This is a genomic window from Zhongshania antarctica (assembly GCF_014202945.1).
GTDB lineage: Bacteria > Pseudomonadota > Gammaproteobacteria > Pseudomonadales > Spongiibacteraceae > Spongiibacter > Spongiibacter antarcticus.
In genome coordinates, this window is record NZ_JACHHW010000013.1 from 1 (window position 1) to 56,582 (window position 56,582).

The 56,582-nt window shown below is 51.3% G+C and carries 54 protein-coding genes, 1 tRNA gene, 1 rRNA gene, 1 pseudogene and 1 riboswitch; of the genes and pseudogenes, 28 read left to right on the plus strand and 29 right to left on the minus strand.

The window, feature by feature from the left end; translation table 11 throughout:
* A 5S ribosomal RNA gene (rrf, locus tag HNQ57_RS16495) occupies positions 1-93 on the plus strand; the annotation flags it as partial.
* A 456-nt stretch (positions 94-549) separates the two neighbouring features.
* Here rrf and HNQ57_RS16500 read toward each other — a convergent pair.
* A complete protein-coding gene (locus tag HNQ57_RS16500; protein WP_184464839.1) occupies positions 550-1,881 on the minus strand; it encodes a choice-of-anchor Q domain-containing protein in 1,332 nt (443 codons plus the stop codon).
* 19 nt (positions 1,882-1,900) lie between these two features.
* Positions 1,901-3,232, minus strand: coding sequence for a choice-of-anchor Q domain-containing protein (locus tag HNQ57_RS16505; RefSeq protein ID WP_184464841.1), 1,332 nt, complete (start codon positions 3,230-3,232; stop codon positions 1,901-1,903).
* A 362-nt stretch (positions 3,233-3,594) separates the two neighbouring features.
* Between HNQ57_RS16505 and HNQ57_RS16510 the strand changes: the two genes are divergently transcribed.
* Together HNQ57_RS16510 and HNQ57_RS16515 are read left to right on the plus strand one after the other, a co-directional pair.
* A complete protein-coding gene (locus HNQ57_RS16510; protein WP_184464843.1) occupies positions 3,595-4,200 on the plus strand; it encodes a TetR family transcriptional regulator in 606 nt (201 codons plus the stop codon).
* Positions 4,201-4,250: 50 nt separating this feature from the next.
* Positions 4,251-4,649: a DUF8021 domain-containing protein gene (locus HNQ57_RS16515; protein ID WP_184464845.1), complete on the plus strand. Its 399-nt coding sequence runs from the start codon at positions 4,251-4,253 to the stop codon at positions 4,647-4,649.
* A gap of 38 nt (positions 4,650-4,687) precedes the next feature.
* Here the strand turns inward: HNQ57_RS16515 and HNQ57_RS16520 are convergent, their stop codons facing one another.
* The 9 genes from HNQ57_RS16520 to cyoA form a co-directional block, all read right to left on the minus strand.
* Positions 4,688-5,656 (minus strand): D-2-hydroxyacid dehydrogenase, encoded by a 969-nt coding sequence (locus tag HNQ57_RS16520; protein ID WP_184464846.1) that lies wholly within the window; start codon positions 5,654-5,656, stop codon positions 4,688-4,690.
* 29 nt (positions 5,657-5,685) lie between these two features.
* Positions 5,686-6,441, minus strand: coding sequence for a hypothetical protein (locus tag HNQ57_RS16525; RefSeq protein WP_184464848.1), 756 nt, complete (start codon positions 6,439-6,441; stop codon positions 5,686-5,688).
* An 80-nt stretch (positions 6,442-6,521) separates the two neighbouring features.
* Positions 6,522-7,094, minus strand: coding sequence for a response regulator transcription factor (locus HNQ57_RS16530; protein ID WP_184464850.1), 573 nt, complete (start codon positions 7,092-7,094; stop codon positions 6,522-6,524).
* Positions 7,095-7,098: 4 nt separating this feature from the next.
* Complete coding sequence (locus HNQ57_RS16535) at positions 7,099-8,421, minus strand: ATP-binding protein (protein ID WP_184464852.1); 1,323 nt, start codon at positions 8,419-8,421, stop codon at positions 7,099-7,101.
* Positions 8,422-8,512: 91 nt separating this feature from the next.
* Positions 8,513-9,244, minus strand: a complete 732-nt coding sequence (locus HNQ57_RS16540) for an SURF1 family protein (RefSeq protein WP_184464854.1) — start codon at positions 9,242-9,244, stop codon at positions 8,513-8,515.
* Positions 9,245-9,247: 3 nt separating this feature from the next.
* The gene (gene cyoD, locus HNQ57_RS16545; RefSeq protein ID WP_184464856.1) at positions 9,248-9,625 is read right to left on the minus strand and encodes a cytochrome o ubiquinol oxidase subunit IV; all 378 of its coding nucleotides are present in this window, start codon (positions 9,623-9,625) and stop codon (positions 9,248-9,250) included.
* Positions 9,622-10,251 carry a cytochrome o ubiquinol oxidase subunit III gene (cyoC, locus tag HNQ57_RS16550; RefSeq protein WP_184464858.1) on the minus strand — a complete coding sequence of 210 codons (630 nt, stop codon included), beginning with the start codon at positions 10,249-10,251 and terminating at the stop codon, positions 9,622-9,624. Before cyoC ends, cyoD begins: the two co-directional genes overlap by 4 nt.
* Position 10,252: 1 nt before the next feature.
* Complete coding sequence (gene cyoB, locus HNQ57_RS16555; RefSeq protein ID WP_184464860.1) at positions 10,253-12,238, minus strand: cytochrome o ubiquinol oxidase subunit I; 1,986 nt, start codon at positions 12,236-12,238, stop codon at positions 10,253-10,255.
* 77 nt (positions 12,239-12,315) lie between these two features.
* Positions 12,316-13,302: a ubiquinol oxidase subunit II gene (gene cyoA / locus HNQ57_RS16560; protein ID WP_184464862.1), complete on the minus strand. Its 987-nt coding sequence runs from the start codon at positions 13,300-13,302 to the stop codon at positions 12,316-12,318.
* A gap of 151 nt (positions 13,303-13,453) precedes the next feature.
* On the opposite strand from cyoA, the gene HNQ57_RS16565 reads away from it, so the two are divergent.
* From HNQ57_RS16565 to HNQ57_RS16600, 7 genes and pseudogenes are all read left to right on the plus strand, one after another.
* On the plus strand, positions 13,454-14,767 hold the full coding sequence (locus tag HNQ57_RS16565) for an MFS transporter (protein WP_184464864.1): 1,314 nt from the start codon (positions 13,454-13,456) through the stop codon (positions 14,765-14,767).
* A 343-nt stretch (positions 14,768-15,110) separates the two neighbouring features.
* The gene (locus tag HNQ57_RS16570) at positions 15,111-15,380 is read left to right on the plus strand and encodes a metal-dependent hydrolase (protein WP_184464866.1); all 270 of its coding nucleotides are present in this window, start codon (positions 15,111-15,113) and stop codon (positions 15,378-15,380) included.
* A 210-nt stretch (positions 15,381-15,590) separates the two neighbouring features.
* Positions 15,591-16,664: a hypothetical protein gene (locus HNQ57_RS16575; protein ID WP_184464868.1), complete on the plus strand. Its 1,074-nt coding sequence runs from the start codon at positions 15,591-15,593 to the stop codon at positions 16,662-16,664.
* Positions 16,664-17,236 carry a LemA family protein gene (locus HNQ57_RS16580; protein ID WP_184464870.1) on the plus strand — a complete coding sequence of 191 codons (573 nt, stop codon included), beginning with the start codon at positions 16,664-16,666 and terminating at the stop codon, positions 17,234-17,236. Before HNQ57_RS16575 ends, HNQ57_RS16580 begins: the two co-directional genes overlap by 1 nt.
* A 99-nt stretch (positions 17,237-17,335) precedes the next feature.
* Positions 17,336-18,229, plus strand: a complete 894-nt coding sequence (locus tag HNQ57_RS16585; RefSeq protein WP_184464872.1) for a hypothetical protein — start codon at positions 17,336-17,338, stop codon at positions 18,227-18,229.
* Between the two features lie 461 nt (positions 18,230-18,690).
* Positions 18,691-19,665, plus strand: a pseudogene (locus tag HNQ57_RS16595) (Abi family protein).
* A gap of 47 nt (positions 19,666-19,712) precedes the next feature.
* Positions 19,713-20,054 carry a hypothetical protein gene (locus HNQ57_RS16600; RefSeq protein ID WP_221301772.1) on the plus strand — a complete coding sequence of 114 codons (342 nt, stop codon included), beginning with the start codon at positions 19,713-19,715 and terminating at the stop codon, positions 20,052-20,054.
* Positions 20,055-20,127: 73 nt separating this feature from the next.
* On the opposite strand, the gene HNQ57_RS16605 is transcribed toward HNQ57_RS16600, so the two are convergent.
* The 3 genes from HNQ57_RS16605 to HNQ57_RS16615 form a co-directional block, all read right to left on the minus strand.
* The gene (locus HNQ57_RS16605; protein ID WP_184464878.1) at positions 20,128-20,847 is read right to left on the minus strand and encodes a thioredoxin domain-containing protein; all 720 of its coding nucleotides are present in this window, start codon (positions 20,845-20,847) and stop codon (positions 20,128-20,130) included.
* 13 nt (positions 20,848-20,860) lie between these two features.
* Entirely contained in the window at positions 20,861-21,574 is a 714-nt protein-coding gene (locus HNQ57_RS16610) for a type II toxin-antitoxin system antitoxin SocA domain-containing protein (protein ID WP_184464880.1), read from the minus strand.
* Between the two features lie 141 nt (positions 21,575-21,715).
* A tRNA-Ile gene (locus HNQ57_RS16615) sits at positions 21,716-21,792 on the minus strand.
* A gap of 258 nt (positions 21,793-22,050) precedes the next feature.
* Here HNQ57_RS16615 and HNQ57_RS16620 point away from each other — a divergent pair.
* From HNQ57_RS16620 to HNQ57_RS16630, 3 genes are read left to right on the plus strand one after another with little or no spacing between them, the layout of a single operon-like run.
* Positions 22,051-23,928: an adenylate/guanylate cyclase domain-containing protein gene (locus HNQ57_RS16620; protein ID WP_221301773.1), complete on the plus strand. Its 1,878-nt coding sequence runs from the start codon at positions 22,051-22,053 to the stop codon at positions 23,926-23,928.
* 11 nt (positions 23,929-23,939) lie between these two features.
* Complete coding sequence (locus tag HNQ57_RS16625; protein WP_184464884.1) at positions 23,940-24,311, plus strand: response regulator; 372 nt, start codon at positions 23,940-23,942, stop codon at positions 24,309-24,311.
* Positions 24,308-26,506: an ATP-binding response regulator gene (locus tag HNQ57_RS16630; protein WP_184464886.1), complete on the plus strand. Its 2,199-nt coding sequence runs from the start codon at positions 24,308-24,310 to the stop codon at positions 26,504-26,506. Before HNQ57_RS16625 ends, HNQ57_RS16630 begins: the two co-directional genes overlap by 4 nt.
* A 13-nt stretch (positions 26,507-26,519) precedes the next feature.
* Here HNQ57_RS16630 and HNQ57_RS16635 read toward each other — a convergent pair whose 3' ends face one another.
* From HNQ57_RS16635 to rpsU, 5 genes are all read right to left on the minus strand, one after another.
* On the minus strand, positions 26,520-26,999 hold the full coding sequence (locus tag HNQ57_RS16635) for a hypothetical protein (RefSeq protein ID WP_184464888.1): 480 nt from the start codon (positions 26,997-26,999) through the stop codon (positions 26,520-26,522).
* Between the two features lie 83 nt (positions 27,000-27,082).
* Positions 27,083-28,897, minus strand: coding sequence for an RNA polymerase sigma factor RpoD (rpoD, locus tag HNQ57_RS16640; protein WP_184464891.1), 1,815 nt, complete (start codon positions 28,895-28,897; stop codon positions 27,083-27,085).
* A gap of 110 nt (positions 28,898-29,007) precedes the next feature.
* A complete protein-coding gene (gene dnaG, locus HNQ57_RS16645) occupies positions 29,008-30,873 on the minus strand; it encodes a DNA primase (RefSeq protein ID WP_184464893.1) in 1,866 nt (621 codons plus the stop codon).
* Between the two features lie 91 nt (positions 30,874-30,964).
* Positions 30,965-31,417 (minus strand): GatB/YqeY domain-containing protein, encoded by a 453-nt coding sequence (locus HNQ57_RS16650; RefSeq protein ID WP_184464895.1) that lies wholly within the window; start codon positions 31,415-31,417, stop codon positions 30,965-30,967.
* 67 nt (positions 31,418-31,484) lie between these two features.
* Positions 31,485-31,700, minus strand: a complete 216-nt coding sequence (gene rpsU, locus HNQ57_RS16655; RefSeq protein ID WP_008248432.1) for a 30S ribosomal protein S21 — start codon at positions 31,698-31,700, stop codon at positions 31,485-31,487.
* A gap of 190 nt (positions 31,701-31,890) precedes the next feature.
* On the opposite strand from rpsU, the gene tsaD reads away from it, so the two are divergent.
* From tsaD to brnA, 5 genes are all read left to right on the plus strand, one after another.
* A complete protein-coding gene (gene tsaD / locus HNQ57_RS16660) occupies positions 31,891-32,916 on the plus strand; it encodes a tRNA (adenosine(37)-N6)-threonylcarbamoyltransferase complex transferase subunit TsaD (RefSeq protein ID WP_184464897.1) in 1,026 nt (341 codons plus the stop codon).
* 49 nt (positions 32,917-32,965) lie between these two features.
* Positions 32,966-33,361, plus strand: a complete 396-nt coding sequence (gene folB, locus HNQ57_RS16665; RefSeq protein WP_184464899.1) for a dihydroneopterin aldolase — start codon at positions 32,966-32,968, stop codon at positions 33,359-33,361.
* Positions 33,354-33,845 (plus strand): 2-amino-4-hydroxy-6-hydroxymethyldihydropteridine diphosphokinase, encoded by a 492-nt coding sequence (folK, locus tag HNQ57_RS16670; RefSeq protein ID WP_184464901.1) that lies wholly within the window; start codon positions 33,354-33,356, stop codon positions 33,843-33,845. Before folB ends, folK begins: the two co-directional genes overlap by 8 nt.
* A 78-nt stretch (positions 33,846-33,923) precedes the next feature.
* Positions 33,924-34,187, plus strand: a complete 264-nt coding sequence (locus HNQ57_RS16675) for a BrnT family toxin (RefSeq protein ID WP_184464903.1) — start codon at positions 33,924-33,926, stop codon at positions 34,185-34,187.
* Positions 34,177-34,443, plus strand: coding sequence for a type II toxin-antitoxin system BrnA family antitoxin (gene brnA / locus HNQ57_RS16680; RefSeq protein WP_184464905.1), 267 nt, complete (start codon positions 34,177-34,179; stop codon positions 34,441-34,443). Before HNQ57_RS16675 ends, brnA begins: the two co-directional genes overlap by 11 nt.
* Before the next feature lie 21 nt (positions 34,444-34,464).
* On the opposite strand, the gene HNQ57_RS18110 is transcribed toward brnA, so the two are convergent.
* The 7 genes from HNQ57_RS18110 to HNQ57_RS16715 form a co-directional block, all read right to left on the minus strand.
* Positions 34,465-35,556 carry a tRNA nucleotidyltransferase/poly(A) polymerase-related protein gene (locus tag HNQ57_RS18110; protein WP_184464907.1) on the minus strand — a complete coding sequence of 364 codons (1,092 nt, stop codon included), beginning with the start codon at positions 35,554-35,556 and terminating at the stop codon, positions 34,465-34,467.
* A gap of 192 nt (positions 35,557-35,748) precedes the next feature.
* Positions 35,749-36,561 carry a symmetrical bis(5'-nucleosyl)-tetraphosphatase gene (locus HNQ57_RS16690; RefSeq protein ID WP_184464909.1) on the minus strand — a complete coding sequence of 271 codons (813 nt, stop codon included), beginning with the start codon at positions 36,559-36,561 and terminating at the stop codon, positions 35,749-35,751.
* Positions 36,562-36,585: 24 nt separating this feature from the next.
* Positions 36,586-36,963 carry a Co2+/Mg2+ efflux protein ApaG gene (gene apaG / locus HNQ57_RS16695; protein WP_008248451.1) on the minus strand — a complete coding sequence of 126 codons (378 nt, stop codon included), beginning with the start codon at positions 36,961-36,963 and terminating at the stop codon, positions 36,586-36,588.
* Between the two features lie 3 nt (positions 36,964-36,966).
* Positions 36,967-37,779, minus strand: a complete 813-nt coding sequence (rsmA, locus tag HNQ57_RS16700) for a 16S rRNA (adenine(1518)-N(6)/adenine(1519)-N(6))-dimethyltransferase RsmA (RefSeq protein ID WP_184464911.1) — start codon at positions 37,777-37,779, stop codon at positions 36,967-36,969.
* A complete protein-coding gene (gene pdxA / locus HNQ57_RS16705) occupies positions 37,779-38,771 on the minus strand; it encodes a 4-hydroxythreonine-4-phosphate dehydrogenase PdxA (RefSeq protein ID WP_184464913.1) in 993 nt (330 codons plus the stop codon). Before pdxA ends, rsmA begins: the two co-directional genes overlap by 1 nt.
* Positions 38,771-40,051, minus strand: coding sequence for a peptidylprolyl isomerase (locus tag HNQ57_RS16710; protein WP_184464915.1), 1,281 nt, complete (start codon positions 40,049-40,051; stop codon positions 38,771-38,773). The genes pdxA and HNQ57_RS16710 overlap by 1 nt, the downstream gene beginning before the upstream one ends.
* On the minus strand, positions 40,029-42,410 hold the full coding sequence (locus tag HNQ57_RS16715) for an LPS-assembly protein LptD (RefSeq protein WP_184464917.1): 2,382 nt from the start codon (positions 42,408-42,410) through the stop codon (positions 40,029-40,031). Before HNQ57_RS16715 ends, HNQ57_RS16710 begins: the two co-directional genes overlap by 23 nt.
* A 125-nt stretch (positions 42,411-42,535) precedes the next feature.
* Between HNQ57_RS16715 and HNQ57_RS16720 the strand changes: the two genes are divergently transcribed.
* The 5 genes from HNQ57_RS16720 (at position 42,536) to HNQ57_RS16740 (ending at position 46,442) form a co-directional block, all read left to right on the plus strand.
* A complete protein-coding gene (locus tag HNQ57_RS16720; RefSeq protein WP_184464919.1) occupies positions 42,536-43,567 on the plus strand; it encodes an aminoglycoside phosphotransferase family protein in 1,032 nt (343 codons plus the stop codon).
* Between the two features lie 5 nt (positions 43,568-43,572).
* Complete coding sequence (murU, locus tag HNQ57_RS16725; protein WP_221301778.1) at positions 43,573-44,274, plus strand: N-acetylmuramate alpha-1-phosphate uridylyltransferase MurU; 702 nt, start codon at positions 43,573-43,575, stop codon at positions 44,272-44,274.
* A 76-nt stretch (positions 44,275-44,350) separates the two neighbouring features.
* Positions 44,351-45,019 carry a ribulose-phosphate 3-epimerase gene (rpe, locus tag HNQ57_RS16730; protein WP_184464923.1) on the plus strand — a complete coding sequence of 223 codons (669 nt, stop codon included), beginning with the start codon at positions 44,351-44,353 and terminating at the stop codon, positions 45,017-45,019.
* On the plus strand, positions 45,016-45,717 hold the full coding sequence (locus tag HNQ57_RS16735; RefSeq protein ID WP_184464925.1) for a phosphoglycolate phosphatase: 702 nt from the start codon (positions 45,016-45,018) through the stop codon (positions 45,715-45,717). Before rpe ends, HNQ57_RS16735 begins: the two co-directional genes overlap by 4 nt.
* A 407-nt stretch (positions 45,718-46,124) precedes the next feature.
* A complete protein-coding gene (locus HNQ57_RS16740) occupies positions 46,125-46,442 on the plus strand; it encodes a hypothetical protein (protein WP_184464927.1) in 318 nt (105 codons plus the stop codon).
* Between the two features lie 89 nt (positions 46,443-46,531).
* Here the strand turns inward: HNQ57_RS16740 and HNQ57_RS16745 are convergent, their stop codons facing one another.
* From HNQ57_RS16745 to HNQ57_RS16755, 3 genes are all read right to left on the minus strand, one after another.
* On the minus strand, positions 46,532-48,214 hold the full coding sequence (locus tag HNQ57_RS16745) for an alkaline phosphatase family protein (protein ID WP_244966222.1): 1,683 nt from the start codon (positions 48,212-48,214) through the stop codon (positions 46,532-46,534).
* Between the two features lie 14 nt (positions 48,215-48,228).
* The gene (locus HNQ57_RS16750) at positions 48,229-49,953 is read right to left on the minus strand and encodes a hypothetical protein (protein WP_184464930.1); all 1,725 of its coding nucleotides are present in this window, start codon (positions 49,951-49,953) and stop codon (positions 48,229-48,231) included.
* A gap of 68 nt (positions 49,954-50,021) precedes the next feature.
* Positions 50,022-51,845 (minus strand): alkaline phosphatase PhoX, encoded by a 1,824-nt coding sequence (locus HNQ57_RS16755; protein ID WP_184464933.1) that lies wholly within the window; start codon positions 51,843-51,845, stop codon positions 50,022-50,024.
* A 306-nt stretch (positions 51,846-52,151) separates the two neighbouring features.
* A riboswitch (guanidine-I (ykkC/yxkD leader) is annotated at positions 52,152-52,284 on the plus strand.
* 61 nt (positions 52,285-52,345) lie between these two features.
* Between HNQ57_RS16755 and HNQ57_RS16760 the strand changes: the two genes are divergently transcribed.
* The 5 genes from HNQ57_RS16760 to HNQ57_RS16780 all read left to right on the plus strand — a co-directional run bounded on the left by HNQ57_RS16760 (position 52,346) and on the right by HNQ57_RS16780 (position 56,522).
* Positions 52,346-53,389 carry a putative urea ABC transporter substrate-binding protein gene (locus HNQ57_RS16760; RefSeq protein ID WP_184464952.1) on the plus strand — a complete coding sequence of 348 codons (1,044 nt, stop codon included), beginning with the start codon at positions 52,346-52,348 and terminating at the stop codon, positions 53,387-53,389.
* A 150-nt stretch (positions 53,390-53,539) separates the two neighbouring features.
* Positions 53,540-54,364: an ABC transporter permease gene (locus tag HNQ57_RS16765; protein WP_184464935.1), complete on the plus strand. Its 825-nt coding sequence runs from the start codon at positions 53,540-53,542 to the stop codon at positions 54,362-54,364.
* A complete protein-coding gene (locus HNQ57_RS16770) occupies positions 54,361-55,137 on the plus strand; it encodes an ABC transporter ATP-binding protein (RefSeq protein ID WP_184464937.1) in 777 nt (258 codons plus the stop codon). Before HNQ57_RS16765 ends, HNQ57_RS16770 begins: the two co-directional genes overlap by 4 nt.
* 2 nt (positions 55,138-55,139) lie before the next feature.
* A complete protein-coding gene (locus HNQ57_RS16775; RefSeq protein WP_184464939.1) occupies positions 55,140-55,850 on the plus strand; it encodes an urea amidolyase associated protein UAAP1 in 711 nt (236 codons plus the stop codon).
* A 15-nt stretch (positions 55,851-55,865) separates the two neighbouring features.
* A complete protein-coding gene (locus HNQ57_RS16780) occupies positions 55,866-56,522 on the plus strand; it encodes an urea amidolyase associated protein UAAP2 (protein WP_184464941.1) in 657 nt (218 codons plus the stop codon).
* Positions 56,523-56,582: the final 60 nt, after the last annotated feature.

Below are 56,582 nucleotides of genomic sequence, written 5' to 3' on the forward strand. Positions count from 1 at the left end.
ACCACCTGATCCCATCCCGAACTCAGAAGTGAAACGTGTCATCGCCGATGGTAGTTTGGGGTTTCCCCATGCGAGAGTAGGTCATCGCCAGGCTTCTAAATAAAACACCCCGTTCAGCTTATGCTGGACGGGGTTTTTTATTTAGGATGCGAGGAGCGTCTCTCACTAAATACCGGGCTCATGCGACGCAGCCTGTACCGCAGGTACGGAGGAGGTGCGATGTAGCGAAGCGGAAGCGTCCCAAAGGGATTGCGAGCACTGCTCGCAACACAAAGTAGGTCATCACTACGCGCCAAACTTTATTAAGTGCTGCAACGCTGGTTTTTTAGTCCTTTTTATAACCCGCAGTACCCGCGGCAGCTCAACGCTAGACGGGAGACGGAAGGCGCAAAAGATAAAATCAACACCAAGTCTCCGGTTCCCAGCCTTACGCAATACCCACAAAAAAGCCCCAGCAAGATTTCCTGCTGGGGCTTTTGTTTTTTTAGCGTTCCCACCTGCCAAGGGGCGTATGCTTAAGCTTTCTTGTCATCGCAAATAGTTGTTGAGTTACGTCTCGTCTTGCATTGCGCCACTATCACATACGTTTTCTCTCTGAGCGCCACGTTGATCTTGAGCGGGGCATCGGTCCATTAGGCCATTTTCAAGTGCGGGACTGGTTGCGAAGGGGGCGTGGGTGTCGGTAGGGCCGCCATTGTCAGCGAGTTCATCTAACTCTGGGTTGGTAGAATTCTGGTCATTTGTAAAATTTAGGTTACAGCTGTCGTCATCGGATATATTGCCGCCGAGTGAGTGGATAGCCGAGATAGTATTTTTACAGTTTGCAGGACCTCGTGTGGAGGTGTTGCCAGCAATTATTGTGTTAATTAATTCGACCGGGCGTCCGAAAACTTCACTGCCAATTTCCTGAAATACCCCGCCAGGATCACCTTGATAGGACGTCGCGATATTGAGTCCGCCACCGCCAATGACCGCGTGATTGTTGACTATAGTGGAGTTGATGATGGTGACTGGGCCGCCGCCGCGTGCATCTATTCCGCCGCCTTCACCTTGTGTGCCGCCGTCATAGGTACTGTCTGAACAGCAATCTTCTAGTATGCGATTGTTGCTAATTGTCGAGTTGATGACCAGACCCGCAGCATCAAAGCGAATCCCACCGCCTTCGCTTTCAGCGGTGTTATCACTGATGGTACTTGAATCTATAATCGCGGAGCTACTTGGCGTATTGAAAATGCCGCCGCCATAGCCGCTAGTGTTGCCGCTAATAGTGCATCGCGTAACGGTTAATTGGCCTTGATTGAAGATTCCGCTGGCGGATCCTCCGGTTATGGTTAGGTCGGAAATAGATAAAATTGCGTTTGGCCCAACACCGAATACTCGGTCAATTCCATTGCCATCTAAAATAGTTTTTCGGGCGCCTGCGCCGCGAATGTTGGTGGAACCAAGGATCGATAGCATTCCAGCATCGGAGGTGCCCTCGGCTACAACGGTTGGTATAAGTGGCGGCTCTATAAATTTATAGTGGCCTGGAGGCATAATTATTACGTTAGTGTGGGTGAATGGATTTGTACTCAGCAGTATTGTGGCATTAGATTCCTGAACGGCTGCTCGTAAACTGCAACCCCCGGTCTCTGTTTCACAGAGGCCATCACCTTGTAATATATCTGGTTCGTCACCCTCGTAATCGACGATAAAGGTGCCCGGTGATGCCGGGCTGAACGGTGGGGAGTTATCCTGACTTTCTTGTGCCGTATTACTTGGGTTTTGATTATTTCCGGGCGAACTTGAGCCTCCGCCGCAAGCACTTTGAAATACCAGTGCAGCTGCAATAAGTAGGCGTGGGACAGTGAATTTTAAAACGCTGCTACAAAAACTATTCATAATTTACTCCAGAAACTTGTCACTCTGATTCGACGGCGCCGATATCACAGGTATTATTTTGGCCGCGAGCTATCCCACGTTGATCAACTGTCGTGCAGGTTTCGATCTTTCCCGCATCTATTGCGGGGCTAGACGGTAATAGTAGATGTGTGTCGGTTGGCCCGCCGTTGTTTGCTAATGGTGCAAGAAAAGGTTCAACGCCCGGTAGGTCTCCCGCCTGATTCAAACCACAGCTGCCGTCGCTGTCTATATTGTTGCCCTGTGACAATATGCGCGAAAGGCCAACCGTCGTTAAGCAATCGGCGCTTTCAACCTCGGCGATATTGTTTGCGATAATTGTATTTTCTAAAATTAAATCAAAGTGTGGAATCTCGGCTGCGCCGGTCACTGGATCCGGCAGGGCGTCAATATATGCAGTGTCGAAATGTACTCCGGCGCCACCTTGGGAGGAGCTGTTAAATACAATTGTCGAATTCCGAATAATAGTGCCGATACCGCGAATGTCGATACCACCGCCTTGCGAGAAAGCGAACGGAACGCCTGTGCCGGCGGGGAGTGGATCTGCTAAACCCAGTGCCTCATTGTGGCTAATGGTCGAGTTTGTGATTGTTCCTCGGGTATCTATGCGTATGCCGCCAGCTTGACCTTCAGCGATATTATGGCTAACCGTGCTGTCGTTTAGCTCTAGACTGCCGAGTGGGTTAACGAATATACCGCCGCCGCCACTGGATTGATTTTCTGTAATCAAAACCCGCGATAGTTTTAAATGCGCCTGAGAGTATATTCCGCCTCCCATGGTGTTGCCGTAACCGCCGGTTATCGTCAAATCGGTGAATGCTGTGTCAGCGCCGCGATGTATTTCGAATACCCGATCTAGTTGTTGGGCGTCAATTATTGTTTCCCTTGCGCCTGCGCCTTGAATCGTCATTGGCGCCGTTATATTGAGTGACCCGGTTGCTTCGCTTGCGATGATTGGTCTAGCGATGGCGGCATCAAGTCCTAAATCACCTGTAGAAAGTGTATTGGGTATTGATAGCGCGTAGGTGCCTTCCGGTATAACTATGGTGTGCGGATTTCCTTCGGAATTCAGCACACTAGAATTCGCCTCCATGATTGCTGCGCGTAGCGTGCATGCGCCCTGCGCGGTCGCACATATTAGATCTCCGGGGGTCTCATCGACTTCGTCATCTGGGCTGTTAACTCTGAGGGCGTGTTCAGGTAGGTTTGTTATGTTCGCTGTTGTTTCCGGCAATTCAGCTTTACTGGCTGATCCACCACAAGCGGTCAGGCTGAGTATAGAAACCAAAATTGCTAGCTTCCGTTTGGTCAGGACATTTCGCGTTATACGCATAATTCACTCCTTATATTTTTATTTTTAACTGTATTTCTAAGCGTAGTGCCCCCCCAAAACAAGCGGCACCGTTCTATTTTCTATTAGGTATATGTCGTGGAACTCCTTTGTTGGCGCCCTAGCGATTAAATACGTTGTTGGTATGACGCAATTCACCATTCGTCATTATTGAGTCCGAGAATGGCATCGCACTAATACTCAGTGTCACCATGTGGTGATTTAGTTAAATGTAACCACGTGGTGACATTTGTGTCAATCTACGTTAGTCTCGATTTCAGTTATTTTTAATTTCGGGCGTGAATGTGAGTGGCAAAATCGAAACTACAGCTAAGAAACTAGGGGGTGGGAAGGGGAATCCGTCCGTGTCTAAAGTGGGTGGCGGCCGAGATCGACTGTTGAAAGCAGCGTTACGTCTAGGCGCTAGGCAGCGGTCGATTGCAAATCTCGGCTTGAGGGAGCTGGCGCGGGAAGCCGGCATGCACCACACGGCAATATATCGCCACTTTAAATCGATAGATGAAGTTGCTGTTGCTTTAGTCGAACCGCTGTCTGCGCAATTGCGAGTAGACCTTCGCTTTGCCCGACGAAGTGCGAATAGAGATGCCAACGATATGATTAGGGCGTCGACACTACGCTATTTTGACTATGTCCGAGAGCATCCGCTTGGTGTAATTTTTTGCGCTAGGGAGATTCATGGCGGTCTGCCTTGCCTTCGTGAGGCATTGCAGAAAATGCTAGATGAATTTGCCGCCGATAGCGCAGAAGATTTGTGCTTGCTTGGCTTAGATAAATTGTTACCTGACTATGAAATGCTCTTAACTTTGACGCGTTTGATTGCGCAGCACACGCTTTTTGCGGCGCTCGATTATTTGGAGCAGAAAGAAAATAGTGACGTAATTGTTGAGCGAACTGTCATATTTGTGGAGTGTTTAATTGCGGGTGCTATTGCTCGTAATCGCAGTACTTGAAGAGTTTTGGGAATCCGATTAGCAGATTAAAATAATTATAAGGATAGAGAGTGAGTGATTTTCGTGCGCAACAAATTGCTATTGTCGAAACGTATTTAGATGCGGGTTTATTGCAGCATAAGCCAGAGAATGTATTGTTCGCTGAGAACTGTACCCGCTGGGAGATGGGCTATGCCACGGGCAGCGGAGCGGCCCAATTGCGCGAGTTGTTAAAAGACCCCGCGTATGAGGGCAATGAGGCGATTGAGAATAGACGCTGGCTGGTAGAGGGCGATGAGGTCGATTGTTTTTATGATTTAAGAATAGCTGGTTTGCCCGAGCCGCTGAAAATAGCCACGCGGTTCACCATTGAGAATAAGTTGATTAGCCGCATTGAAATTTATGTGTGTGCTGGGGAGTTACAACAAATAATCATGGATCAGGTTAAGGCACTGAGTGAAGGTTTATAATAAACGGGTAGCTGATTACGGGTTATTTGGAATAGCACTCAGCATCCATTAACGATATTTATTGCTTCTCCTCGCCGAAAAGCTGCTACGACTCTCACCGATTGATCGATTAGTGCCTGTCGCGCTTCACGGCTGCCCCACGCGTTGTGGGGCGTTACTATTAAATTGGGATGCTTGCAACTGAGCAGTGGGTTGCCATTTCTTGGCGGTTCTTCGGTGAGAACATCCACGCCTGCACCACCGATTAGGTCTTCGTTTAGTGCGCGAGCGAGATCGGCTTCGTTAACAATGCCACCCCTTGCGGTATTGATGAGGATAGCGTCGGGTTTCATTTTTTGCAGTGCAGCGAAATTAATCAAATCGCGGGTTTGTTCATTTAGTGGGCAGTGGATGCTCAGTACATCACATTGCGGGAGCAACGCGTCGAGTGCTAAGCGCGGCGGTATTCGCTCGGCGTCAGTACCGGGGCGAGATTGCCAGGCGAGGATGTTCATGCCCATGGCGCGGCCAAAGTCGGCTACGCCCTGACCTGATGCGCCATAACCAATAATACCCAATGTCTTACCGCTGAGTTGGCGAATAGGCGGGTTCAGTAGGCAAAATTGATTGTGGGTTTGCCACTGTCCTTGCTGCACCGCAGCGTGGTAGCTGGGTAACTGACGCATTAATGCAAGTATGAGCATGGCACTGTGTTCGACTAGTGCGATACTGGAGTAGGCTACGTTATTGCACACCGTCACGCCGAATTCGGCGGCAGCAGCAAGGTCTATGTTGTTGGTGCCGGTGGCGAGTACGACGACTAGCTTCAGTTGTTTGGCGCTAGCAAAATGTTCGCGTTTGAGTTGTACCTTATTGCTAAAAACAACATCTGCTCCGGCAATGCGTTCCGCAATGTCTGCTGCCGGCGTGTGCGGAAAAACATCGGCGCTGTCGACAGCGTTGCGCAATTTTTGCCAGTTCACATCTGCTGGGGCGAGGCTGTCGAGATCGAGAAAAACTCCGTGCATGGCAGGAAAACCTTATTCTATTGGCGTTGCTAGTGGTTTGTAGTCGGCCCGCTATATTTGTCGGTCCAGTGCGGGAAATGCATGCGGTGCGAGGACAGCAATAGCGCCCCAGTTTGAAAAATTATATAGAGCTGTACATTGCCGTAGATCGCAAAGAAGGGCAGCGTCAGCAAGAGATTGGGTACGTGGCAGAAGAGCACCTTGCGCAAATTCCACTCTGGGTAATTGTGCGGTGGCGACACTTTAATGTCCCAGTAAAACTGTTGCCAGTTGCCGTTATAGATGGAAATAAGCGTAATAGTGATGAGTGTTGTCCACAGCAGCGAGAGTTGAAAAAGTTCGCTTAGGGCCCATAAACTAAGAAATAACTGGGCCTGACTCAGCCCCCATATGAGACCAAATAACGTTGTACTTAGCGGGTGCCATTGCCGACCGTCGGTGTAAGTGCCTTTGGCCCAGATGAATCCGTAGGCGCCAATAATAAGGAGGCTGCATAGCGCTAGGCTGGTGAGCCACAGTGGGTCATTGATTTGCTCCGGTGTCACCAATGACCGCGTGAAAACAGCGTCGTTGACCCCGCAGAGTAGAGCGATGAGGGTGGTTGTACAAAAATAAATAATGGCGCGCAGCCAAGCGAGATCGGCGCGGTATTCGCTGTGCTCGGTGCTGCGTTTTAGCAAGCTGATTACGCAGATTACCGCAGTAATAATACAAACGCCGGCGAGCATATACTGCCACGTTTCGGAGAAAATAATACTCGGCGAGAAATAGGGCGCTTGCGACACAGCGGGACTTCCGTGAAATAATTTTTGGAAGTGTCGGACGATCAGTGGTGCAGTGTCAAGCTGGTCTTCGCGATGCGAAGTTATTTTACTTGCTGCTTGGCGAGCTTCCTCGCGAGTGTTCTTCGGTGCATTCCTAAGCGCCGGGCCGTTTCAGATATATTAAAACCTGTCTCAGCAAGTGTTTCGTGAATGCGCTCCCACTCGAGGGTTTTTATCGAGGTAGCGCGGCCGCGAATTTCAACGGCAACATTGCCTTCTGCGTTATTGAATGCGGCTTCGATGTCGTCGGTGTTGGAGGGCTTGGCAAGATAATGACAGGCGCCGAGTTTTACTGCTTCTACCGCTGTGGCGATGCTTGCGTAGCCGGTGAGCACCACAATTAGCATGTCGGGGTCGTGTTTGTGCAAGGCCTGCACGCAGGCTAGGCCAGATGCTTCGCCATCTAATTTGAGGTCCACCACCGCGTAACCGGGAGAGTGACTCTCTAATAAAATAAGTGCGCCGTTGAGACTGCTGGTGCTGAGCACCGAGTAGCCTCGGCGCTCGAAGGAGCGACTCAAAGTTCGCGCAAAAGCCGCATCGTCTTCAATCAGTAATAGGGTCGGTGCGCTGTTGTCGGTGCTTGCATCGGTGCTGCTGGAGTCGTTTGTCATTTGCTTAAACCTCCTTGAGTCGGAGTGCGTCTAGTGGCAGGCGCAGGCTGATTTCGGCGCCGCCATCGTGACGATTGCGGGCGCGTACTTGGCCGCCTAAAATTCGCGCCACATTGAACACAAGGAATAGTCCCAAGCCGCTGCCAGGCCGCCCCTTCGTGGATTGATAGGGTTGACCCAAGCGGTCGAATACTTCTTTGGCGAAGCCGGGGCCGCGGTCGATAACCCGTATCAGCACGTTGTCGTCTTGGCGGGAGACGGTGAGGCCGACCCATTCCGGTGAGGCTTCTAGGGCGTTGTCGAGCAGATTGCAGATGGTTTGTTTTAACACTGTGTCTGAGGCAATATCTAGATCTTCGCCAAATTGATTGTCAAAACTGAATTCACGGACTTTACGGGTGTTCCGCCACTCGTTGAGTAGCTCGTCGAAAAACGCACAGACGCTGGTTTCGCCGGAGGATTCACCACGGGTTTCCCCCGCCGACATAAGAATGCCGCTCACGATGGTTTTACAGCGCTTTACCTGAGTTTGCATCTCGGTGATTTCTTCGTGTAGATCCGGGTCGTCGTTAAGCGCGGGCATATGTCGCCAATCGCCTAAAATGACGGCAATGGTGGCCAGTGGCGTACCAAGTTCATGGGCGGCACCCGAGGCGAGCAAGCCCATGCGCAAGATATGTTCTTCTTCTGCGGCGCGCTGGCGCAATTCGGCCAGGCGGGCATCGTGTTCCCGATGGGTGCGATTAATGCGATTGATGAAAATGACTAGCAGGGCGGCGCTGAGCGCTAAACAGATCAACATGCCCTCAATGTAATAACTGCGGATGCCCAGGTGGTAATCTTTGGGAAGGTCGATGGGGCGACCAGCTTCGGCCAGCCAAAGAAAACACACGGTGGCAACGCCCATAAGTACCCATGCGTAGACTTGGGTCAGGAGTACGGCGGCCAGGCCAATCTGGAGTAAATAGAGAAATACGAAGGGGTTAGTGGCGCCACCGCTGAAGAGGAGTTGTAAGGTTAGTGTGCCCATGTCTACCAGTAGGCCCGTAAACAACTCTGCAGTGCCTACTCGGCGCCGCATTCGCAAACTTAGCTCATTAAATGCATTGAAGGCGACAAGTCCACCTAGCACGCTTAGCATTGGCTGCAGTGGCAGTTCGACGCCAAAGCCGTAATGAGTAACCAAAATGGTGAGTAATTGGCCGAGCACTGCCATCCAGCGCAACTGAACCAGCTGACGCATATGTTTGCCAAGGGTGTCGGTATCGTCGGATTCGGTTTGTCTTAGCAGCTGGTTTACGGCGGCCAGCGCTCTGGTGTCGGTCATTATTGTGTTTCTCCCCGGAGCTATTTTAGCTAAGGCGCTGTAGTGCTTCGTTTGCCAGTATACGCATGACGGGCTGAGTGCGCAGCCGCGTTCAGTCTTTGCTGCGGCGGCCTTCCCGAAACACAATAAAGCCCGCGATCAGTACTGAAAGGGCGAGGCCGTACCAAGTGATCGCGTACACCAGGTGACTATTGTTAAAGCTAATGACGGTGAGGCCGCCGATCGGCGTGTTGGCGCTTTGGCTGTCGTCGCTTTGGGTTTGTGGCGAATTAGCGTCCGCGTCTACGAAATAAGGTGCGGCGCTGATACCAAGGGCGTCAGTAATTGCCTTTACATCCCGTGAATACCAGCGGTTGGTGCTGGGGCTATTTTCACGCAGTACACTGCCGTTTGGCTCGTTAAGCCGGAGCAGGCCGGTGAGGCTTGTGTCGGTCTGCGGTGGCGCCAGTGGCGTGACACCTTGGCCGATATAGCCGCGATTGACTAAAACGATACTGCCATCGTGACGCTGAAAGGGCGTGACTACCCAGTAGCCGCTGCCAAGCTCGGTGGCGGTAACGACGAGGGTGTCTTTGTTCTGGAGGAATTGGCCGCGTAATTCGACGTGACGGTATTCGTCATCGGCCTTATTAACCGAAGGCCAGTCGCGAATACTTGGTGCTGATTCAGCGGGCGCGTGAACGCGGGTTTCGACTTTTTCGATTAAATCTAACTTCCACAATCGGCGCTCTAACTGCCAATTGCCAAGGGCAATAAAGCCCGCAAAGAGGAGCAGGCCGCATAGGCTGATTAGCGATAAGCTAACTATGCGGCGAAGTGACACGGTTTAGCTGCCGCCCGACATCATCGAGGGCATCATATTCACGTTCATGTGGTACATCACCCACAGCGACCCGGCTAAGGTAATGAATAGTAATACCACAGTGAAGATAAGCGACAGCATGGTCCAGCCACCTTCAGACTGAAAATTCATGTGCAGAAAATAAACCATGTGCACCAGAATTTGCACTAGGGCAAAGGCGAGAATGATCAGCACGGTGGTGTTGCGTGAGCTGAATACATCACCCATTACTAGCCAAAAGGGGATGGCGGTAAGAAATATCGAGGCCATAAATCCCAACATATAACCGCTGAAGCTGCTGTGCGGGCCTTCTTCTTCGTGGTGGTCGTGATGCTCATCGTGGTTGTGTGAAAGCTCGCTCATGACAGAGACCCCATCAAATAAACAATAGTAAATACGCCGATCCAAACAACGTCCAGAAAGTGCCAGAACATAGACAGGCAGAATAAACGGCGGCGGTTAGCGGTAGTTAGGCCGTGCTTGCGGAGTTGGAACAGCAAGGTGACCAACCAGATAATTCCGATACATACGTGTAGGCCGTGGGTGCCGACGAGGGTGAAAAAGGCCGACAAGAACGCGCTGCGCTGGGGACCAGCACCTTGGTGTAAAAGATGGTAGAACTCATAGAGTTCTAAGCCCAGAAAGCCTGCCCCGAATACGCCGGTAATAGCGAGCCAAATCATGGTGCCTTTGAGTTTGCGCTGCTGCATTTGCAACATGGCAAAGCCGTAGGTGATCGACGAAAACAGCAGAAAACTGGTGTTTAAGGCAACCAGCGGCAGATCAAATAAATCTGCGCCCGATGGCCCGCCCGCATAGTTCTGGCTTAATACGCCATAGGTGGCAAACAGCGCCGCAAAGATGAGGCAGTCGCTCATCAAATACAGCCAGAAGCCCAGCAGGGTGCCGTTGGCGACGTGATGCTCCCCCTTAACGAGGAAGTCGAATTGACCCGCCTGAACGGCGGGCGTAGCAGTGGAATGAGACATCTTAGGCAAGCACCTCAGTTCGTTTGGATTCGACTTGCTCAACCTCTTCAGCGGGGATGTAGTAGTCGCGCTTGTAATTAAAAGTGTGCGCAATAATGGCAATCATAAGGGCTGCGAACGTCAGGCCGCCGATTAACCACATATGCCAAACCATCGCGAAACCGAACGCTGCGCTGAGGCCTGAGATCACCATGCCGGCGGCGGTATTTTTGGGCATATGGATGGGCATAAAGCCATCAGTTGCATGCTTAAAACCATTGCTCTTCATATGCCACCACGCATCAAGATCGTATACCCGTGGGGTAAACGCGAAGTTGTATTTTGGTGGTGGTGACGAAGTTGACCACTCTAGGGTACGGCCACCCCACGGATCGCCAGTTTCGTCGCGCAGCGAGTCGCGGCGCTTGTAGCTCACATAGAGCTGAACCAAGAAGGCGATAATACCCATGCCGATTAACACTGCGCCACCTAGGGCGATTTGGAACCAAATCTGCAGCGATGGATCGTCGAAGTGGCTCATGCGGCGGGTTACGCCCATAAAACCGAGCATGTAAAGCGGCATAAAGGCGAGGTAGAAACCGATAAACCAGCACCAGAACGAGACCTTGCCCCAGAAGGGTTCCAGCTTGTAACCCGTAACCTTGGGATACCAGAAAGTGATCGCCGCAAAGGTACCGAAGACGACACCACCGATAATGACGTTGTGGAAGTGAGCAATCAAAAATAGGCTGTTGTGCAGCACGAAATCAGCGGGTGGCACAGCTAATAACACGCCGGTCATACCGCCAATCACGAAAGTGATCATAAAGCCGATAGTCCACAGCATGGGGACTTCAAACTGAATGCGGCCACGATACATGGTGAACAGCCAGTTAAAGATTTTCGCGCCCGTGGGAATCGAAATGATCATGGTGGTGATGCCAAAGAAGCTATTCACCGTTGCGCCAGATCCCATGGTAAAGAAATGGTGCAGCCACACGAGGTAAGACAGAATCGTGATGACCAAGGTCGCGTAGACCATCGACGAGTAACCGAATAGGCGCTTACCACTGTAGGTAGAAACGATCTCTGAGAACACCCCAAAGATCGGTAGAATCAGTATGTAAACCTCTGGGTGACCCCAGATCCAAATCAGGTTTACGTACATCATGGCGTTGCCGCCAAGATCGTTGGTGAAGAAGTTCATGTCCAAATAGCGGTCTAAGGACAGCAAGGTCATTACCGCTGTTAATACGGGGAAAGCCGCCACAATCAGAATGTTAGTACACAGCGCGGTCCAGGTGAAAATCGGCATTTTCATCATGTTCATGCCGGGCGCACGCATTTTTACAATGGTGACCACAAAGTTGATGCCGGACAGCAAGGTGCCGACCCCGGCAATCTGTAGGGACCAAATATAGTAATCTACCCCGACCCCGGGACTTTGTAATATTCCGGTTAATGGCGGATAAGCCAGCCAGCCGGATTTGGCGAATTCACCAATAAACAGCGACACCATAATTAGCGCCGCACCGGCACTGGTCATCCAGAAGCTAAGGTTGTTTAAGAATGGGAATGCAACGTCACGCGCGCCGATCTGCAGGGGCACGATATAGTTCATTAAGCCGACCACAAAAGGCATGGCCACAAAGAAGATCATGATCACGCCGTGGGCGGTGAAGATTTGGTCGTAGTGATCTGGGGGCAGGTAGCCGGTAGCTTCACCAAAGGCCATGGCTTGGTGAATCCGCATCATGATAGCGTCGGCAAAGCCGCGCAGCAGCATGATTAGACCCAGGATCATATACATCACGCCGATGCGTTTGTGATCGATGCTGGTAAACCACTCGTTCCACAAATAGCCCCACACCTTGTAGTAGGTGAGCGCGCCAAATAAGGCTATACCACCGAGGGCAGCGACCACAAAGGTCGCGATCAAAATCGGATCGTGAAATGGGATTGAATCAAGGCTTAGGCGCCCGAATATAAGGGTACTGAGATCAGACATGAGAGTTACCGGCGCCCTGACGCGCTAAAAGTGAATGGGACGGACGCTTCGCGACCACGGTAATTGCACAAAAAGAGCTAGTGGGCATGGTGACCCTCGTCATGTGTTTTGGCTGTTGAATTGGCTGAGTTTGGCGCTGCGGCGTCACTTTTGTGGCTGCCGTGGTGCTTCATCATATCCTTCATGCACAGGGTGCCAGGTTCAACGCAGCGGTTGAGAATAGTGTCGTAAAGCTCGGGCGCGACTTCGCGATAGTATTGCACGGGGTTGTATTCGCTAGGCTCAGCGAGTTCGGTGTATACGCTGCGGCTGAGAATGTCGCCGTCGGTTTTGACCTTGTTCACCCACTCGTCAAATTCGATCTCGGGCATGCCGAGGAATTTAAAGCGCATACCGTTAAAGCCCGCACCAGAGTAATTGGCAGAGAAACCGTCGTAGCTACCGGCTTCATTGATGACCGCGTGTAGCTGGGTTTCCATGCCGCCCATGGCGTAGATTTGTCCCGCCAAGGCCGGAATATAAAAGGAGTTCATCATGGTAGTCGCAGTGATTTTGAACTTTATTGGCCGATCAACTGGCGCAGCCAATTGGTTCACCGCGGCAATGCCGTACTCGGGGTAAAAGAACAGCCATTTCCAGTCCATGGCGACCACTTCAACAATAAGCGGCTCAACACCCTCGGGAACGGGGCGGCCTTCGTCAATGCGATCAAGGGGGCGGTAGGGGTCGAGTTGGTGGGTGCTCACCCATGTTAATGCGCCTAACGCAATGATAATGGCCAGTGGCGCAGCCCATATAACAAGCTCCAAATTGGTGGAGTGATCCCAGTCCGGACTGTAGGTGGCGTCTTTATTGGACGCGCGATAGCGCCAAGCAAACAGCAGAGTCAGTACAATGACCGGAATAACGACGATCAGCATAAGAATCGTCGCCCACACAATAAGTTGTGCTTGTTGGGCCGCAATATCCCCCGACGGCGACATAACCACAGTGTCGCAAGCAGACAGCAGGGCCATTCCGATAGTGGAAACGAATATAGTGCGCAGAGCTTTTGAAATTGACATCGCCACTCGCAAGTCCAGATGTTAATAAGAAGACGTAGACTTTAAGGGAATTGCCGCCGAGAGAGAATTGGACAATTTGTCCTATGGCTGGCTCGTTCTAATCGGAGTAGTCTTTCAATAATTCATAAAACCTACGGATGAGCGCCGCACCATGGCCAGTACAACAAACTCTTCTCTCGCAGCTGATATGCAAACCCCAGCGGGCCATTCGGCCGTTGCCCCCGGCGAAATCGCCATTGGCGTCGTTATCGGCCGCGCCTCAGAACATTTTGACTTTTTCGTGTTTGGCATGGCCTGCGTATTGGTCTTCCCGAGCGTGTTTTTCCCTTTCGCCAGTACCTTGGAGGGCATGTTATACGGTTTTGCTATTTTCTCCATGGCTTTTGTGGCGAGGCCCTTTGGCACCGCACTGTTTATGAATATTCAGCGTCGCTGGGGCCGCAGTGTAAAACTGAGTAGCTCCCTGTTTTTATTGGGCACCGCCACTGCCGGCATTGCATTTCTGCCCGGTTATAACAGTATTGGCGGCGCTTCGATCTTTCTGCTTGCGATGTTTCGTATTCTTCAGGGCTTTGCCCTTGGCGGCTCGTGGGACGGTCTGCCGTCGTTGCTGGTGCTTAATGCCCCGCCAGCCAAGCGCAGCTGGTACGCCATGATCGGCCAGCTCGGTGCCCCGATAGGATTCTTGATCGCCAATTTGTTGTTTCTCTACTTAATTAATAGCGTTAGCGCTGAAGACTTCCAAGCCTGGGCATGGCGCTATCCCTTCTTTGTGGCCTTCGCCATTAATGTGGTCGCGCTATTTGCACGCCTGCGCCTAGTGTTAACCGAGGAATATACCGCGGCATTAGAAGAAAGTGAGCTTGAGCCAATTAGTACTAGTGAAATGCTTGAGAAGCAGGGCCCCAATATCTTTCTGGGTGCCTTCGCTGCGCTGGCTAGCTATGCCTTGTTTCATATCGTGACGATCTTTCCATTGTCATGGATTGCCTTGGGCGAATCGCAACTCATTGGCAATGTGCTTATTGTGCAAGTGTTTGGTGCTTTTATAGGCATTATTGCAACCATCGCATCGGGCATCATTGCCGACCGCATTGGTAAGCGCACTACGGTGTCATTAATGGCCGTGCTTATTGGGATCTTCGCGCTGTTTACACCAATGCTGATGAGCGGCACGCCAGCGATGCAAGACACCTTTATATTGGTTGGATTTGCACTGCTCGGTGTCTCTTACGGTCAGGCCTCGGGAACCTTAACTGCTAATTTCGAACGGCGATTCCGCTACGCCGGCGCGGCATTAACCTCAGATTTTGCATGGCTGTTTGGCGCCGCGTTTGCGCCGTTAATTGCCCTTGGTCTATCAGTGCATTTTGGGCTGATGGCAGTGAGTTTGTATTTGATCTCTGGCGCGCTGGCGACCTTGTTGGCGCTGCGAATTAATAAGCATTTGGAAGCAGCAGATTAAAAGGGCCGCAACGCTATTTAGCGTTGCTTAGGCGCCGGTGCGCGCCTGTCGCGTTGCGGCTAGCTTGCAAGCCCAAGCCCAAGCCCAGGTGAAGGCTCCTTAAGCCTTCTCACTCTATGCCAGCGCTACTGTTGCGCTGGCATATCAGTTCTAAATCACAATTAGCTAAATTAGCGGTTCGCAATTAATTGCACGGCAAGCCTCAATACCCTTAGATTTGTATCAGTAGCCCACTATTTTTGATTTACATCAAGTAAGCGCGATATTCAAAACAACCTATATTGATCTTAAGGTCAATAGCGGTAATTATTGACCCATCGAAAATAACTAGGTGGGCAATAACATGAATATGATCGTACGCAAAATCGAAGGTGACTTTTCTACCGCAAAAATTGACTGGATTCCCAATGATCCAGAGTTGGCACAATTTTGGAACGCCGTTAGCTTAGGTCTTCCTTTGCTGGAAGGTTATATGATACGTGCCGTATCGCAAGCCAAGCGCGAACTTCCTGAATCGCGAGCATTTAAATACCAGCAAAGGAGTAATAGTGAGCCGGTTCGGCGGCCGAGCCAAATGTCTGTGAATAGTGGTTTTATATGGGGAGCGTATTAATTTTTGCTGCGTTCAGCACTATACTCGGTGTCGCTTACTTCAGTGTTCCGGCATAGTCGAATTCAACCTGCTGGAAACTCAGTTGGCGCTACCACTTTTTGAATGGCTGCTATTTGATCATTTCGGCTCGTTTAAAAAGCGTAGTAATCTTAGTTTAGGTGAATGATTTTCAATAGCTGGGCTATTGAAAATAGTTAGAAGGGAAAAGGAATGTCCCATAATCAAAAGCTAAACGCACTATTAAAGTCGGTTCGCGGCGCTAAGGCTAACTCAAACACGCAAGATGATGCCGCGCGAATAGTCACCCAGTTGAGAGCGCTAGGTGGGCCAATACGCTACGAAGATAGCGGCAAGCTCGGGTCGGGGTTGTTCTTGCTCGGTATAGGGGCCTATGGTCATATCCTTGGGTCGGAACGAGGTTACCCGATAGGCCCAGATGGTACGTCGGGTTCTAGCGTGCTTATCTATAACGTCGCGATAGCTCTGGCTGCGTGCTTTATTCTGTTTTGGTTTTTCCGGCGGCGCAAAGCCCAAAAATTTGTACAAGAAGTTTATGAAAATGCAGCCCTAGCAAGTTATGGCCTTAACGACGAACCCATACCTAAGCTGAAGGACTGGGATAGGAATTTTCATGAATTTAACCGAGGCAACCATTCCCGCGAGATAATGTACTGCAGATCAGCCGCGGGGCGCGGCGAGAGCGGGCGTGAGGCATATTCGCTTTTCCGATTTCATTGGGTAGTGTGTGAGGAGCGGCAAGTCACTGAGACTGATCACAACGGCCACTCTACAAGTAAAACAGAGACCACCTACTATCATTACGATCGGTATGGAGTGTTGGTTGAAGGCAATTTTAGCGGTATACAGATCAGCTCTGATGCGCCAAATAGCAAGTACAAATTACAATACCGACCAGCCTCTGTCGCGTTCAATCGGCTCTACAAACTTCGGTGTGTTGAGGAGATGCAAACTGCCAAGTTTCTTAAACCATCCATTGTTATTGCTCTTGAGGCGGCCGTTACCCAGCTGAAGAATCCAAACTTGGAATTTGGCTTGAACGGCCAGATGTGCCTAACTTGGGAGAGTGATCCGTTCAATGTTCGAACCGTTATGCGATCAAAAGATAGGGCTGAGGAGCTAGCGGAAATTATCGAAGATGGTGCAAAAATGCCTATTTTAGATGTAGCGCTTGAGCTGGTAGCGCTGATTCAGCGACACACTCAGTCCAATTTTTCGGCACTGAACAACGATAATACTTGGGAATCCATTCAAGGAGTGAAGTAATGAGCGACACGATAATTCTGGCTTTAATTGCCGTCATCGGCATTGTTGTACTGATTTGGTTTTACAACCAGATTGTAAGCGGGCGCAATGCCATTCAGCGTGCGTGGTCTGATGTTATTGTTCAGGAGCGACAAAAGCTGAAAGTGATTCCCGAGCTGGAGCGGATCGTTGAGGAGCATAAGGCTTATGAATCTGGCGTGTTAGAAAAGCTAACTGAAATGCGTGCTGCAGTTACTCAGCTTGCCAGCGACACAGTAGATACAGATGCCCTTAAGACTGCGGAATCGAAGACGAAGTCTGCGCTTTCTGGTCTCAAAGTTGCCATGGAGGCCTATCCAGATCTAAAGACCGCCAGCCTTATGAACAATCTTATGCGTGAAATTGCTGATCAGCAGGATAATATTGCCGCCGCCATCCGCATTTTTAACCAGAATGTAGAGTTATTTAACAACAGTATTGAAACTTTTCCAGGCTCTGCGGTAAATAAGCGCATCAACAAAGAAAAGCGCCAGCGCTCTTTCGACGACAATGAGGCCGCGTCTGGCCTCTCGTTCCGTCTCGGTGCGGAGTAGTCGACCTAGGTAATGCACCCCGAAGGTGTAGCGGGCGTCGCGATTGATGAATATAACCAACCAACCAACCAACTACCAATCTCTAGAAGGAGCTAGTATATGTCAGAATTTCCTAGCGGTGATTTTACAATTACTAACATAGATACTGAGCGCAAGATTCGGGTAATACTTGCTGACTCTGACGAATATGAGGATTATCAGCTGGGCAACACCTATACCACGGTCGCAACTGGAAAGCCGCATTTAATGTTGGAATACTATGATGAGGATGAGGAAGAAGCGCCGTCGGAATTAGAGACGCTGTGGTGTTTCAACGATAGCGTAGACTCATACGGTAAGGTTTGTGCCACTCTAGTCAGTGTCGCTGTTAAAGAGAAACAAAACATCGGTAGTTATGTCATCGGCATTACAAGTCATCCAGCACGGCGAGTGGAAACCACCGACCCACAACTTGAATTGATGATGCCTGATTTTTGGACGGGGAGTTTTAAACAATGGCACGAATTTGCGCTCAATATTGACGACTTCATCCTTCAGGCCCCCGTACCAAAATTTTGGACAGAGGGAGAGAGTGCTTGGCAAGTGTTTGTAAAGATGGGTTTCGCTTCACCTTATTCGACGCCAGGCTTGATTGAATCGCTGGAAGCTCTGCCGGTACCACACGAGTTGAAAAGTGGTACGCCCATTATGGAATTACTTGGTAGCGCTAAAAACTATTACGAATACTACCGTTTATCAGACGCACGAAAGGGCACTCCTCAGGGTGGTACGACCGAGCTTACCGGTGCTGGCACTGATTCGAGCTACAGTGGCATGAACAAGCGCTGGCAGACGGATGGTACCTATATCTGGAGCGTTGGCGGAGGGGGTGGAAGCGGAGGTCCAATTGAATCCGAATCCTACCTCACGGACCTAGACCGCGACGATTACAACTCTTTGGTGGGACTCCCAAAGGGGGAATATGGGCAACGGTGGATATTTAAGCCGGTGTAATGCTCACTGAGCGATAAGCCGCGGCCTACAAATGAAAGCTGTTGGCCGGCCATTCTGGCTCTATGTGGTAGTTCTGGCCTTTAGCCATAATGTACCTAGTGGTGATGGATGGATTGCATGGGCTAGGTTGCGTAGTGAAAGCCCCCCTGTGCAATAGCATCGGCTATTCGCGTTTGGTGTCGGTTTAAAACCTAATTTAGGCACTGAATTCAGTAAAATGAGGAATTTAACTTAAAGATTAAAGACCGCGGGATTAGATACTGATTTGCTATAGCAGGATGCTAAATGTCATATAAAACAAATGGATATAGAGAAATTGACGTCTGGCGTCAGCGATCTTTGGTTTATAAGGTGGTTGACATTAATTGCTTAAGGTCTAAAATTACCCGCAACAACACCCCTCCCGCTACCCGTAAGATCAGCGCCCTGCGAGGGGTTACTTGTTTCTGGGGGACTGAAAAATGAGCTTCCCGCAAAAAGTCTCGTTTTCAAAGCCGCCCAGAACATTTGCCGAACAAGTTCAAATCTTACAGTCCCACGGGTTAAATATTCCCGATCCGGTTAAGGCTGAATTCTACCTTTCGCAGCTCAATTACTACCGTTTCGCAGCTTATTGTTTACCGTTTGAGCAAAATCATGCCACGCATCGGTTTGTCGCGGGTACATCGTTTGATGATGTATTGAATCTTTATGTTTTTGACAGGAGTTACGAATACTCCTGCTGGATGCAATAGAGCGCGTAGAAGTTGTCGCTGAGAACGCAAATGGCTTATCAACTTAGTCATCGTTACAACACGGCCCACCCACATCTTGATCCAGGGCTATTTCAAAGCAAAGGTAGATATCAGGCAGGGGTGATGAGCTTCCAGCAAGATGTCGCCAAAAGTAATGAAGATTTTATCAGGCATTTAATAACAAAGTATCAGGAGACGCTTCCGCCAATCTGGGCCGTCGTTGAGCTTATGACCATGGGACAGCTTTCGAAGTGGTTTTCCAATATAAAAGCTAGGCAAGATCGAAGGGCCATTAGCCGGAATTACGGTGTGGACGATAAGGTCATGACATCTTACTGTGAGCACCTCTCATTAGTTAGAAATATGGCCGCGCATCATGCTAGATTATGGAACCGCGATATTACCAAGAAAATGACGCTACCCACTCACGGTCCCAAAGAACTGCAAAGCAGTTTGTGGATACTGCCGGAGAGCGACCGGCGCTTGAGAAAACTCTACAACACCTTAACGATGACTTTGCACATGATGAATATGATTGCCCCCGATCATCACTGGAAGGCACGGGTGAAGGATTTAATAGCAGCGCACGCCATAGACACCAAAAAATGGGCTTCCCCGCTGATTGGCAAGCTCGACCGTTGTGGCTGTAGTCGTTTACGGGTAAAGGGAATGCTAGCTGCGCGAAGCAAGTCTAGCGAATAGAAATGGCTACAATAATTGCTCGAGCCCATGGCAAGGAATGCAGGTGAATGGATAAAAAAGAAAAACAAGGTCTCAGTGAAATCGACATCTGTGACTTGTTTATTACCCCTGCTATTAAAGATGCAGGCTGGGATCAATTGCGCCAAATCCGCCGTGAAGTTACTTTAACCCCTGGCCCTGTTGTTGTCCGGGGCAATATGTCGTCGCGCAACACCAAGAAAAAGAAGTTCGCTGGCTATGTGTTGCAGTGGAAGGCCGCCGTGCCAGTTGCAGTGGTCGAGGCCAAAGAAAACAACAAAACCGTTAGCCACGGTATGCAGCAAGCCCTCGGTTATGCCGACACTCTGCAAGTCCCAAGTTGTGTAGTTGATTATTTTAGCGGGCATTGATTGCACATATGCCAGTTGAAGCAAGCAATGTGTAAGCGGTCTAGTTTAATTTACGTTTTGACGCGTCATCAATTTACTTGGCTTCGTCTGGTAAGTCATCTAAGAGAAGCTGGCGAGTTTTCATAAATTCTTCTTCAGGTTCTTTGCCAAGCATCCAAAAAAGTTGCTCGTTCAAAAAGTTTATAGCGTCTTCATGTAACCATAAGTCCCTATGTCTCGTTGCGCAAAGCAAAGGGGATAGAAACATGCGATCTAATCTGCAAATTGAATTATTTGGTAAGGCAGGATCATGTTGTGGTAAAAATAAGAACTCCGAATACATAGCGGCTCTAATTCTAGCCGTAATAATTGGCCCGAATGCACCTGGCTCGTAATTGCTCGCAACACTATATACTGGAGCTAATAAATATTGGGAGTCAAATGCATTCAGCGCTTTCTTTCTTTGCCATCCTTCTGGTAGTAAGTTCGGATTTACTTCACCAGCTTTCCCTATTATTAAGCAAGGGCGAACTTTTCCTACGGAAATTATTGCTTCGCATTTATCCCCTAGGCTCCCCAGCGCCGCAACAGGAAGCCTGCTCTTACTTTTAAAATCAACAGCTTCCTGATATTTCCTGATGGTTATATCCGCTTTTTTATGCTCAATTCCATCTGCTCGGGTTATATCAGCGATCAGCGGCCGTCGATCTTGAAATGTAACAGGGCAACACACTATCTGCCCAGTACCACTTTCTTGTCCGGTGGAGGTGTAGAAGTTATTACAAAAATCTGACAGTGAAAGATTGCAGTCCATTGAAGCGCCGCTATTAAATTTCGAAGGTTAAATTTGCAATATGATCCGAGCTCTTGTCTTCCGTCTTATCGAATAATATATGTGATTGATTATAGTGGTTGTCATATTTTGGGGGTGTGTAATTTCCCAGATTACTTTTCTTTGCATCTTTTTTGGCTTTAAGCGCAGCCAGCAATTCTTTACCCTTCTTGATTTTATCGGCGGTCTTATTTTTAGATGGCAGTGGCTTGAAGTCTTTGAAGTTGATAACTTCGCATTTGGTGAAGTCCAGCTTATCTCCGGGAGTGGCGCCTTCCATTGGTTCGGTATGGAAATATACATATTCAAGAAGCGAATTGAGATTTCCGCTAAAGTTTCTTACGTTGGATTGAAGCGCGGAAGTAATACCTATGCCAAGCTTGGTATCCTCCATAGTTGCTGTCTTGGCGTAATCTGAAAGCTTAATCAGCTTAAAGGAATGCCCTTGGTCACGAGTTTCACCAGTCTCAACTTGGACGTTTGGAATTTTTTTTTCGATGGTTTCGGATAATTGAAATGAATATGGCCCGAAATGGTGGAACCTCCATTCGGTACCAGAATACGTTTCACCATTATTTTTTCTAGCGTAATAGACATCAGCTAGATAAATTAGCTTAGTGAGACTAGTAATAGTCAATCCACTAGAGCCCTGCTCTTGCGCAAAGTTAAGCAAAGCCTGAGCTAGTGTAGTGACTTTGGTTATATCCATAAAAGCACATTTGAGATGGGAAGAAATCTGTGTCTATATTTTCAGTATAGCTTAAGGTTTGTTGTTAGCTTACTGCAACGACATCGTCGGGTCATAAGTATTCATGTGACCTAGCTAACATTCCATAGTTCGATATAAAAATGGTGGGCCTTCCCAGACTTGAACTGGGGACCTGCCGATTATGAGTCGGATGCTCTAACCAACTGAGCTAAAGGCCCATTTTTCTTGTGCTGGGTGCTGTTGGTTTGGGCTAAATCTTGGATTTAGTTACGCCAATCAGTTCAGCTGCGGTGGTTTGATTACGCGCCGTGGCGTGTACACCGGAAAAACAGCGCGCATTATAATGCTGGCGAGGCCTGTTGGCCAGCGCTTCCTTAATCCCTTGTTTGTCGGAAGTCATTGAGGTGCCGTGCTATTTTTGTGCTTAAGTGCTGTTTAAGTGCAATAATCTAGTGGACATGGTCTGGTAGAAGGAAATGGCTTTGGACGATAAAGAGCGGATTTTTAAAGCGTATCTTGATGATAAGCGTCAATCGTTGCAGGCGCCGCTGGCGTCGGTGGCTGCGTATACTGAGTCTCTGCTGGAATTACCCGCTATTGCGGGTGATAGCGCGTTGTTGGCAGATGCCCAGCGTATTGCTCGAGCGGCGGCTGAAATACTTGATGTGCTGCAGGTGGTGTCGACGCTCAGCGTGACCTCGCAGACCGAGATTTCGCGTTTGCGTCACGACTTGCGCAATGCTATTGGTTTGGTCGATGGTTATAGCGAGATGTTAACTGAAGATTGCGACGCGGCCGATGCTCATACCTTTTTAAAGCAAATTCGTCATCAATCGCGGCTTTTCCAAGAACGTTTAGACAGTTTTTCCCTGCAGCCCACTGAGTCTGCAAAAGTTGATCCGATTGCAGCGATGTTCCAGAGCTTTAAGCGGGGCATCATTCGTGATGATAAGGATCATCTCACCGGCAGTATTTTGGTGGTTGATGATAATGACAGCAGTCGCGATTTATTGGCACACCAGCTGCAACGTCAAGACCATATGGTTATTGAGGCCGCCAGCGGCGAGCGCTGCCTAGAGGTGATGCGCAGCGCCAACCCAGACTTGGTGCTGCTCGACTTGGTAATGCCCGATATGAACGGCTACGAAGTACTGCAAGTCATTCGCAGCGATGAAGCCCTGCGCCGTATTCCAGTGATTGTCGTAAGCGGCATGCAAGATGAAGAAGGTGCCGTGCGTTGTATAGATGCGGGCGCGAGTGACTACTTACTTAAACCGGTGAACTCGACCTTGCTGCGGGCCCGAATCGGCGCGCTACTAGAGACCAAGCGCTGGCAAGATCGCGAGCGGGAGTATTTGGCTGAGTTGGAAAAGAGTCAGCGCTTTATTCGCAAGGTGTTTGGTCGCTATTTGTCAGATGAAATCGTACAGCGACTGTTGGACGATAATAATGGCTTGAGCATGGGGGGCGAGCGTCGCACCGTCACCATACTCATGGCGGATATTCGGGGCTTTTCGGCGATTAGCGAGCAGTTAGCACCGGAGCAGTGCGTGCAGTTGCTGAATAACTACCTCGGGGTGATGACGGAAATTATTCAGCGTTATCGCGGCACTGTTGATGAGTTTGTTGGCGATGGGATTCTGGCAATTTTTGGTGCGCCGGTGAGCGACAAAGACGACTGCGATCGAGCATTGGCCTGCGCGCTAGCGATGCAGTTGGCAATTAAGGAGGTGAATACCCGCAATCGTGCCGATAACTTGCCTGAAATTGCGATTGGGATAGGCCTGAATACCGGTGATGTGGTGGCGGGCAATATCGGTTCGGAGCTGCGCTCTAAATACGGCGTGGTTGGCCATAATGTGAATCTTACTGGCCGAATAGAGTCTTGTACTGTGGGCGGGCAAATATTAGCCTCACCCGCGACCGTGGCGGCAGCGTCGGTGGAAGTATTGACCGGCAAAGGCGTTGCCGTGGATTTAAAAGGCATGGTTGAACCGCTGGAGCTGGCAGAGGTACTCGGGGTGGGCTTACCCTATGACTTGTTATTGGAATCTGTTCAAAACCAGTGGCAGGCGATCGAGCCGCCGGTTGAATTGAAATTGAGCCTGATGGCTGCCAAACAAGTTGCTGGTGTGGGATTGACCGGGTTGCTGGTGGCGGTGGCCGGTGAGCAGCTGCGTCTGCGGAGCACTCAATCATTGACCCTGCTGGCAGATGTACGCTTGGAGGGTTTGAGTGAAAGTTGTTACGCCAAAATCACTGATAAGCAAGACGATATCTATACGCTAACCGTGACCTCGGCCACGGCTAGTTTGCGCGATGAGCTTAGTAAATTACCGACACTTACATCTTGAGCGAGAAATTGATGCCAAAAGTATTACTGGTTGAAGACAATGAAATGAATCGCGATATGTTGAGTCGGCGATTGCAACGCAAGGGCTACCAGGTGTTACTGGCCATAGATGGTCAGCAAGGCATTGACCTGTGCCGAGCAGAAATGCCTGATTTGCTACTATTGGATATGAGCTTGCCAGTGAAAGACGGTTGGCAAGTGGCAAGTGAAATGAAGGCCGATAACGGGCTTAGTCATATTCCCATTATTGCCTTGACCGCTCATGCTATGGCTGATGACCGACAGCGCGCACTGCAGGCGGGCTGTGACGATTACGATACCAAACCGGTTGATCTGCCGCGTCTCCTGTCCAAAATTGAACGCTTGCTAGGGCGCGTGGGATGAGTTTTACCCGTCGGCTGACATTATCATTTGTCGCTATTTTAATGCTGTCATTGGGCAGTGTGCTTATTCAGGTTTGGGGAAACGACTCGCGTCGTCGGAATGTGTGGCTGTTGCAACATGTGATTCGCACCCAGTCTGAGCTCAATGATTTCAGTCAGCGAATGTACAGTATTCATCGTAAAATTTTGGTTGTTGATGCTTTGTCGGAGTCGGGGATAGAAAACCGCATTACTGAGCCGGAGCGGCAAGAGTTACTCAGCACAATCGATGCCTTATTGGCGCTCGAGGGCGAGTTGAACGATGACTTGCAAGAGTATTTGGAAGAAGGCCGTTATCAGTATTTGGAAGCACAATTAATGCTGCGCCGCTGGCGTGATTTTCTTGAGCATGGCAGTGACTTAGATACAGCGAATGTGCAGCGTGAGTACGAGGCGCTAAGCGGGAGAATTAGCGCCAATGAATGGTATTTATTGACCCGTTCAGACGAAATTAACGTCGGTTTGCGCAATGTGGTGAGCAAGACGAATAAAGTCGCCTTGGGGGTGTTTTTGTTGGCGCTGCTGACGACCTTTATTCTGGGTTATTACATGACCCGCTATACCCGACGTTCTATTCGGCAATTGCAGAAGGGTACTGCCGAGTGGGGCAGTGGCAATTTTGACTACAGCATTGGCGATATGGGCTACGATGAGTTTGGCCAGCTCGCCAAGTCCTTTGATGACATGGCCTCTAATCTGCGAGAAGCGATGGCGCGGGTTCGCGATGCGAGCCGCCGGGCCGATGCAGCCAATCAGGCTAAAAGTGGCTTTATGGCGAATATGAGTCATGAGCTGCGCACACCCATGAACGCCATTATTGGCTACTCTGAAATGCTTCTTGAAGATATTGAAGACGAGCCAGAAATGCCGGTCGAGCGCTTGCGTCCCGATTTGGCGAAAATTCAGCTTGCCGGTAAACATCTGCTCACCCTGATTAATGATGTCTTGGATATCTCAAAAATTGAATCCGGGCGCATGGCGGTCTATTGGGAGGATGTTGCGTTAGAGGAGGTTTTGCGTGACGTTGAAGTGACTATGGCGCCGCTAATGGCCAAGAATGGCAACACCTTGCACTGTCACTTTGAGCTGCAGAGCGAATTGATACGGACTGATGTGACCCGCTTGCGCCAAATACTTTTAAACCTGCTCAGTAATGCGGCTAAGTTTACGCGGCAGGGGGATGTCCAGCTCTCAGTGTTGGAAAAATTGGTGAGTGGTCGCTCCTACCTTGTTGCAGAAGTGCGTGACAATGGCATTGGTATGAGTGAGGAACAGTTGGGGCGGGTGTTTGACGCCTTCGTGCAAGCTGATTTGTCGACCACCAAACAGTACGGTGGCTCGGGTTTGGGCTTGACGATATCCCGCAAATTTGCCGAATTATTAGGGGGTTCGATTACCGCTGAAAGTCAGGAGGGTGAGGGCTCGCGATTTGAGTTGGTACTGCCGTTAGATGCTCAGGAACTTGGTTTAAGCACGGAGTTTGATGGTGCCAGCATTGGCGATGTGTTGGTTATAGATGACGACCCGGCGGCATTGGAGTTAAGTGCGCGAACACTAGTCAAGGCTGGGTATAAAGTGCATCTGGCTAATTCCGGTGTTGAGGGCATGCGTATGGCAAGGTCCCAGCGTCCAGACGTCATTATTCTCGATGTGATGATGCCCGGCATGGACGGCTGGCAAGTGTTACACAATTTACGCAGTGATCCGGCGCTATTTGATGTGCCGGTGTTAATGCTGTCGATGCTCAATGAGCGCGATCTTAGCTTGTTGCTGGGCGCGAATGAATACTTAGTGAAACCGGTAGATAGTGCAACATTGACGGCTGTTGTGCACGAGCTCCTGCCGGCCACCGCGGTCGGAAATTTATTGTTGCTCGAACAAGGTGACGCTTTAGCGAAAGCCATCGCGCTATTGCCTGGCGCGGAATATTGGGAAATTTATCATTGCGTGGAGGTCGCCAAGGCGAAGGCCTTGCTGGAGGATTTGCCGTGGCAGCTCATTATCGTAGGGCCGCACAGTGATACGGATGCGGTAAACGATTTCTTAGCGTTTTTGCGTAAAGATTATGGCCGCAAGGTACCGATTATGTTGGCCCAGACGGAGTCTGATATTCAGAGTCTGTGTGATCAGTTGGGCGCGTATCTAAATCGCAGTTAAATTGTGTAAGTCTTTACTGTAGGCTCAGTTGACGTAATTTCGCCAATGCGCGCTGCAGGGCTAGGACTTCATTGTGGAGCTGTTGCTGCTTCGCTTCGGCGGCTTGTCGGCTTTGGCTTTCTAGGGTCAGGCGCAGCGTGTTTTCTAAATTAAGCTGTAAGCTAATGCGCAACATTTTAAGGCTGTTATCGTGTTGCGGCTTGCGCAATGCGCGTTGATAAAGTTCGTCGAGGGTGCGCGTTGCTGCCACAATGTCTTGGTTTTGCAGGTGCAGTAAACACAGTCCCGCCAGTGCTTGCTGGCTTAATCGTTCGCTACCGGTGTCGAGAGCCGCTTGAAAGCTTGTCGCCGCTGCTTGGTATTGTTTATGTTCAAAATGCTGCAGTGCCGTCTGTATCTCGATAGGTTCTGGAGTATGAGGCGTAGGCGGGGTTTGGCAGGCGCTAATAACAAAGGTGCAGAGCAGGGTAAAGCAGGAAAGGCGTAGAGGCATTAATCTGTAGTCCGTGTGCTTTGTTTTTAAATCACTCGGTGTCGAATTTATGGCCGAGGCGCGCTGCCTCGGCCATAACAGACTTACTCGTCGAGGAAGCTGCGCAGATGATCTGAGCGGGTTGGGTGCCGCAATTTGCGCAGTGCCTTGGCTTCAATTTGACGAATCCGCTCGCGGGTTACGTCAAACTGCTTACCCACTTCTTCAAGCGTGTGGTCGGTATTCATATCAATACCAAAGCGCATTCTCAGTACTTTTGCTTCGCGAGCCGTTAGGCCAGCCAGTACGTCTTTAGTCGCTTCGCGAAGGCCTTCTCCGGTCGCCGATTCTATCGGTGAAGAGATTGTGCCGTCTTCGATAAAATCACCGAGGTGCGAATCTTCGTCATCGCCAATCGGGGTTTCCATTGAGATTGGCTCTTTGGCAATCTTCAGTACTTTACGAACCTTGTCTTCTGGCATTTCCATGCGCTCGCCAAGCTCTTCTGGCGTTGGCTCACGGCCCATCTCCTGAAGCATCTGCCGCGAGATACGGTTGAGCTTGTTGATGGTTTCGATCATGTGCACAGGAATACGGATGGTCCGCGCCTGGTCGGCAATAGAGCGGGTGATCGCCTGACGAATCCACCATGTTGCATAGGTAGAAAATTTGTAACCACGACGGTATTCGAACTTGTCTACCGCTTTCATCAGGCCGATGTTGCCTTCCTGAATCAAATCGAGGAATTGCAGGCCACGGTTGGTGTATTTTTTAGCAATGGAAATAACCAGACGTAGGTTGGCCTCAACCATTTCTTTCTTGGCGCGGCGAGCGCGAGCCTCACCGATGGATACCCGGCGGTTAATTTCTTTAATATCGGAAATAGTCAGGTCTTGACGCTCTTCGATATAGGCAATCTTATTCTGGAGGCGGCGAATAACATCGCTGTAGTCGGCTAGCTTAGGATGCTTTTTAAGCAGCTCGTCGCCCCACTTGAGGTTGGCTTCATTACCTTGAAAGCTGCGAATAAACTCTTTGCGATCAATGCCAACATTTTTTACGCAAACGGTCATGATTTCCCGTTCCATTGAGCGAATAGAGCTCAATGTAGTGCGCACTTCTTCAATGAGGGGGTCGAACATGGCTGGGGTGAGTTTGAAGTACTTGAAGATCTCACCTAGTTCGTTCAATTCTTTTGCGGTTTGCTTGCTGTAGCGACCATGCTCGGCAATTGACGCTTCAACTTTGTCAGATTGCTCTTGCAGCGCGGCAAAGCGAATACGGGCTTCTTCTGGATCTGGGCCAGATACGGCTTCGTCTTCGTCTTCGGCGTCAGCGGTGGTGTTGTTTGCCTCGGCGGCTTCAGCGGCAGCAGCAGCCTGCTGCTGAGGTGATTGTACATTTTCAGCGGGGTTCAAATAGCCGCTCATAATGTCGCCCAAACGGCGTTCTTCGGTGGCGACTTTGTCGTACTGAGCCAAAATGCCGGTGACAACGCCGGGGTAGTAAGCCAGCGCAGCCATCACTTCCCGAATGCCTTCCTCAATGCGCTTGGCGATAACAATTTCGCCTTCGCGGGTCAGCAGCTCAACCGTACCCATTTCACGCATATACATGCGCACGGGGTCGGTGGTGCGACCAGTTTCCGTTTCAACGGCGGCCAGCGCTGCGGCTGCTTCGGCAGCGGCAATATCATCTGGCGAATCGCCGCCAGCCATGATCAGGGTATCTTCATCAGGTGCGTGTTCAAACACCTGGATACCCATGTCATTAATCATTTGAATGATTTCTTCGACCTGATCCGGATCAGAAATATCTTCCGGCAGGTGGTCGTTGACCTCAGAGTACGTTAGATAACCCTGCTCCTTGCCTTTGGCAATGAGTTGCTTGAGTCGCGATTGATGCTTAGAGTCACTCATTCTTTCAAATTACTCGCTAGGTGCAGGTGAAAAATTAGCCGCAAATTATACTCTATTTAGACCCTATACGACCAGTAAATTCCGGCTACGTTCAGGGATTGGCCAAAGTATTAGCGCTGATGTTTGTGCTTGAGTAGCTGTTGAATGGCCAAGAGCTGTTGTTTGAGGTCGTCACTAAGTTCAGCGTAGCCGTCGCTGACAGCTTTGTCGAGTTGGCCGTGCTCGCGTAATTGTTCAACTTGTTGGCGCAAATGTTGTTGCGATTTTTGGGTGTCGAGATGGCTGAGAGTATCTAAAAAGGCGAGTTGGGCCTTTTCATCGTCTAGCTCCGGGCCGAGCAGGGCGATGGTTTTTAGGGCCTCAATTAAAATGTCGTACTCAGCTTGGCCATACCAGTGGCCCAGTAGCATAGCGGTGCTAGAGCCGGGGCGTTTGTTGAGTAATTTTAGAATATCGCTGAGTAGGTTTGCGGCCGCTGAGGTCTCATCTGCGCCGAGTGCGAGGTGCTGATTTGCCGCGCCGCGGGGGTTGAAGAGTACCATTGCGAGGGCAAATAGCAGTGGGTCACGGCTGGTGCTGGGTAGGTTGGCGACCAGTTTTTTGGTGCTGCGGGTGCTTGGCGCTACCGGGGGGCGACTGCTGGTTTCTGTGGCTTGAGGGGCGGGCTTCGTGTCGTCCAGTAACTGGTCGAGCGCGTGCCGACTAAGGCCAGTGCGTTCTGCCAGCGAGTCGAGCATAAGCTGGCGAAAAACCCCAGGCGGCAGCAATTGCAACATGGGTAGGGCTAGTTTGCTCAGGCGCGCTTTGCCTTCGAGGGTGCTGGGGTCAGTCTGACTGTGGAAAGACTCGAAAAAATAGCGTTCCAGCGGCTGGGCTTGGGCGAGGAGTTTTTGAAAGCCCGCCGCGCCATCGCGGTTCACAACGCTGTCTGGATCGTCGCCTTCGGGTAAAAACAAAAAACGGATGCGGCGGCCGTCTTCCATGGTCGGTAGTGCATTTTCAAGGGCGCGCTCAGCGGCTTTGCGGCCGGCGGCGTCGCCGTCAAAACAAAAAATCAACTCGCTGGCATAGCGGAAGGCAGTGCGCAGGTGCTCGGTATTGCTGGCGGTGCCGAGGGTGGCGATGCCAGTCATAATGCCGTGCTGAGCTAGGGCCACCACGTCCATATAGCCTTCGACCACCAGCAGTTGTTCAAGGTGGCGATTGTTCTGGCGGGCTTGGTAAAGGCCGTAAAGCTCTTTGCCTTTGTGGAATATATCGGTCTCGGGCGAGTTGAGGTATTTGGGTTTGTCGTCGCCCAGTACTCGGCCGCCAAAGGCAATGACCCGGCCGCGATTGTCGCGAATAGGGAACATGATGCGGTCGCGAAAACGGTCGTAGAGTTTGCCGTCGTCTTTTTCTATGAGCATGCCGCCGTCAATTAATTGCTGGCGGTGTTCCTCGGTGTCGCCGAGGGTTTTTAGCAGATTGTCCCAGCCGGGGGGCGCAAAGCCGATGTCGAAATCGCGGGCAATGCGCCCGCTCAAGCCGCGTTGCTTTAAATAATCCACGGCGCGCTGGGCTTGGGGGTGCTCTCTAAGCTGCTGCTGATAATAGCCGGCCACTTTTTCCATGAGGTCGTAAATGGTTTTGCGGCGTTCTTGCTTTATTTGCTGTTGGGGGCTGATCTCTTCGCGGGGCACTTCGAGGCCGGCAAGGCTGGAGAGATTGTCGACTGCGCCAGGAAAATCTTGGCGGTCGTAGTCCATAATGAAGCCAATGGCATTACCGCCTGCGCCGCAACCAAAGCAGTAATAGAACTGTTTGTCAGGGTTTACGCTGAACGAGGGGGTTTTTTCGTCGTGAAAGGGGCAGCGCGCGCTGTAATTCTTGCCGGTTTTCTTGAGCGCGACGCGACGATTGATAACGTCAACAATGTCGACTCGAGACAATAGCTCGTCGATAAAAGATTGCGGAATGCGTCCTTTTGCGGCCACGTCAGCGTATCCAAAAGCGAAGATGGGGGTGCGTAGATTTTGGTGCTACGCAGAACAATAATTCACTAGAGTGGGGCAAATTGCCAGTCCTCTACTGAAGCTGCGATTTAACCTTTTGGCTGACCATGCCCATATCCGCGCGGCCTTGAACCTGCGGTTTGAGAATGGCAACGACTTGCCCCATATTTTTAATGGAGTCGGCGCCAGTGCTGGTAATGGCGGTGCTAATCAGTGCGTCTAATTCCGCTTCGCTCAGTGGCGTGGGCAGAAAAGACTGAATAACGTCCATTTCGAAGCGTTCTTGATCGGCAAGATCGACACGACCAGCGCCGTCGTACTGGCTGATCGAGTCGCGGCGTTGCTTTAGCATTTTGTCGAGCACGGCAAGAACCCGCGCATCGTCAATGTCAATGCGTTCGTCAACTTCAATGCGCTTAATGTCGGCGAGAATCAGCCGCACGGCAGAGAGTCGCGCTTTATCTTTGGCTCGCATCGCGGTTTTCATCGCGTCACTAAGCGTTTGCTTCAGCGTTTGGTCTGCCATAATGCGCAGAGACTCCCTGTTAAGAGGATTGGATCTTTAGCGGGCAAAGCCCTACTAGACGTAAGTCTTAGTAGAGGCGTTGCTGCTTTTTAGTGTCGCGTGACACTTTTTTCGCGTGGCGCTTTACTGCAGCAGCTGCTTGACGCTTGCGCACAGAGGTGGGCTTTTCATAGAATTCGCGACGGCGAACCTCGGCTAAAACGCCGGCTTTTTCGCAAGAGCGCTTGAAACGGCGCAGGGCGATATCAAATGGTTCGTTTTCTTTGAGTTTGACTGAAGGCATCCGTTAAACCTGTCCTGATTTTTTTTGCAAGAATTTGCTGTCTATACCGCATTAATTAAAAGCGGCACTCCAAGGGCGCTGAATTCTATACTCAGTTGCCGCAAAAAGCAAAGCGATTGCGCTGATAACTGGTGCGAATAACATGAAGTCAGTATCATGCGCGCTTATTTAGCGTCGGAAGTGGGCAACTGTGCGGGTTTTAGGACTGGAAACCTCCTGTGATGAAACAGGAGTAGCAATATATGACACTGAGCAGGGTTTAGTGGCTGAGGCACTGTACAGCCAGATTGCCTTGCACGCAGAATACGGCGGCGTGGTGCCCGAGCTGGCCTCGCGCGACCATGTGCGCAAATTATTGCCCCTGATTCGCGAGGTGCTGGCCAAAGCCAATATGCAGGGCTCAGATCTCGACGGTGTGGCGTTTACTAAAGGTCCAGGCCTAGCAGGTGCGCTAATGGTGGGAGCCTGTGCTGGGCGCGCCATGGCCTATGGGTGGGGTGTGCCTGCTATTGGTGTACATCACATGGAAGGTCACTTACTTGCGCCGATGCTGGAGGCAGATGCCCCAGCGTTTCCCTTTATTGCCTTATTGGTGTCTGGTGGCCATACCCAGCTGGTGAGAGTGGACGGCATTGGCTGCTATACCTTATTAGGCGAATCTTTAGATGATGCCGCTGGTGAGGCCTTTGATAAGGCGGCCAAAATGCTGGAACTGGGCTACCCCGGTGGGCCGCAGGTGGCGAAGGCCGCGGAACGGGGGCGAGTGGGGCACTACACCTTCCCGCGCCCCATGGTGAATCGCCCCGGTTTGGATTTTAGTTTTAGTGGTTTAAAAACCTTCACGCTGAACACGGTCACAGCCAGTCGAGCAGCGGGCACTTATAATCCCCAAGACCAGGCCGATATCGCCGCCGCGTTTCAAGAGGCGGTGGTCGCCACGTTGGTGATTAAATGTCATCGTGCGCTAGAACAAGAGAATTTGAAGACCTTGGTTATTGCTGGCGGTGTTAGCGCCAATACCGTATTGCGGGCGCGCTTGGCAGAAAAATTAGCCAAAACGGGTGGTCGTGTGTACTACCCTCGGCCTGAATTTTGTACGGACAATGGCGCCATGATCGCCTATGCAGGTCACTGTCGGTTAGCGGCGGGCCAGCACGAAGGCCTCGGCGTGACTATTCGTCCGCGCTGGCCAATGACTGAGTTAGATGCCGTCTGATTTTAAAATTTCATATTAGTGATAGCGCGCAGACCTAGCGAGAAACGCCATGGATATTGTTTATATAAGTGAATTAAAAGTCGATACCGTTATCGGTATTTTCGATTGGGAACGTGCGCATCGGCAGGTGGTGATATTGAATGTGGAGCTGGGTACCGATATTCGCGCGGCTGCCGAGCACGATGATATTAGCAAAACATTGAATTATAAGGCGGTGACCGAAGCCTTGTTTGGATTTGTGCGCGATAGTGAGTTCCAGTTGATTGAAACACTTGCCGAACGGTGTGCGGCGCTAATAATGGTCGAGTTTAATGTGCCCTGGCTGCGCTTAAGTATCACCAAACCCGGTGCAATGCGTCAGGCCAAGGATGTGGGGGTGGTGATTGAGCGCGGGACGCCGCTGTCGCCAATACCCGGCTCTCGGCTTGGTAACGCGAATGGCTGAGGTGTTTTTGGGCTTGGGCAGTAATATTCAGCGCTACCAACATATGGTGAAAGCGCTGGATGCCCTAGCTGAGCTGTTTGCGCCGCTGCGCCTGTCGCCGGTTTACGAGAGTGAATCGGTGGGCTTTCGCGGCAGTTTGTTTTTAAATATGGTGGTGAGCTTTGATACCGATATGGCCTTGGCGCCCTTGGTAGAATTGTTGCGTGATATCGAGATTCGTCTTGGCCGAGTGGTTGGTGCGCCTAAATTCAGCCCGCGAACTTTAGATATCGATATTCTTAGTTACGATAATCTCCGTGGCAATTTTGCCGGCATTGAATTGCCTCGCGACGAAGTGACGTATAACGCGTTTGTGCTGCGGCCACTGAGCGAATTGGCGCCGGATCACTGCCACCCGGTGAGCGGCAAAACCTATCGAGAATTATGGGCGGGCTATGCCAGTGAGCAGAAGTTGTGGCCGGTTGAGTTTCGCTGGCCATCATAAAGCTCCGCTAGAAATCGCTGATAAAAGCCTTAGTGACCATCTTGCCAAAATTGCTAAAAAGGTATATTTTTTATACCTATGTATTCATTCGAATTTGACCCAAAGAAGAGCGCATCTAACTTCGAGAAGCATGGCATTGACTTTGTTGATGCCCAAGCTATCTGGCAGGATACTGATTTTATTGAAGTTATGGCTAAATCAGATGATGAGCCAAGAGCTTTGGTGGTCGGCATGATCGGCGGGAAGCATTGGTCTGCCATTATTACTTACCGTACAGACAGGATTAGGATTATCTCCGTTCGGCGGTCCCGAAATTCTGAGGTGGCACTTTATGAAAGCTAAATCGCTGGATAAGAAGTTCGACGATAATCAATCGGATGTTGTCGATGAGTTTGATCTGTCATCCATCAAGCGTCCCAATCAAATACAGAAACGGGTTAACGTAGATTTTCCCACCTGGATGATTGAGTCACTTGATAAAGAGGCTTCGCGCCTAGGGGTTACTCGTCAGTCCATTATTAAAGTATGGCTTGCTGAACGCTTGGAGCAATCAACGTTGAACAAGCAAATGCAGCCGACGCAAAAAGCGCGTGGCTGATTTGGGCGTTAAAAACCTCCGCTAGTTTGTACCTGTAATCGCACGCAATGCTGCCAGACGTTGCTCGCGCAGAGCAGCGCCCAGTTCCGCCCCCTTATAGCCTTGGCTCATTAATTCCGCAGCGCTAATGGCGCATAATTGCTCGCCGGCATCCGCTAACATCGCCAATCGGGTCTCGCTGGGCTGGAGCAGATGGGCAATGTCGATAAAGTTGGCTAGCTGTTCGGGGCGACGAGCGTAATCAAATTGCTCTAGGATCTTTAGCCATTCATCAGCTGATGGCAGTGCGGGCAGCGGCGTATTGGCTGCGCAGCGCTCCGCCAGCCAGCTTGCGCTATTGCTGGCGCGCAAATTTTGGCACAGGGTTTTGCAGCTGCTGGCATCGAGATTGCTGCAGCTAATGGCAAAGCGCTGGTCTGTTGACAGCGCCTGCGCGGCGGCGTTATCAATCAATGCTAATAACGCTGGCGTGAACGAAGACGCCCATTCGGGAAAGAGTGCGGCGAGTGCGTCGCAGGTGAGTAGCGTCTCAAAAAAACTCGCTGGATTCTGCTCTCCCAAGGCCTTGCTTAACTCTACCCAAATTCGTTCTGGGGCGATGGTCGCCAGCTCGCCGTTGCGACTCATGCTGCGCATCAAGGCCATGGTCTCTTCGGCGACCGTAAAGCCGAGGTGGGCGTAACGGGCGGCAAAACGCGCGACTCGCAAAATACGCAGGGGATCTTCGGCAAAGGCGGGCGACACGTGACGCAGTAGTTTAGCGTCGAGATCGTGTTGGCCGTGATAGGGGTCGATAATTGCCGTATCTTCGTCTTGGGCGATGGCATTAATTGTTAGGTCGCGACGGCTGAGGTCTTCCTCAAGGGTGATGTCTGGGCTGAAATCGCAGACAAAACCGTGATAGCCGGGCCCACTTTTACGCTCGGTGCGGGCGAGGGCATATTCTTCTTTAGATTTGGGGTGCAGGAACACCGGAAAGTCCTTGCCTACCTGTTGATAGCCCAGCGCCAGCAAATCTTCCGGGCGGGCACCCACCACCACCCAATCACGCTCGTGATAAGGGTAGTCGAGTAATTTGTCGCGCACCGCGCCGCCGACGAGATAGGTTTTCATTGTTTATGGGATCTGTGTTGGGTTTGGGGGGAGTATAGCAAATAGCGCGGAGCGCTATTAGTCGGACGTCTGAGGTCGGGTGTCGGACGAAAAAGACGTTTGCTGAGTAGCTTGGTGAGCGACGCAAAAGCGGTTATCTGTGAGCGTAGCGAATGCCTTTTAAGCCTCAGACGTCCGACGTCAGTCATCCGGCTATGAGTTGCAGTCGCAGCGATGCAGCTCGCCGCTATCCATATCCAGTATCGTCATTTCTCGTCCCCATACGCAGCCGCTGTCTAGGGCGATAATATCGTCGCGACCGGTTTGGCATTCCAATGCGGCCCAGTGACCGAATATAAGGGTTTCGCTGCGGGCATTGGGTTTATGCCACTCGAACCACGGGCGGTAACCCTCAGGGATATCTGCTAGGGCGCCTTTAAACTGTAATTCCAGTTCGCCTTGTGCATTGCTAATGCGCATGCGAGTCAAGTGATTGGTGATGGCGCGCAGGCGGGGCAGGCCGCTTAAGGCGTTGTTCCATAGTAGAGGGTCGTTGCCGTACATCGCAGTGAAAAAGTTATTGGCCTCGGGGCCTTGTAATACGGTTTCTATTTCATTACTCAGGCTCAGGGCTTGTTCGCTGCTCCATTTGGCCGGAATGCCAGCGTGGCTCATTAGGTAGCGGCCGTCATCTGAACGCAGTACTAGCGCTTGCTGCTGTAGCCAGTCCATAAGCTGGCCGCAGTCGGGGGCGTTGAGGAGGGCCTCAAGGCTAGGGTGGCGGCCGCGATCGGTAGCGCCGCGCGCTAATGCGAGGCAGTGCAGGTCGTGATTGCCAAGGGTAATGCGCAGACTGTTGCGAATACTGTAAAGGTAACGCAGGGTTTCAAGTGAGTCGGGACCGCGATTGACGAGATCACCAACCAGCCAGAGTTGGTCGCGTTCGGCTTGAAAGCCGACCTCGTTGAGCAGGCATTGCAGGGGTTTTAAGCAACCTTGTAAATCCCCTACAGCGTATCTGCTCACGATCTAACTCTCCTTTTATGCCGCTTAGTGGAGCGCCGAGGGCCGGACTAGTGAGAATATGCCAATGGGTGCAATAAAGGGGCGACCGGACGCGCTGATCATTTCGTAGCTACCTTCCATGGTACCCACAGCGGTTTCTATCACTGCGCCAGAGGTGTAACTAAACGATTGGCCGGGTTCGATAAGCGGCTGTTTGCCAATAACGCCTTCGCCTTGTACTTCCTGAACCTGATTGGCGCCATCAGTAATTATCCAGTGGCGGTTGATCAGGCGCACGGCCTCTTCACCGGTATTGCGGATGGTGATGGTGTAGGCGAAGGCAAAGCGCTGTTCTTCCGGCACCGATTGGTCTGGCAGAAATTGGCTTTCTACCTGAATGTCGACAGGGGCTGAATCTGGCATTTCTTACTCCGCAATATTATTTTCTTGTGCGTCACCAACGGCGTTGGCAATCGCAACATAGCTTTCTAGGCTAACGTTTTCTGGTCTAATACCTGGGTCTAAGCCCAGCGCCTCCAAGCCCTCGCTGCTAATTAAGCCCTTGAGGGTGTTGCGCAAGGTCTTGCGGCGCTGATTAAAAGCGTCGCGAACCACTCTTTGCAATAGTTTAACGTCGTTAGCTGGGTAGGGAAGCTCAGTGTAGGGCGTTAACCGAACAATAGCGGATTGTACCTTAGGTTGGGGTGAAAAGGCTTCGGGCGGCACATCAAAGAGCGATTCTATCGCACAGTAATACTGCGCCATGATGCTGAGGCGACCGTAGGTTTTGCTGCCGGGGCCAGCGGCCAGCCGCTCAACCACTTCTTTTTGCAGCATAAAGTGCATGTCGCTGATACAGCTGTGGGCGCTAAGCAAATGGAATATGAGTGGGGTTGAAATATTGTAGGGTAGGTTGCCTACCACGCGCAGTTTTTCTGCACCCGCTAACGCGCCAATATCAAATTTTAGGGCATCGCCCTGATGAATTTGGAAGTTGTCGCGGCCCGAAAATTTATCTTCCAGAATTTGCACCAGATCGCGGTCAATTTCGATGACATCTAACTGGCAGTCTGTGTCGAGAATTGACGCTGTAATCGCCCCTTGGCCAGGGCCAATTTCCAGTAAGCGCTGGTCTGCCAGCGGCGAAATTGCGCGGACGATACCGCGAATAATACCCTGGTCGTTTAAAAAGTTTTGGCCGAAGCGTTTGCGCGCCCGGTGTGGAGCTGGGGATTGCATTAAAGGTGTTTCCTGCTGTGCTGAGTCATTTCAATAGCACTGTTGAGTGCGGCGTTAAAGCTGCCGACGTCGGCCGAGCCGCTGCCGGCGAGGTCGAGTGCGGTGCCGTGGTCTACCGAGGTGCGAATAATGGGTAGGCCGAGGGTGATGTTTACTGCGCGACCAAAGCCTTGGTATTTAAGCACCGGCAGGCCTTGGTCGTGGTACATCGCCAATACGGCGTCACACTTGGCGAGATGGCGCGGTGTGAAGGCGGTGTCGGCGGGCATGGGGCCTTCAAGCAGCCAACCGCGCTGGCGCAGGATGTCGAGGCAGGGAATGATGGTGTCGATTTCTTCTCTGCCCATATGCCCGCCTTCACCGGCATGGGGGTTTAGGCCAAGCACTAAAATACGAGGCTGCTCACAGCCGAATTGGCTTTGCAGGCTGTGGTGAAGTATCTCGGTCACGCGCTGTAACGTGGCGCTGGTGATGGCAGCGGGAACGGCACTCAAGGGCAGGTGGGTGGTTACCAATGCTACCCGCAATTGCTCGGTGGCGAGCATCATCACGACTTTGTCGGCAGCGCAGCGTTCTTCAAGAAACTCGGTGTGACCACTAAAGGCGATGCCGGCGTCGTTGATAACGGATTTTTGAACCGGCCCAGTGACCAGTGCCTGACATTGTTGGTTTAAGCAGGCATCGGTAGCTTGGCGCAGGGTTTCTAATACGTAGGAGGCGTTGGCAGTGTTGAGTTGCCCAGGTTGCGCTGGGCTGTGCAGGGCAATGTCGACGACTTTTAGCTGGCCGCTGCGGTGGGCTTGAGCGGGTGCGCTAAGGTTGCAGGGCAGGCATTGCAAGGGTAGACCGATGGCTGCGGCACGTTGCATTAACAACGCTGGATCGGCAAAAGCCACCAGTTCTACGTCATAGTTGTCTTGCGCCAGCTTAACGAGGAGTTCCGGGCCGACCCCGGCAGGTTCGCCGGGGGTAATGGCAATGCGGCTCGGCATCAAATTTTGATGTCGACAAAGGCCTCGCTGCGAATTTTACGCAGCCAGATATCCAGTTCGTCGGCATATTTGCGTTCGTGGATGATGTTGCGAGCAATTTGCTTGCGCATTTCTTTGGTCACATCCTGATTGCGGCGTTCAACGACTTTAATGACATGCCAGCCGTAGTTTGATGCAATTGGCTCGTGAATTTCACCGGGCGCTGTTTCATCCATGGCCTTCTGGAATTCCGGCACGAGTTGGCCTGGGGTGGTCCAGCCAAGATCGCCACCTTCTTGCGCTGAGCCGATGTCTTCAGAGTATTCTTTGGCAAGATCGCGGAAGGATTCGCCATTGAGAATGCGCTGGCGCAATTCCTTAGCAAGGGCAACTGTTTGCGCTTCACTGCGGATCGCTGACGGCTTGAGCAGGATGTGGCTGGCACGGGTCTGCTTGACCATTTGCTTCACACCACGGCTTTCTAACAGCTGGATAATGTGGAAACCGCTAGCACTTTGAATTGGGTCCGAAACGTCGAGGTCGTTCATTTTGGCGGCAACGTCGATAAACAATGACGGCAGTTCGGTGCTTTTGCGCCAGCCAAGGTCGCTGATACTAATAGCGTCATTGGCGTTGTCGATGTTTTTGCCGGCGCGCATTTTGGCGCTCAGGGCTTTCGCTCTGGCTTCCGCTTGCTGACGTTGGGCCGAGCTGGCGTCCGAGTCAACCGGGATGAGCACGTGTGAGAAGTGGTATTCCGGCGCGGTGCGCTGGCGACCTTCTTCTGATTTTAGGAAGCTTTGTATTTCTTGGTCGCTGATTTGAATGCGCTGGCTGACATTGCCCATTTGCACTCGCTGGAGAATCATCTCCTTGGCGATTTGCTCGCGCACGGCGAGATACGAGGCGCCGCTGGCAGTCAGTGCCTGCTGGAACTGCGCCAGGGTCAGGTTGTTACCTGCGGCAATTCGAGCTACTGCGGCATTGAGTTCTTCGTCTTCAATGCGCACGCCGTAACGGTTGGCAAGCTGTAGCTGGATGTTTTCTAAAATCAGCAAATCCAGAACTTCTTTGCGTAACTGCTCAGGCGGCGGACCCTCTTTGCCAGAGCGCTCAATGTTTGCCGTAATGCTGTCAATACGGGTATCGAGCTCACTGGCCAGAATAATGTCGTCATCGACAATGGCGACAATTTTATCCAGCCATTTGGTCTCAGCGTGAGCCAAGGGCGCTAAAACAATCATTAGCGTGGCAGTTAAGGTTTTGAGTAAACGCATATTATTCATCAGATAGGTAGCCAAAAATACTTTCCTTAAGAACACTGGTTACTGCGGTGCCAAGTCCACCCAGTCCTTTCAATTGAAATTCAATGAGCACCGCAGAGTTATTTTCGGTGCCACTCGTGTTAGACCCGCTATTGTCGTCGGGTTCCAGCGCGCGCTGATAAACCACTCTGCTTAGCCAGCAACAGTTTTGATACTCGGCGCCAATTAGGTTTTCAACGGGGCGATTGTCTTCAAAGTCGTATTGGGTCTTGGCAAATAGCTTCCACTGACTGTTGAGTGGCAGGCTCAGTGACGCATCGCCCTGCTTGACATTGTTTGCCAGTCCGCCAAATTCATTGCCTTCGCGGCGGAAGGTGTAGCCAAGATTGAACAGCGCGCCATTATCGCTGCGCTGATGGTAGCCCAGATTGCTCTGATTAAGCACCCCTTGCCGTGCATCATACAGAAGATCGACGCTGAACCAACGCTTGTCGTCAGGTAGTAGGCGAAATTGAGCGGCAAAGTCAGAGTTGCTGCTTTTGCGAATATCGTCACCCGGAAGCTGCACTTTGCCGTCGTCAAAATAGTGGAGCTGGCCAACGCTGGCGGTTAATACCTCGCGCCCAGCGGCATTGTTAATAAAGCGGCTGCTGATACCGAGGGCGACCTGATTGGCGTCGTCGAGACGGTCGTGGCCGGTAAAGCGGGTGTCGCGAAACAGTTGTTGGTAGGTAAAGGTTAGCGCTGCGCTGTCAAAATCAGGCTGATCGCTTTGCTCTTCGTATTCTGAGTAGCGGTAAAATAAGCGCGGCTCTAGGGTTTGGGTCCAGGCTTGGTCGTTGATACTTAGCTCGCGCTCAAAATACAAGCCGCTATCAACGCTGAATAGGGCGCTGCTGGCGCTGGGGCTGGCGTCAATGCCAGCAAGTTGGGCATCGTCAAGCTCATAGTTGACCATTCGGCTTTTTACGGCGGGCTCAATGAATCCCCAGCGCCAGCGCATAGGGAAGCTGGTGCCGGCGGTTGCGTAGACCCTCTCTCCAGTAACCTTGGTGCCGCCATCGCGCAAGCTGTCGCGGTGGTCGAACTGGGTGTACTCGAACTCGATAATGGGCTCGAGCTGAAAGTTCTTTGCCGGTGACTGATAATTTAAGCGCAGCTGGGGAAGCTTCTGGTAGGGGTCTTCTACCACCGCGATTGTCTGGTAGCGCTGAACTTCAAGACGGCCGCGCCAGTTGTCTGAAGTGTAATTCAGTGCACCCTGTTGATTGAGGTGGGTGCTGCGTTTAACCGCCAAATTGGCAAGACCAAGATCAGAAAAATAGTCTATGTCGCTGACCTTGGCGTAATCAACTTCAGTGCCCCACTGCTCGTTGATAAAGCCTTGCTCTTTAACGTCGACCAGCCAGCGATCGATATTCTCACTTTGGTCATTGGGTAAATAGCTGCCGCTGACCGCCCATTCGCTGTAGCGGTTTAGGTAGCGCAATTCGGTTTCTAGCGCTTCACCGCGATTTTCGATAAATCGCGGGGCAATAATCGCGTCGTAATTTGGCGCAAGATTCAGGTAGTAAGGCGTAGAAATGTCCAAACTATTGCTGGCAAGGCCAATAGACGGGAATAAAAAGCCAGTGGCGCGGCGCTCGTCTACCGGGAAGTTCAGGTAGGGACTGTAAAATACGGGAACGTCGTAAACGCGAATGCTGGTGCCTCGCGCAACGCCTCGGCCACTGTCGTAGTCGAGAACAATGCTATCGGCATGGAGTGACCATGTTTCATTGTCGGGGGTGCACTGAGTATAGCTGGCACCGTCCATTTCAAAACGGCTGTAATCGGGTCTCGCAATACGCTCAGCGGTGCCCCGTGCGCCAGTTTGAAAGCTTAAAATTTCGGCCTGCTGTAGTTCGCCCAAACCGCGATTGGTATCAATTTGGGCAAACTGGCCTCTTAGTAAAATGCCGGGTTGGCGCAAGATTACATTGTCACGCAGCAACACTGTGCTATTGCTGCGATTGTACTGGGCATAGCCTGCATCTAAGCTGAGATCGCCTTTACGCAATTGCACGTCGCCGGTCATGGTGGCTTTGGCGCCAATGGACTCAATGGTGTCGGCAGAGACGTTGAGGGGCGCGCTGAGGGGCGCGACGCCAGCGCCGTCCCAGTTTCTGGGCGGCTCGATAAACCGTCCCTGGCAGCCAGGAGTGAGGCCGCAGCGTGCCGCTTTGCTTAAATGGCTATTGGGTACCCAGTGCCAGTGCTGGTAATAGGCGGGTAAGTCACTGATGTCACTGCTAAGTGCTGCATTGCTGGTATCACCACAAGTTTCGGGCTGCGCTAAAGCGGCGCTGCTGGCGGTGGCGATAAGAGCTAGAGTAAGTAGGCGAAGCACTGGCATCGGTTAATGGTTTTATTTTGGCGATGGAGCCCGGATTGGCGAAGGTGGATAATAAAGCATTCTCTGCTAGGATGCCCGCCTGAGAGTATAAAAGGCCAGAAAATCTGGCTTTTAACGGAACAAAAATGGATCACATATTGAAAGAATTACACAGTTGGTGTCTGCAGCAGCTGTCGCTCAGCCCGGCTGATGCGGTAAATGCTTTGGCAGTCGTGTCTGGCGACGCCAGTTTCCGCCGCTATTATCGATTGCAGCTTAATGATGGCCGAAGCGTGATTGCAGTGCACGCGCCGCCAGATAAAGAGGATAACTTGGCGTTTGCGACAGTGCAGGCTTTATTGCACAAGCATGGCGCCAGAGTGCCGGCTCTGTTGGGCTGGGACAAGCCGCGGGGCTTTTTATTGCAGGAAGATTTTGGCGACCAGTTGCTGTGGCCATTGCTGGTGAACAGTGCAGCGGCAGATCACTACTATAAACAAGCCTTTCGCGTGATGTTGGCTATGCAGCGAATACCGAGTGGACAGCACAGCTTGCCCGCTTACGATGAGACGCGCCTGACCACAGAAATGAAGCTATTTCCGGAGTGGTTTGTGGGTGGTCTGTTGGGTTACCAGCTCGACAGCGCTGAACGTGTGATGCTCGATGCGGTGTTTTCCCTGTTGTGCCAGCGCGCGCTTGCCCAGCCCCAGGTCTTGGTTCATCGCGATTTCCACAGTCGCAATTTGATGGTGTTGGCCGGTGAACGTCTGGGCATGATTGATTTTCAGGATGCCGTGGTCGGCCCCATTAGCTATGACCTGGTGTCGTTGATCCGCGATTGCTATATCAGCTGGCCAGAAGAGCAGGTTGATGACTGGATTTGCGTGTATCGCCGCATGGCGATGCAGGAGGGCCTGCTGGCCGGGCGCTCTGAGGCAGAGTTTTGCCAAGATGTGGACTGGATGGGCTTACAGCGCCATATCAAGGTACTGGGTATATTTGCCCGTTTGAATTTACGCGACGGTAAGTCTGCGTATCTGGCTGATTTGCCGCTGGTGTTGGAATACACCTTGAGCATCGCCAGTCGCTACCCTGAATTTGATGAGTTTTTGGCGTGGTTTGACAGTAAATTAATGCCGCTAATCTGCCAGCAAAGCTGGTTTAAGGACGCCGAGTGAAGGCGATGATCTTGGCCGCGGGGCTGGGTACGCGGATGCGGCCTCTAACTGATCACTGCCCTAAGCCGCTGTTGCGGGCTGGCGGTCGCCCGCTCATTGATTTTCATTTGGCCAAACTGGCCGCCGCAGGTGTGAGTGAGGTGGTGGTTAATTGTTCCTGGCTGGCCGACCAAGTTCAAGGCTACCTCAGTTCGACCAACTGCTATGATCTTCGCATGCACTTGTCCCGAGAAGAGCAGCCGCTGGAAACCGCCGGGGGCATCGTGCAAGCCCTGCCTTATTTAGACAGTGACGACGACGCGCCATTTTTATTGGTCAACGGCGATGTTTGGACGGATTTTGATTTTAGCCGTCTATTAAACTGTCGGCCGCAAGCGGCGCATCTTGTGCTGATTGAAAATCCGCCTCATCACCCTAGTGGTGATTTTGCGCTGACCGACGCTGGTTTGGTGACTGAGGACGACCTTGGGCCGCGCCATACCTTTTCCGGTATTAGCGTATGGCGCCCGTCGATGTTTCGGGACTTGGCCCAAGGGCGGCGCGCCTTAAAACCGCTTATGCAGAGCGCGATCGCCAAGGGCGGTCTCAGTGGTGAATTGTTTCAAGGTCATTGGTGGGATATCGGTACGCCCCAGCGTTTGGCTGATCTCGACGACTTTTTAAGTGCGTCGCCGAGGCCTGCTGATTCAGCGCCGAAAGTGCCGTAAAATACCGACTTTGTACTTATAGATACCGTAATGGTTTGCGCATTAAACTAGCGCCTCAATTTTTCAGGAAACTAAAATGGCAGATTACTGGATAGCTCCATCGATATTATCGGCAAACTTCGCCTGTTTAGGCGCGGAAGTCGACGCGGTGCTGGAGGCTGGCGCTGATATTGTTCACTTTGATGTGATGGATAATCACTACGTGCCGAATCTGACTATTGGGCCGATGGTGTGCAAGGCCTTGCGCAAGCACGGTGTGAAAGCGCCAATTGATGTGCATTTGATGGTTTCGCCGGTTGATCGCATGATTGCCGATTTTGCTGAGGCAGGCGCCAGTATTATTACTTTTCATCCGGATGCGACGACGCATGTTGACCGCTCGCTACAGATGATTCGGGATGCCGGTTGTAAAGCGGGCTTGGTATTAAATCCTGCTGTTGGCCCCGACGTATTGAAGTATGTCATGGATAAACTCGACATGATTTTGCTGATGTCGGTGAATCCTGGTTTTGGTGGTCAGAGCTTTATTCCCTCGACCCTCGACAAAATTAAAGAAGTGCGGGCTTTGATCGACGCTTCTGGTCGGGATATTCGCCTTGAAGTGGATGGCGGGATTTCAGCCAAAAACATTGCTGAAATTGCTGCGGCAGGTGCTGATACCTTTGTGGCTGGCTCGGCGATTTTTAATGGCGGCGACTACAGTGAAACAATTGAAAAAATGCGGAACGAATTGGCTAGCGTATGAGTGCATTGCAAGACCTGTTAGGTGGCCGTGAGTTACAGGCTATTCTATTTGATTTAGACGGCACGCTTATCGACAGTGTGCCGGATTTGGCGGCGGCGCTAGACGCAAGTTTAGAACAGCTCAATTATGTGCCCGCCGGTGTTAATCGAGTGCGGGGCTGGGTTGGTAATGGCGCCCGCAAGCTGGTACAGCGCGGCTTGGCCTTTGCGCTTGAAGTGCCTGAAAAATCATTGGATACAGCCTTGGTCGACCAGTTGCTCGCGGTGTTTTTCGAACACTATGGCAAACAGACCTGTGAGCAAACTGTGCTTTACCCCGGTGTGCGTGAAGCCTTAAAGCATTGGCAGGCTAAGGGTATTAAAATGGCCTGTGTGACCAATAAGCCGGCGCGATTTAGCGAGCCAATTCTCGTGCATTTTGGCCTGGAAGAACTGATGCCGGTCTTGGTCGGCGGTGACACCTTGGCCGTGCGTAAACCTGATCCCGCGCCATTGCTTTTGGCGTGCGAGCAGCTTGGGGTGCCGCTTGCCAATACGGTGATGGTTGGCGATTCGGTGAATGATGTCACGGCAGCGCGAGCGGCGGGTATGCCGGTTGCTTGTGTGAGTTATGGTTACAATCACGGCGCGCCGGTAGCCGACGCCGAGCCAGATTTATTGGTTGATCGCTTCCTTGATCTTCGCGGTGATGTCTGCTGAGCTACTAGCCCCACCCTTAGTCACTTGCTTGGAATGCTGTTCGCTCGTTGCCGCGGCCAGCTTCCTCTCTCTCTAAACTATTTGCTTTTTCTTGGCCGTAAATACCCAATGCGGGTCGTTGCTTGGTAGATTTTTCCCTGGCATCTGCGTATTGCTGGAATTTGTGGCTAATCTTCTCACTTGAGTTTTGTGGGAGGGACATACCCAACGACACAATGTGGATAATTGTAACGTAACGGTTATCTGGGTTAGGTTTTGATATTTGTTAAGCTATTGATATTGTTAGATTTATAGTATTTCTGAGTATTTTTTGGCGATGTACTGATTTTTCTGTGGATATAAGTGTGTATTTTGGTATCATAACTATCGTTATTAGAATTTGTGCTTTGTAGCGCGAGGTGTATCTGATGAAGAAGTTAATATTAGGCAGTGTCTTTTCTGCCTTAGCTTTAGTGTCATTAAATAGTTATGCGAATTGCGCGCTGGCTGCGGTAATGAATCCGCCGAGTTTACCTGAGGTAAGCGCAAGCGCAGCTGAGGATATGCCAAATCTAAGATTTGCCGTTGAGGCATATCTTGACCGCGCGTCACAAGGTTTGGAGGTTTGTGAGGGTTATTCTGACGATTTTGTTTACAACGCGGCGGTAGCGCGGTTAGAGAAAACGGCAGGCCACTATAACGAATTAGTTCGTTACCACAGACAGTTGCAGGTTTCTGCGAAGTAAATTTTTACCCACCCTTTAGGTCTTTTTGGGCGTATCGTTGTAATGGCGGTACGCCTTTTTTATACCTGTTATAAAGACCTGCCCGCTGTTTAATGACTTGTCGGGCTGCGCAAAAAATCCGCGGCGTAATTCATTACATGAAATATCAGGTTCTGCTCATTACTGCCGCTAATGAGCGCTGCACCGGGGCCACTGGCGTAAATGGCCACATCTTCGCCAGAATGGGTTTCGGCAGAAAGAGGGATTAAGGCTTCTTGGTGAAAACCGCTGGTTTCGGTGTCTATTGCTTTTAGGTTGTGGCGGCCAGCCTGTATTTCCTGTCGGTAAGCGGTATCGGCATTGTTGTCCGTGCCTAGGTTTTGAAAACCTCGGCCATTGCCATAGGCTAATGTGGTATAGGGCATACCATCGGCGGCCAGCGCTGGGGTGTCGCTGCCAACCCCTATTACCTTGCCTAAAATAGGGTTGCCACGCTTGGGGTAACCACTAAAGCTGAAGACGTGACCGTGGTCTGCGGTCACTATAATTAAGGTGTCGTCGGAATTGCTTAATGTTATGGCGGTCGCGACGGCATCCGCGAAGGCAATGGTTTCATTTAAGGCGTTATAGGCATTGCCGGCGTGATGGGCATGATCGATTCGGCCGCCCTCAATCATAAGAAAATAGCCGCTGGGATTCTGGCTTAGTCGCGTTATTGCCGCGGCGGTCATTGCTTGTAGCGAGGGTTCACCGCTGTTGCTGGTATCGCGGTTTGACTCATACTGCATATGCGTTGGATTAAACAAACCCAAAATTTTGCCTGTTGCGCTTGGCTTAATCGCCTGTAAATCAGCAGTGTTTTGCAGGTAGTCGCCGTCGCGGTATTGCTGCTGCCACTCTTGGATTAAATCGCGACTGTCCTGTCGATGGCCTTCGCCACCGGTGTCGGTTTTATCGATAAACGCACGTCGACCACCGCCCATCACCACGTCAATACCGTCGACGTCGGCGCCGGGAATACGGGCTTCTAAATTTTTTTCAAAATCAATTAATTGGCTGGCGATATCTTTACAGCCCGCCGCTTTTGCGTCGTCGGGTAGGTCGCTGTCGGCCTCCCAGTCGCGGTCAGCTGTTTTGGCATAGGTTGCGGCGGGGGTGGCGTGGGTAATTCTGGCGGTGGAGATAATACCCGTCGCCTTACCGGCTAGCTCAGCTAATTCCAGGGCGCTGATCACTTCATTCCCTGCAAGGCTTTGGCAGTTGCCGGGAATGACGTTTTCATCGACACCGAGCACCCCGGCATCGGTTTTTAGGCCCGATACAATGGCGGTCATGGTGCCAGCGGAATCGGGGGTCTGCGAATCGACATTATAGGTTTTTGCTAAGCCCGTGTAGGGGAATGACTCAAAACTCAGCGCGTATTCCTCGCCGCTTTGGCCTAAGCGCTGTCCGGCGAGAATTCGCGCGGCGGTGATCGTGGCGATACTCATACCGTCGCCTAAAAATAAAATAATATTACGCGCCTTGCCGCGCTCAGCTTCGCCCAGCGGTTTGCTGGCGACGGCGCTTGCGGCGTCAAGATACCATTGATTTTGTAGAGTATTGGCGATTAATAGCGCGCTGCTTTGGTGTGTGAGCAGCGCTGTACTTTGGATTTTGCTTGGCGTGCCGGACGGCGATATTTTGCCGTCGCTGCAAGCTGCTAGCATGAGTGTGGCTAAGCTTGCTGCTAGCGCTATTGTTAAGGTGTCGTACTTGCGCGTCATTGTTGCCCCTAAGTTCTTTGCAGTCATTGGCCACTATCTAATTATTTTGTACTTAACGGAAGTGCTGTGTTCTTTATTTTTTCCTCGTTTGTCCATTGCAAGCGAATGTCCCACTGCACGGCTTTATCTCCTGGAAGCACTGGCGTCGTTTCGGGATCAATTTCCTTATGCACATTTGTTACCGGCTTTAAATTTGCGTCACGACCATGAATAAAATCTTGGTCGGCAACAATGGTCATATAAGCCTTATTCAAATCTAGCGCGCGGCGTAGCGACGGCGTAATAAGCTGGTACACATCCAATCCCTGTACCGCTGTAGTATTAAGGCTGCCATCAGCATTAAAAAAGCGTTGGCGAATTTCATCGTTTTCTCTAAATTCATTACCGCCGCCGACGGTACGCAAATAATGGGCAATTTCGCCTTCATTCGCATTTTGGGTGTCTACATTTGGGGCGTCGGGCATGCCGACTAAGTCGATATAGGACCAGCCCTCGGCTCCAGTCACCTTGCGAGCAAAGGCAAAGGTTTGGTCTATGGTCGAGCCAATAGTGGTATGGCAGCCCATACAAAACAATTGCTCCTCATCGCTTTGTTTGCGCAGCTGACCTTGCTGGTTTTCAATAAAGCCAAGCAGCATCCAGCCAAAACTATTATCGGTGCCTTGATCGTCACGATGAATAAATTGCGGTAGCAGGCCTTCGACTTTCTCTTGGAATTCGTTGCCGTATTTGGACACCAAGTGATTTGGATTATAGTAGTCATATTTGCGCATATAGCGCAGTTCTTTCATGCGCGGGGGTAGGCCAATGGCGCCGCTCTTATCGATGCCGACGTACCGCACCGAGTGTAAAAATTCAGTGCCAAGAGGGTAGAGCATGGGGCTAAGGACTTCGTCAGCGGCACCGCCAATATAGTGGCTTGGGCGGCGCAATGTTTGGATGATACCTAATTTACCGTCGGCATTTAGGTCCTGACATACTGCGTTTTCGTCAATATCGGGTAGCGAAATTTGGTCGAGATCTTTAATCGCCATTTCTAAAATCGAGAGATTGGCCAGATAGGCGTCTCGGGATTCTGGGCTGTTTTGGCAGGACGATTGCCGGAATTTTGCAGGTAGGCGAATCATCACATCGTCGGTGGAGCCATTGGTGGGCCAAAAAGTACTGGGTAGTGGTTTGTAATTGAAGGCCACCCAGTGACTGCCATCTTTGGCGATGCCGTGTTGGTCAAAGGCCGCCGCGCCTAGGTGCAAATTTTTAATCTCGGGAATGGGTCCCTGCCAATCGGGTGTGCTCTTTAGCTGCTCTATTAAGGGACTGTAATTGTCGGTGTAAAGATAATCGATAACCTGTTGGTCGCTGATGTCTGCTATTTTTTGCTGGCGGTCTTCAAATAGGTTTTGCCAGTGGTTACTTAGGCCCAAATCAGAAAAGGCATACACGCTTTGCAAATTGCTGTCGTTCATAGTGTTGGGGCGGCTGCGGTAGGGGTAGCTCTGGTGGCAGGTCATGCAGGGGTTGTATTGCCCTTCGTGCATGGTATAGCACTGGGGTGGAATGACCGCCTCGGCATTGTAGAGGGTGTCGCTCGGTGGTAGGCGTAATATGCCCTGACTACCGGCCGCAATTCTTGGGGGAAATTTGAGCTGTTTTAGCACGCTAGCATCTGTTGTCACTTGTTCGTGCTGCGCTGGATTTACCTTGTCTTTTGGTGACGCGTCACAGGCTGCCAAAATGAAAAGAAAAATAAGAATGAGCGCTTTCATGGATTCCTTACCAATAAAAAAAAGAGGGCGGATAAATCCGCCCTCTAAACTGCTGTAACATGCGGGTTTTACAGAGCGGGATCTTCAAACAACCAAATAATATTGTTTTGGTGATTGCCGGTGTCTTCACCGATTAATACTCGGCCATCGTCGAGAACCACCAGATTATCGGGGTTGGATATGTTATTTATGTTACAGCGGTTGGTGCTGCGGCTGCCGTCGTAGGGGCCGCCAACAATCGCCGGTGAGAGGGTCTTGATATCGACCAAGCCGGCACTGTTTTTAACAAGCTTCATTCGGTAAACCGCGCCACATTTGCCGTGAGTGCCGTCTAACTGAATCGCGCCGCTGCTATCTGACATTGTGCTCGTGGTGTCGGACATGGCCATATACATATAGGCTTGCTTGCCGTCGGCACTGCCGGCATTCCACCAGTTGTCGGCAAGACCGAAGTTGATATTTACGCCTTCCATTTTATTGAACTCGGCAGTTGCACCCATTGCTGCGGCCGCCTTGCGGCTCTCAAGGAAACCGACACGGTCGTCAGTAAACGGATTGCTGGCCACCGTGCCGCTAGTGTCGAGGTCGGCGTTCAACTTTGACTCGGCGTAGTCATTGATTTGCTGTGCGGTAATTTGCTTGGCCTCGGCTAAAGTGCCGTTAAAGCTAGCGATAGCCGCTTCGATGGTGGCTTCATTACCCGTGGCGATCTTAATCCACTCAATGGCGAAAGCGGCTTCAGCAGGGTCCTTAACACCGGCGGATTGCGTAGCTTTAGCCGCGTAGAGTGAACCTGAACTCATGTCGCTGGGATTATCTGCTACAAACTTAAACAAGACCGTGCCGCTGCCGTCATCGCTTAAAAACACGGTGCGTAAATCTGGCATAACTACCGCATTTTCGTGGGAGAAGCGCCCCATGAGTTCTAGCTTATTTATGGTGACATTGGCCACGTCAGTTGCGGCAACAGTGCCGCCGGTGCCAATTTCTACAATATAACCGTAGTCGTAGGGGTTGCCCCAATTACCACTGCCGTCTGTTGGGAAACCTCGGTATTCGGCAATCGATTTGGCTTGGCTATTTCCGGCATTAAACCAATCGCCGGTATTGTCAAAATACAGTTCTTCGGATGTTAGTGGTGTACCCCAGGGGCTCAAGGTACCAAAGCAGTTAACCCACGTGCCTTTAACCGACGAGAAATCTAACATGCCCTCCTGAGTCACAGCATAGGTACTGCTCAGTTTAATGCGGCTCATACCGCCGGGCCGATCTTCCCAGTTGGAGTAGAGGAAGTAGCCAGTGCCACCATCAGAAACCGCCGCGTTAAAGTCAGGGTCGTTAGAGTTTTTTAATACCGTGCTGCCATCCGCCGCAACGATGTCGCCCATTTGTTTGCCGCTGGCGAGGTCGTCGCCCTGTTGGGCTAGCACCATGTAGGTACCGGCGGCGCTGAGTACCCGCTCTTTATCGGCGGTGGTAATAGGGAAGTCCATGGCGGCGACATTGCCGAGATTATTTGCATCGACATTCATAAATGCGCCGATGGTGCCCTTATCAATAGTCTTGCCGTCGACATCCATGGTGGTGTTGGAGCCGCTTGGGTGTTGGATGTTGCTGAACAACACGCCGTCGCTATTAACGAACAAGCCGGTAAACTCTGCACCCAAGGGCGCTGAGGCAAAACGCTTTAGGGCTGCACCTTCCAGGCCGTCCTTGCCATCATTTCCGTTCGCGCCGGGTGTACCAATTGATCCTGGCGCGCCAGCAGAACCTGGGTTGCCAGCGGCGCCATCTGCACCGGCGGGGCCCCGATCACCATCGTCACCGCCACAAGCGCTTAGACCCGCTGCGAGAATGCTCGCTATTGAGAGTTGTAATAATGCCCTTTTCATAATTGTTCCCGTCGTTGGTGGGTAGGAGATATTTAAAACCGCATCAGTGTAGGCGGGGGCTGTTACAGAATAGGGACGAGAAAATGTCAGTATCAGTGCGTTTTTATGACAAGGGGCTCAGCCAAAACACGAGTGACTCAATATGGTGCGTCCATCCTTATTTGGTGCGCTAATGTGCACTTAATGAATGCCTTATTTACCTTTAAAACACCGTTGCGGTGCCAATAATGGGTCATTTCCGCGTTTGGCACGTAATGTGTATAGTGTCTTGTGTCCGCACTCTTGGTGGCATTGGACACGATACAAAAAATGGAAAGCTAGGGTTCCGGTTGCGACTATTTCTATAGGTAAAGCAACGACTGGTCCGAGAGCTTTCGACCTTCAGAGTACGTAGCTAGGCTGCAAGAAGGTTACACGGCGGGACAAAAGCCCGGGAGACGAACGGCGATATGCGCCAGGAGTGCTCTATGAAACCGTGTGAAACCTCTGGAGGTTCAACGATGAAGCGACTTTCCGCTTTACTGCTTACACTCACATTCTCTTCTTTTTCTGTCGCAGCTACCGATAGCTTTAAGGTGTGTTGGTCAATTTATGTCGGCTGGATGCCTTGGGGCTATGCCGCCGAGCAAAAGATCATGGATAAGTGGGCTAAAAAGTACGACCTCGATATTGAGGTGGTACAAATCAACGATTACATCGAATCCATTAACCAATACACCACGGGCGAATTTGCCGCCTGCGCCATGACCAATATGGATGCGCTGACCATTCCCGCTGCGGGCGGCGTCGATAGCACGGCCTTGATTGTAGGCGACTTCTCTAACGGCAATGACGGCGTGGTCTTAAAAGGCTCTGACAAACTAAAAGACATTAAAGGCCAGCGCGTTAATTTGGTTGAGCTGAGCGTTTCTCACTACCTGCTCGCTCGCGGTTTAGAGAGCGTGGGTATGCGCGAGTCTGACGTTACCGTGGTAAACACCTCCGACGCTGATATGGTCGCCGTATTCCCCACCGAAGGGGTTACGTCGGTTGCAACGTGGAATCCACTGCTTAGCGAAATTACGAGTATGCCAGGGGCGAATAAGGTTTTTGATTCCTCGCAAATTCCGGGCGAAATTATCGACCTAATGGTTATCAATACCGAGGTCTTGAAGGCCAATCCTAAATTGGGCAAGGCACTGACCGGCGCGTGGTATGAAATTATGGCCACCATGAGCGCCAAAGACAAAACCGGTATTGCGGCGCGCACCACCATGGGCGTGGCGTCGGGCACCGATTTGGCTGGTTACGAAGCTCAGCTGGCAAGCACCCAAATGTTTTACACCCCAGCAGAAGCCGTTGCCTTTACTAAGAGTGCGGCTCTGAAAACCACCATGAAGAATGTGGCAGAATTTTCCTTTGCCCATGGTCTACTCGGTGACGGTGCACCCGACGCTGGCTTTATCGGCATTGAAACGCCATCTGGCGTGTTTGGTAACAAAGCCAATATCAAATTCCGTTTTGACCCCAGCTATATGCAAATGGCGGCAGACGGCAAACTGTAAATCTCGCGTTTGACGAGATCACCCTCCACCAACGGGGAGGGAGGCTAAGCCTGTAGATTACAGGCAACAACAATCAGGCGCAGGGATGCGCCTACTTACAACCACCTTTCGCTTAGCCTGTTAAGCTTGTGGATAAGGGTTTACCAAATTATGAAACGACTGATCAATGTACGACCCAGTCGAGTATGGCGGTTTGGTCTAGCCCTACTGCCTTTTGCAGTGATTTTACTGCTGTATATTTCGGCATCCGACGCACGGCTTGCCGAAAACCCCCAAGACAAATTACTGCCAAGCTTCACGCAAATGGGTGATGCCATTCAACGCCTGGCTTTTGAACCCAGCAAGCGCAGTGGTGACTACTTGTTTTGGCAAGACACCTTAAGCAGTTTGCGCCGCTTGGGCATTGGTATGGCAATAGCTGCGTCTCTGGGTATGTTATTCGGCTTGCTGACCGGCGCCTTGCCGGTCGTCAATGCCAGCTTTGCACCGCTGCTTACCGTGGTGTCACTGGTGCCGCCTATGGCCTTGTTGCCAGTATTGTTTATTGTGTTCGGCTTGGGCGAGGTGTCTAAAGTCGCCTTGATCGCCATTGGTATTACCCCGTTTATTGCTCGCGATATTCAAAAGCGCAGTTTAGAGATTCCTCGCGAGCAACTCGTCAAAGCCCAAACCTTGGGCGCTAATAGCTGGCAAATTATTGTGCGGGTGTTAATTCCGCAATTGCTGCCGCGCTTGATAGATGCAGTGCGCTTGTCCTTGGGCTCGGCCTGGTTATTCCTGATTGCCGCTGAGGCCATCGCCTCAACCGATGGGCTGGGCTATCGGGTGTTTTTAGTGCGGCGTTACTTATCGATGGATGTGATTCTGCCCTATGTGGCGTGGATTGCCTTGCTGGCATTTATTATCGATTACGCCCTCGCCAAATTCAGCGCCGTTGCGTTCCCCTGGCATGCCCAGCAGGAGGGCAAGTCATGATTGAAATTCGCAATGTGTGGAAGCGCTTCGACGACAACGTTATTTTGGAAAATATTTCTGCCACCGTAAAAGAAGGTGAATTCGTTACCTTGGTTGGTGCTTCGGGCTGCGGTAAAAGCACTTTCTTGCGAATGCTACTGGGCACTGATTCGCCGTCGCAAGGTAGTATTTTGCTGGACGGCAAAGCTATACCGAGTGAACCCGATTCGGGTCGCGGTGTGGTATTTCAGCAGTATTCGGTTTTTCCGCACTTAACGGTATTGGAAAACGTGGTGATCGCTCGCGCCTTTGAACGCAGCAAACTGGGATTTTTATGGGGCGCGGCAAAGAAAGCTGCGCGGGAAGAGGCCGCTGAGCTGCTTAATATAGTTGGCCTGAGTCACATGCTGCATCGCTACCCAGATGAACTGTCTGGGGGCATGCGTCAGCGCTTGGCGATTGCTCAAGCTCTTATTTTAAAACCCCGTATCCTTTTATTAGACGAACCCTTTGGTGCCCTCGACCCCGGTATTCGCGCCGACATGCACGAGCTGGTGTTGAATTTGTGGCGCAAACACAAACTCACCGTGTTTATGGTCACCCACGATCTAAAAGAAGGTTTTCACCTTGGCACCCGCCTGTGGGTATTCGACAAGCTGCGGGTCGACCCCCAAGCGCCTAATGCCTATGGCGCAGGTATTACTTACGACCTGCCGGTCGGTGCCTGTGAACCTGAATTACTTGAAGAAATAGACGGGAGTCTGTCTGCCAATAAGCAGGCGGAGGAAATATAGCAATGCAAAATTACACGACAGAATTAGCGCCCGGTGGCCACTGGTCACTGGAGCTGCGGCGGGGCACGCAACTGACCCTGCGGGATTTAAGTGGCGGCAGCAATGTGGGCATGTTGTTTTATAACCCCCGCAATTTACTGGAGCGCTATAACGCGCCCGACACACTGAAGTGCCAGCACACCTTTAAATTGACCCAGGGCCATTGCCTGTATTCGGATATGGGCCGAATTTTTGCATCAATTACCGCAGACAGTTTTGGCTGGCACGACACGGTGTGTGGCAATAGCCACGCCAGTCATATTGCCAAAAAATGGGGCGGGCGGGACTACCAAACTGATCGTAACGACTGGCACCAAAATGGCTACGATGCCTTTTTGGTAGAGCTGGCCAAATACGGTTTAGGCGCGGCAGACATGGCGGCCAATCTCAATTGGTTTAGCAAGGTAGTGACTGACGCCGAGGGCAATATGGCCTTGGCGCCGTCGGGCAGCAAGATTGGCGACACGGTCACGCTGCGCTTTGAAATGGATACTTTGGTGCTACTGCATAGCTGCCCGCATCCTTATAGCTGGGCAGAAACATATCCAAAGCACCGCATTGGTATCGAACTTGGTTTGGCAGCCGCCGTTGCCGAGGATGACGAATGCCTAAACCACTGCCCAGAAAATGCGCGGGGTTTTGCCAATAACGCCCTGTATTACTTGGGCGCTTAAGGCGGAGGATTGAAGATGATTAAAGCAAGTCAATTACAGGCCGACACCGCCGTATTTTCGATGACCGTGGGCGCGGGTGATTACTACCTTGGCAAAGTCAGCGCCGGACAAACCTTTCGGATTTTAGACTTAGAAGGTAATCAAGCCGCAGACACTTTGTTTTACAGCGCGGCGAATCCCAGTGAGCGCTATAGCGCGACCGACACTATTCGCGAGCAGGGCAATGTCTACCTCACTGCAGGTTCAATTTTGCGCAGCAATGAAAATCGCGCCATGCTTGAAATTGTTGCCGACACCTGCGGGCGGCACGACACCTTGGGCGGCGCCTGTGCCACCGAGAGCAATACTGTGCGCTACGATTTAGAAAAGCGCTGTATGCACGCCTGCCGCGACAGCTGGATGCTCGCCATTGCTGAAAAACCCGAGTACGGTTTAAGCAAACGCGACATCAGTCATAACATCAATTTTTTTATGAACGTGCCCGTAACCGAAGCGGGCGGCCTCAGTTTTGCCGACGGTATTTCTGCGCCAGGCAAATACGTGGAGCTAAAAGCATTGATGGATATCTATGTGCTGATCTCTAACTGCCCGCAATTAAACAACCCCTGCAACGCTTACAACCCAACCCCGATCCAGTACTTAGTTTGGGATGATATTAACGAATACGTCTGACGTCCGACCCCCGACGTCAGACTCGTTTTAACCATCTTCAGTGGACGGCCACTGTCGTAA

Excerpts from the sequence above, each read along its gene's own strand:
- HNQ57_RS16500 (WP_184464839.1), bottom strand. The coding sequence starts at position 1,881 with ATGAATAGTTTTTGTAGCAGCGTTTTAAAATTCACTGTCCCACGCCTA.
- HNQ57_RS16505 (WP_184464841.1), bottom strand. The coding sequence starts at position 3,232 with ATGCGTATAACGCGAAATGTCCTGACCAAACGGAAGCTAGCAATTTTG.
- HNQ57_RS16520 (WP_184464846.1), bottom strand. The coding sequence starts at position 5,656 with ATGCACGGAGTTTTTCTCGATCTCGACAGCCTCGCCCCAGCAGATGTG.
- HNQ57_RS16530 (WP_184464850.1), bottom strand. The coding sequence starts at position 7,094 with ATGACAAACGACTCCAGCAGCACCGATGCAAGCACCGACAACAGCGCA.
- HNQ57_RS16535 (WP_184464852.1), bottom strand. The coding sequence starts at position 8,421 with ATGACCGACACCAGAGCGCTGGCCGCCGTAAACCAGCTGCTAAGACAA.
- cyoD (WP_184464856.1), bottom strand. The coding sequence starts at position 9,625 with ATGAGCGAGCTTTCACACAACCACGATGAGCATCACGACCACCACGAA.
- cyoC (WP_184464858.1), bottom strand. The coding sequence starts at position 10,251 with ATGTCTCATTCCACTGCTACGCCCGCCGTTCAGGCGGGTCAATTCGAC.
- cyoB (WP_184464860.1), bottom strand. The coding sequence starts at position 12,238 with ATGTCTGATCTCAGTACCCTTATATTCGGGCGCCTAAGCCTTGATTCA.
- cyoA (WP_184464862.1), bottom strand. The coding sequence starts at position 13,302 with ATGTCAATTTCAAAAGCTCTGCGCACTATATTCGTTTCCACTATCGGA.
- HNQ57_RS16565 (WP_184464864.1), top strand. The coding sequence starts at position 13,454 with ATGGCCAGTACAACAAACTCTTCTCTCGCAGCTGATATGCAAACCCCA.
- HNQ57_RS16570 (WP_184464866.1), top strand. The coding sequence starts at position 15,111 with ATGAATATGATCGTACGCAAAATCGAAGGTGACTTTTCTACCGCAAAA.
- HNQ57_RS16575 (WP_184464868.1), top strand. The coding sequence starts at position 15,591 with ATGTCCCATAATCAAAAGCTAAACGCACTATTAAAGTCGGTTCGCGGC.
- HNQ57_RS16580 (WP_184464870.1), top strand. The coding sequence starts at position 16,664 with ATGAGCGACACGATAATTCTGGCTTTAATTGCCGTCATCGGCATTGTT.
- HNQ57_RS16585 (WP_184464872.1), top strand. The coding sequence starts at position 17,336 with ATGTCAGAATTTCCTAGCGGTGATTTTACAATTACTAACATAGATACT.
- HNQ57_RS16600 (WP_221301772.1), top strand. The coding sequence starts at position 19,713 with ATGGATAAAAAAGAAAAACAAGGTCTCAGTGAAATCGACATCTGTGAC.
- HNQ57_RS16605 (WP_184464878.1), bottom strand. The coding sequence starts at position 20,847 with ATGGACTGCAATCTTTCACTGTCAGATTTTTGTAATAACTTCTACACC.
- HNQ57_RS16610 (WP_184464880.1), bottom strand. The coding sequence starts at position 21,574 with ATGGATATAACCAAAGTCACTACACTAGCTCAGGCTTTGCTTAACTTT.
- HNQ57_RS16620 (WP_221301773.1), top strand. The coding sequence starts at position 22,051 with ATGGCTTTGGACGATAAAGAGCGGATTTTTAAAGCGTATCTTGATGAT.
- HNQ57_RS16625 (WP_184464884.1), top strand. The coding sequence starts at position 23,940 with ATGCCAAAAGTATTACTGGTTGAAGACAATGAAATGAATCGCGATATG.
- HNQ57_RS16630 (WP_184464886.1), top strand. The coding sequence starts at position 24,308 with ATGAGTTTTACCCGTCGGCTGACATTATCATTTGTCGCTATTTTAATG.
- HNQ57_RS16635 (WP_184464888.1), bottom strand. The coding sequence starts at position 26,999 with ATGCCTCTACGCCTTTCCTGCTTTACCCTGCTCTGCACCTTTGTTATT.
- rpoD (WP_184464891.1), bottom strand. The coding sequence starts at position 28,897 with ATGAGTGACTCTAAGCATCAATCGCGACTCAAGCAACTCATTGCCAAA.
- HNQ57_RS16650 (WP_184464895.1), bottom strand. The coding sequence starts at position 31,417 with ATGGCAGACCAAACGCTGAAGCAAACGCTTAGTGACGCGATGAAAACC.
- rpsU (WP_008248432.1), bottom strand. The coding sequence starts at position 31,700 with ATGCCTTCAGTCAAACTCAAAGAAAACGAACCATTTGATATCGCCCTG.
- folB (WP_184464899.1), top strand. The coding sequence starts at position 32,966 with ATGGATATTGTTTATATAAGTGAATTAAAAGTCGATACCGTTATCGGT.
- folK (WP_184464901.1), top strand. The coding sequence starts at position 33,354 with ATGGCTGAGGTGTTTTTGGGCTTGGGCAGTAATATTCAGCGCTACCAA.
- HNQ57_RS16675 (WP_184464903.1), top strand. The coding sequence starts at position 33,924 with ATGTATTCATTCGAATTTGACCCAAAGAAGAGCGCATCTAACTTCGAG.
- brnA (WP_184464905.1), top strand. The coding sequence starts at position 34,177 with ATGAAAGCTAAATCGCTGGATAAGAAGTTCGACGATAATCAATCGGAT.
- HNQ57_RS18110 (WP_184464907.1), bottom strand. The coding sequence starts at position 35,556 with ATGAAAACCTATCTCGTCGGCGGCGCGGTGCGCGACAAATTACTCGAC.
- apaG (WP_008248451.1), bottom strand. The coding sequence starts at position 36,963 with ATGCCAGATTCAGCCCCTGTCGACATTCAGGTAGAAAGCCAATTTCTG.
- rsmA (WP_184464911.1), bottom strand. The coding sequence starts at position 37,779 with ATGCAATCCCCAGCTCCACACCGGGCGCGCAAACGCTTCGGCCAAAAC.
- pdxA (WP_184464913.1), bottom strand. The coding sequence starts at position 38,771 with ATGCCGAGCCGCATTGCCATTACCCCCGGCGAACCTGCCGGGGTCGGC.
- HNQ57_RS16715 (WP_184464917.1), bottom strand. The coding sequence starts at position 42,410 with ATGCCAGTGCTTCGCCTACTTACTCTAGCTCTTATCGCCACCGCCAGC.
- HNQ57_RS16720 (WP_184464919.1), top strand. The coding sequence starts at position 42,536 with ATGGATCACATATTGAAAGAATTACACAGTTGGTGTCTGCAGCAGCTG.
- murU (WP_221301778.1), top strand. The coding sequence starts at position 43,573 with ATGATCTTGGCCGCGGGGCTGGGTACGCGGATGCGGCCTCTAACTGAT.
- rpe (WP_184464923.1), top strand. The coding sequence starts at position 44,351 with ATGGCAGATTACTGGATAGCTCCATCGATATTATCGGCAAACTTCGCC.
- HNQ57_RS16735 (WP_184464925.1), top strand. The coding sequence starts at position 45,016 with ATGAGTGCATTGCAAGACCTGTTAGGTGGCCGTGAGTTACAGGCTATT.
- HNQ57_RS16740 (WP_184464927.1), top strand. The coding sequence starts at position 46,125 with ATGAAGAAGTTAATATTAGGCAGTGTCTTTTCTGCCTTAGCTTTAGTG.
- HNQ57_RS16745 (WP_244966222.1), bottom strand. The coding sequence starts at position 48,214 with ATGACTGCAAAGAACTTAGGGGCAACAATGACGCGCAAGTACGACACC.
- HNQ57_RS16750 (WP_184464930.1), bottom strand. The coding sequence starts at position 49,953 with ATGAAAGCGCTCATTCTTATTTTTCTTTTCATTTTGGCAGCCTGTGAC.
- HNQ57_RS16755 (WP_184464933.1), bottom strand. The coding sequence starts at position 51,845 with ATGAAAAGGGCATTATTACAACTCTCAATAGCGAGCATTCTCGCAGCG.
- HNQ57_RS16760 (WP_184464952.1), top strand. The coding sequence starts at position 52,346 with ATGAAGCGACTTTCCGCTTTACTGCTTACACTCACATTCTCTTCTTTT.
- HNQ57_RS16765 (WP_184464935.1), top strand. The coding sequence starts at position 53,540 with ATGAAACGACTGATCAATGTACGACCCAGTCGAGTATGGCGGTTTGGT.
- HNQ57_RS16770 (WP_184464937.1), top strand. The coding sequence starts at position 54,361 with ATGATTGAAATTCGCAATGTGTGGAAGCGCTTCGACGACAACGTTATT.
- HNQ57_RS16775 (WP_184464939.1), top strand. The coding sequence starts at position 55,140 with ATGCAAAATTACACGACAGAATTAGCGCCCGGTGGCCACTGGTCACTG.
- HNQ57_RS16780 (WP_184464941.1), top strand. The coding sequence starts at position 55,866 with ATGATTAAAGCAAGTCAATTACAGGCCGACACCGCCGTATTTTCGATG.